Here is a 57,535-nt window from a genome sequence, read left to right on the forward strand (position 1 = left end):
GTTCACCAACTGAGCGAAGCCGGTTCGGGCAGCATCTACAGCCTGTTCCGCCAGTGCGCACTGGCCATCCTCAACACCGGCGCCCACGTCGATAACGCCAAGACCATCCTTGAGGCCTACGCGGACTTCGAAGTTCGTATCCATCAGCAGGACCGCGGCGTGCGCCTTGAGCTGCTGAACGCCCCGGCTGACGCCTTCGTCGATGGCGAGATGATCGCCAGCACCCGCGAGATGCTGTTCAGCGCCCTGCGCGACATCGTCTACACCGAAAGCGAGCTGGACAGCCAGCGCATCGATCTGACCAACTCCCAAGGCATCACCGACTACGTATTCCACCTGCTGCGCAACGCCCGCACCCTGCGCGCCGGCGTCGAGCCGAAGATGGTGGTTTGTTGGGGCGGTCACTCAATCAACACCGAAGAATACAAATACACCAAGAAAGTCGGCCACGAACTGGGCCTGCGCAAGCTGGACATCTGCACCGGCTGCGGCCCCGGCGTGATGAAGGGCCCGATGAAGGGCGCGACCATTGCCCACGCCAAACAGCGGATCAACGGCGGTCGTTACCTGGGCCTGACGGAACCTGGCATCATCGCCGCCGAAGCGCCAAACCCCATCGTCAATGAGCTGGTGATCCTGCCGGACATCGAAAAGCGTCTGGAAGCCTTCGTGCGCGTGGGCCACGGCATCATCATTTTCCCGGGCGGCGCAGGTACCGCGGAAGAATTCCTGTACCTGCTGGGCATCTTGATGCACCCGGACAACCAGGGCTTGCCATTCCCGGTAATCCTGACCGGCCCGAAAAGCACGGCGCCGTATCTGGAGCAGTTGCATGCGTTCGTCGGCGCGACCCTTGGCGAAGAAGCACAACGTCATTACGAAATCATCATCGACGACCCCGCCCAAGTGGCGCGGCAGATGACCGAGGGCCTGAAGGCCGTGCGTGTGTTCCGTCGCGAGCGTAACGACGCGTTCCACTTCAACTGGCTGCTGAAGATCGAAGAAGGCTTCCAGCGCCCGTTCGATCCGACCCACGCCAACATGGCCGCGCTGCAACTGCGCCGGGACCTGCCGCCCCACGAACTGGCCGCCAACCTGCGCCGGGCGTTTTCCGGGATCGTTGCCGGTAACGTCAAGGACAAGGGCATTCGCCTGATCGAAGAACATGGCCCGTATGAAATTCACGGGGATGCCGCCGTGATGCAGCCGCTGGATAAACTCCTGCAAGCGTTTGTCGAACAGCACCGGATGAAACTGCCCGGCGGCGCGGCGTATGAGCCTTGCTATCGGGTGGTTTCCTAAACACCCGTTCTTCTTCTGTAGGAGTGAGCTTGCTCGCGATAGCGGTGTGTCATTTCACACGTGAGTGGCAGACGGATCGCCATCGCGAGCAAGCTCACTCCTACACGTTCAGTGTCTGACTTTGTAGCCGGAACCCCCATGATCATCATCCGCCCCATGACCCTCGATGACTTCGAGGCATTCTGGCCGACTTTCCAGGCCGTGGTCCTCGCGCAGGAAACCTACGCCTACGATCCGTCACTGACCCGCGAACAAGCGCAACATCTCTGGCTGGAGTACCCGCTGCGCACCTTGATCGCCGAAGAAGACGGCGTGCTGCTCGGCAGTTACTACCTTAAGGCCAATGCTGCGGGGCCCGGCAGCCATGTCAGCAATTGCGGGTACATGGTCACGCCCGCCGCGCGCGGACGTGGCGTTGCGCGGCTGATGTGCGAGCACTCGCAACAACTGGCGCTGGACGAAGGGTTTGAGGCCATGCAGTTCAACTCAGTGGTCGCGACCAACGAAGTGGCCGTCGCCCTGTGGCAAAAGCTCGGCTTTGAAGTGGTCGGTCGCCTGCCCCGCGCTTATCGCCACGCAAAACTGGGTCTGGTGGACTGCCTGGTGATGTACAAATGGCTGGGGGAAGAACCGTCATCGCGAAAGGCCAAAAGCCCGTTGCTGATCGGCCGCAAGAACATTGAGTCAGTGGTTTCAAGACCGCGCCGCACCGGTCGCAAGCCAATTTAACCCGCAACAATTCTGCGCCAGGAACAATCTGGCGCTTTTGATTCACCTGAACGCCGCTTCCGCACTTGCCGGATTGCCATCTCTCTACGATTCTCTATGCACGGCCTGACGTGCGCATTAGGCCGCCCTGACGAATAAGCGCCGGAGAGGCCACCATGAAGACTGTAGCCGAACTACTCAAGCTCAAAGCCAACCACCACGGGGAAGTGCACACCGTTTCGCCCGAGCACATGGTCATCGAAGCCCTCAAGCTCATGGCCGACAAAAACATAGGCGCGGTGCCGGTGGTCAGCGAAGGCCGGGTGGTCGGCATCCTCAGCGAGCGCGACTACGCCCGCAAACTGGTCCTCAAAGGCTTGTCCTCCATCGGCACACCGGTTCGCGACATCATGACCCGCGAAGTGCGCACCGTTGACCCTCAACACACCCTCGACACCTGCATGAGCATCATGACCGACATGCGCCTGCGTCACCTGCCGGTGGTGGATGAAGGCAAACTGATTGGGCTGCTGTCCATCGGTGACCTGGTCAAAGAAGCCATTGCCGAACAGGCCGAGCTGATCAAGACCATGGAGCAGTACATACGCGGGGAGATTTCGTGATCGTGTTCGGCAATGAAGTATTCGCAGTGAGCTCTGCGCTGTCCTACCGGCTGGCGACTGCTGACGACGCCTTGTGCATCGGCGCGCTCGGGACGCAAGTGTGGCTCGACACCTACGCCACAGACGGCATTCGTCCAGCCCTGGCGCAAGAGGTGCTGGACCATTTCTCCCCAACAGCGGTAATCGCCACCCTCGCCCAACCGGATGTTTCAGTGATCATTGCTGAGCGCGCGGGGCACCTTGTCGGTTTCGCGCAGATTCGCGACGGCGTGGATAACCCGGGAATTTCCGGCCATCTCAGCGCCGAACTGGAGCGGCTGTACGTGCAGGAGCGATTTGCTGGAAAAGGCATTGGCTGGCAATTGCTCACACGCTCAGAGGATCTGGCGCGCAAACAGGGCGCATCTGCCTTGTGGCTCACGGTCTGGATAGGTAACGCCCGCGCCCTGGCGTTTTATCCGCGCCAACAGTATGAAGACGCGGGCGTCTCGTCCTATTGCTTCAACAACGAAACCTACGAAAACCGCCTGTTTTTCAAGCGCCTTGCCCGCTGACACCAAGGGCAAGGCGGTTTGCCATTTTGAGCAGATGGCGCCGGTCAGCTCACTTTGAACCGGTTGATCATCGCCACCAGCCGTTCGTTGGACACCATCAGCGCTTCGACGCTGGTGTCGGTCTGCTGACCGCAGCCAACCAGTTCACCGACCATGTGCCGGATCGCGACCATGTTCTGGTTGATCTCTTCGGTGACCGCGCTTTGTTGCTCGGCGGCGGTGGCGATATGGGCGCTGAGGTCGTGGATGCGCAGCACGGAACTGGCCATGCCATCCAGGCCTTCGTTGACCTTTGAGGTGCGGTCGGCGGTGGACTGACAGCTGACTTTGGTTTTTTCCATGGCGCCGACGGCGGTACTCACACCCTGCTCCAGACGGCTGAGCATTTCGTTGATTTCTGACGTGCTCTGCTGCGTACGGCCCGCCAATGCGCGGACTTCGTCAGCGACCACCGCAAACCCTCGGCCCTGTTCACCGGCACGCGCAGCTTCAATGGCCGCGTTGAGCGCCAAAAGGTTGGTTTGCTGAGCGATACCACCGATCACACCCAGGACGTCGGTGATGCGTTTGGCATCGACCTGCATTTCCTGCACGTATTGGGTAGCGTCTTCGACTTCGGCGACCAACGCCAGCACGCTGACCGACGCCTGCTCCACAGTGTCGCGGGAGCGTTGCGCTGCGTCGTTGGCTGACTGGGTGAAACCGGCCGTCTCGTTGGCGCTCTGGGCGACGCTGTCGGCCGTGGCGCTCATTTCGTTGATAGCCGTAACGGCCTGATCGGTTTCCGACGCATGTCGATTGAGGATCAGGTTGATGTTGCGCGACTGGTCCTGCAATTGGCCCAAGCCTAAGGAAATCTGCTCGGTGCCGGCGCGCACGTCGACGATCATGGTTTGCTGGTAGGCGATGAAGCTATTCACCGACTGGCCCACGGCGTCGAGTTCGTCATCGCCATGGATCGGAATACGCTTGGTCAGATCGGCATCACCCGAAGATAGCGAATCGATGTTGGTGCGCAATACCGTCAGGCGCCCCATCAATCGGTGGAAGGCGAAACCCAGGATTGCCATCAGCAGCAGGACTAGCGGGATTTGTAGCGTGCCCAGGGTCTTGAGCACTTCGTCGCTGCGCGCCGTGAGCATCGAAGTCGGCAGCGAAGTGGCGATCATCCACGGGGTGCCTACTACCGGACGCAGAAAGAAGGTCAGGTCGCCCAGCGCCGGATCTTCGTACTCGCGAGTGTAAACCGCCTCTCCCGACACTCGGCTCAGGCCGTCCTGGATTTCCTTGGCGAAGATCGACTGGCTGCTAAACCCCGAGATGTTCTTGAGGATGATTTCCCCGGGAATCCGGCTTTGGTTGGTGAGAATCTTGCCGTCGCGCTCCACGATCATGACCTGACCGTTGATGTCCTTCTCTTTCTCCTGGATCAGGCCGTTGAAGAAGCCCAGGGTGACGTCGATGGTCGACACCCCGTACAACGCGCCATCCTTGTAAATGCCCATCGCGCAGTTGGTGCGCGGCTGCGGGCTGGCTTCATCCTGATAGGCCGCTGCCCAGGCGCACTTGCCTTTGGGCGCGTTCTGCCCGGCCTTGTGCCACGGCTGCTCCCAGTAGTTGGGCGCCGGGTCGGAGTTCCAGTAGGTGCTGACCACTAACTGCCCGCTGCCGTCGCGATGGTAAAAGCTGCTGTGCTTGTTTCGTCCTGGGGTGCGCTTGTCCGGCATCGGCCACACGCCGCCACCGAATACTTTGGCGTCGCCATACTGATCCACCAGACCCGGAAGGACTTTATCGATGGCGTCGCTATCGAGCAGCGGCACCGCCTGGGTGATGGCTCTGGACTGGGCTTCGACGCGCCCCAGGTCAGTCAGGATGCGAGTCGCGATCTGATCGACTTTATCCAGCACCACCTGCTCTTCCGAGGCACGAACCTTGGGTGTCACGAAGTGCTCGATGCCCTGTTCGGTGATCACCGCGATCGCCCCCATCAAGACAACGAAAATAACTGTGTAGCGCGCCTGCACCGTTTTAAACATCGCTTTCCCCAAGCCACGTGAATTGTTGTTTTGTACAACGTTTACGGGCTATCGACATAAATATGCCGAGGTTGAGTTGAGCCGATGAAGGGTCGTCGTACCACCATCTGAACAGGGTCCTGTCGGGACAACTGCCCGGCAAATCCGTAACACCACACATCCAGTGTGGGAGCGAACCTGTTCGCGAAGACGGTGTTTCAGGCGACAGATCTTCAGCGGCTGCACCGGCATCTTCGCGGACAGGTCCGCTCCCACAGGGTTCGCCCCAAATCGGGATTCCGGCAGCGCCTCAACTCCACTGTAGGAGCTGACGAGCACCGCGAGGCTGCGATTGCGGTTGTCTGACACACCGCATCGCAGCCTTCGTAACCTCGGCAGCTCCTACCGGGGATATCCGCCGTTGCCGAGTTTCCGGCCCCACGCAAATCCTGTAGGAGCTGACGAGTACCGCGAGGCTGCGATTGCGGTTTGCCTGACATACCTCAACTAACAGACTGTCTTCGCTTCTTGATTTGACGTCACCGCGCTCTTTCACCAAGCTACCGGCCTCGATTTACCTTTCAGGAACTGTCCTGCGTGATGAAGCCAAGCCTGCACTGGCGCCGATTTGTTTTTTGCGTCGCCCCGCTGATCGCCCTCCTCGCTGCCTGCGATGGCAGCGGACCCAAACCCAAGCCGTCTGAAGTGACCACCTACGTCAGCGTGGAGTGGGACAAACTGCCCACCGTCAGCGACGAGGATCTGCTCGCCGGCTACAGCAGTTGGTTTTCTGCCTGCAAGCGTTTGGCCAAAGACAAAGTCTGGGGCGCGACCTGCGCCGCAGCGGCCCAGGTTCCGCTTGAACCGGTTGCGGTTCGCGACTTTCTGAAGACCCAGTTGCAGGTCTACAGCCTTCGCTCTTCAGAACATGGCGCCAACGGCCTGATCACCGGCTACTACGAGCCCATCTATAAAGGCAGCGAACAGCGTAACGAAGAGCATTCCGTGCCGATCTATGGCGTGCCCGATGACCTGATCGTCGTCAATCTCGACAGCATTTATCCCGAACTCAAGGGCAAACGCCTGCGCGGTCGTCTCGACGGTCGAATCCTGCGGCCTTACGACGACGCCGCGACCATCGGTGAGAAAGGCGTCAACGCCCCGGTACTGGCGTGGCTGAGCTATCCGATGGACCTGCAATTTCTGCAGATTCAGGGCTCGGGCCGGGTTCAGCTGGAAAACGGTCGCCAGTTGCGCATCGCCTACGCCGACCAGAACGGCCATCCGTACAAGCCCATCGGCCGCTGGCTGGTGGAGCAAGGCCAGTTGAAGAAAGACGAAGTGTCCATGGGCAAGATCAAGGCCTGGGCCGTCGCCAATCCGGACAAAGTGCCTGAACTGCTGGGCAGCAACCCCAGTTATGTGTTCTTCACCCTGCGCCCGGACAGTGACGAAGGCCCGCGCGGCTCGCTCAATGTGCCGCTGACTGCCGGTTACAGCGTGGCGATCGACCGCAAAGTCATTCCGCTGGGCAGCCTGTTGTGGCTGTCGTCGTCCAGGCCTGATGGCACGCCGCTCACCCGCCCGGTTGCAGCACAAGACACCGGCGGCGCGATCGCTGGCGAAGTGCGCGCCGACATGTTCTGGGGCACTGGCGACGCGGCCGGCGACCTTGCTGGCAACATGAAGCAGCAAGGGCAAATCTGGATGCTGTGGCCCAAAGGCACGCCGCTGCCCAACGTCGAAAAACCCGCCACTCCCTGATCACTGAATGTTGTGAGCGCTGACACCGTGGACATTGAACAGATCGTGCTGAAAGGCAATACCCTCGAGCTGCATCCGCTGCAGGCCGAACATGCTGCGCAGCTGGTGCAAGCAGCCCGGGACGGGGAATTGTGGAACATGAAGGTCACGGTCATTCCGGGGCCTGACACCGTTGAGGCGTACATGGCCAAGGCGCTGGAAGGCCGACAAGCCGGCACGATGATGCCGTTTGCCATCGTCCAGCGCGAAACCGGTCTGGTGGTGGGCAGCACGCGTTTCTGGAAGATCGACCGCAGCAACCGCAAGCTCGAAATCGGCCACACCTGGCTCAGCCAGTCGGTGCAGCGTTCGGGTCTCAACACCGAGATGAAATATCTGCTGCTGAGCTATGCGTTCGAGACCATGAACTGTGTGCGCGTGCAATTCACCACTGACGAACTCAACGAGAAATCCCGAGCGGCGATTCTGCGCATTGGTGCGACACAGGAAGGTATCGTGCGCCACGAACGCATCATGCCCGACGGGCGCAAGCGCAACTCGGTGCGCTTCAGCATCATTGATACCGAATGGCCCCAGGTTAAAGCGATGTTGTTGGCAAAAATAAACCGCTGACCTCTCTGCAGCGTCACTCCTGCCTCCATCGTTTTTAACTCGCAAAAAAAACCGCCACTGAAACCAGTGGCGGCAAGTATTAATCAGAGCAAATTGAGCGATGAGAGTCTCAACTAACTCCAACGCTATCACCGTTATCTCCCTGAACTTGGTTAAACTTTTTTAACCAAACTTACGGCACTTTTTGACTTCTCCTGCACGGCTGCTGTGATACAAAGGCGGCACGCATGGACGGGGCTCAACTGCGGAAACACCTGAGCGCCAGCAGTCCACCAACAACATGCGACCGTGATAACGATACTGACAAGGCTTTCGCCAAAAACTGCCGCTTCGCACCCGAAACACGACGAATTCAGGCATGCCGAATATCCGGCATGGGCACTGTTTCGGGCGTCAATACATCCAGGGGAATGAAACAAATGAATGTTAAGCATTGGAGCGCCATTGCACTTGCCGTCTCGTCGGCGTTGCCGCACATGGTATTTGCAGAAAGTGTCAGCAATCAGGCCGATGCCAAAGGATTCATCGAAGACGCCAGCGCCACTGCGCTGTTGCGCAACTATTACTTCAATCGCAACCGCCAAAGCGGCGGTGTCGATAACCGTGACTGGACCCAGGGCATTCAAACGAACTTCAGCTCTGGCTTCACTCAAGGTACAGTCGGGTTCGGCGTGGACGCTTATGCGAACGGCGGCCTGAAACTCGATGCCACGAACAAATACGGCGGCACCGGCAACCTGCCACGCGACGACAATGGCGATCCGCAAGACAGCTACGGCTCGATCGGTGGCGACGTCAAAATGCGCATCTCCAAGACGATGCTCAAGTACGGCAACATGCAGCCTACCGCGCCGGTGTTCGGGGTTGGCGGCAGTCGCTTGCTGCCGCAGACCGCTACCGGTTTCAACTTGAACAGCAGCGAGTTCGAAGGCCTTGATCTGGAAGCCGGTCGTTACACCAGCGCCGACAGCGGCCTGACTAGCAACCACAGCCACGACATCTACGCCACTTACGCAGGTGTGACTGCCGACAGCGCAACCTTCGCCGGCGGCAAGTATTCGATCTCGGACAACTGGACCGCAACGCTCTACGGTTCAGAGTTCGAAGATGTATGGCGTCAGTACTACGCCAACACTAACTACACACTTGCACTGACTGACGACCAGTCGCTGAACTTCGATTTCAACTTGTACCGCACACTGGATGAAGGTCAGGCCAAGGCCGGTTCAATCAACAACACTACGTATTCGGCAGCGGTGGCTTATTCATTCCTGGCCGCGCATACCGTGACGTTGTCGTTCCAGAAAGTGGATGGCGATACCCCGTTCGACTATCTGGGCACAGGCGATAACGGCGGTGGCGAAGGCGGCGACTCGATCTTCCTCAACAACTCGGTTCAGTGGTCTGACTTCAACGCCCCGAATGAACGTTCGTTCGGCGTACGCTACGACCTGAACATGGCCAGCTACGGCGTACCGGGCCTGAGCTTCATGACCCGTTACCTGAACGGTTCTAACATCGACGGCACCAAAACACCGACCAACAGTGCGTATGCCGGTCTGTATGGCGAAGATGGCAAACACCACGAAATCGACGTCGAAGCCAAGTACGTCGTGCAAACCGGTCCGGCGAAGGATTTGTCGTTCCGTATTCGTCAGGCGTTCCATAACGCCAACGCCGATCAGGGCGAAGGCGATCTGAGCGAATTCCGTCTGATCGTCGATTACCCGATTACCTTGATGTAATCAAAGGCATCTGTAGGAGCCAACTTGTTGGCGAGACGCCATACGTGGTGTGTCAGGCAAGACGCCTCGCGAACAAGTTCGCTCCTACAGGGTTTGCTCCATTACCAACACCACCCGCAACCCAGGCCCGGCATCTTCGAGCCGCAGCTCAAAGCGATGAGTGCGCGCAACCGCAGCGACTATCGCCAGCCCCAGTCCTCCACCGGCAACGCCCTGCCCCTGTTCCCCACGAAAAAATCTGTTCAGCACATAGCCCCGTTCAGCCTCGGCTATGCCTGGTCCGTTGTCCTGCACTTCGATTCGCGCACCGCTGTCATCGCCGCATAAACGCAACTGGACACAACCGCCGGCCGGCGTGAATTTCAACGCGTTGTCAATCAGGTTCATCAGGGCCTCGGCGAGCATTTCCCGGTCACCCAGCACCGGCGTCACGGCTTGCAGCGACAGCGTCAGATCGATACCCGCTTCCTGCGCGACCGCCTCGTAGTCTTCGAACATCTCGCGCAGCAAATCCCCCGGCGAAAATAGGCTCATGCCCGCACTGCGCGCTTGATTGTCGATCTCGGCGATGCGCTGCAACGCCCGAAACCTTCGCAACAACACGTCCGTGGCGGTCAATGCTTTCTCCAGCCGGATCTGCTGTTTTTCCGCAGAGGCCTCGCCCCACTGCTCAAGCGTGCGGTGCAGTTGCATGCGCAGCGTATTGAGGGGTGTACGCAGGTCGTGGGCGACGTTATCGCCAACACTTTTGACGTTATCGAGCAGGCGCTCGACCTCCTCCATCATCTGGTTGACCAGTGCCGACAGCATGTCCAGTTCGTCGCCGCGTCTGGACAATGGCAGCCGCTGGGACAGATCGCCCTCGGCAATCCGCTGACTGACTACCTGCAACATCGCCACCCGACGCAACGGCTTGTAGCCAAGGAACGTACCCAGCGCGAGCCCGCCGAGGACAATGAGTGTGCCGCTGAGCATCAGGGCGTCGAGCAGGATAGTGCGCAGGTGACTGAGGGTCTTGGTGTCGAATCCGACGAACAGAATCTGCCCCTGAGCGAGCTTCTGCGCCAGCGCCCGTGCTCCTTGCTGAAAGCCCGGCGCCCGCCATTCATAGGACTTTCCATTGAGCGGCAACCCCTTGGGCAAGGCCTGAACCTCGCCGCCCAGGTGTTTGCCGCTGGCACTGAACAGGCCGTAGTAATACACATTGCGCAGGTCGCCGATGGCCAGTCGGTCGAGTTCGCCGGGCAGTTGATCGAGGTCCAGATACAGCAGCGAACGCATCTGGCCTTGCAGATTGCCGTCGGCCTGGCGCATCAAGTAAGTCGATATCTGCCAGTAGATCAGGCTGACCAGCGCCACTACGCCGAACAACAGTGCCGCGGAGTAGATGACCGAAAGGCGGAACGTGGTGGTGCGGCGCAATCGCGGCACCACCTTGGCGTCACGCCGCATCTTTTTGCCCGAGGACAAATCCGGAGCCGCGCAAAGTTGTGATCGTCATCTGGCAGCCGAGGGTTTCCAGCTTGCGACGCAGCCGCGTGAGGTGCACATCGATCAGCTTGGTGCCGGGATCAAAATGGTAGCCCCACACCGATTCGAAAATCAGCGCACGGGTCACGACCTTGCCGGCGTGACGCATCAAAAACTCCAGCAAACGAAACTCAGTGGCTGGCAATGCCGCACTTTGCTCGCTGCACGCCACCGTTCGGTGCAATAAATCCAGTTGCAGGTCTGCTACGCGCAGCCAGGTTTCCCGCGCGGGGGCAGGCTCATTGCGGCGTAACAGGACCTCGACCCGGGTGGTCATTTCTTCGGACGCGAATGGCTTGACCAGATAATCATCGCCGCCTGCACGCAACCCGCGAATTCGCTCGTCGACGTCACTCAACGCGCTGATCATCATCACCGGTGTGCGGTTGCCCGCCTCGCGCAACGCCGTTATAACGCCCAGCCCGTCGAGGCCAGGCAGCATTCGGTCCAACGTAATCACATCGAACTCACCCGCCAGCGCCCGCTTCAGTCCACAGGCGCCGTTGTTGACGCACTCCACCAAAAATCCGCCGCGGTTAAGCTCCGAAGCAATCTCCTGAGCGGTGTCCGTGTCGTCTTCTATACACAGTGCTTTGCGCATCGGCCCATCCATTCTCTGCTGTGTAAATCGTAAAACCAGCGAGCCAGTCTACGGCCATGGGACACAGCCATGCGAAAATCGTGCAAACGCAGGGTGCTTCGCCTCAGGCACGCGCCGTCAATTTGTGCGGCAAAAACCGATGATCCGGTGAGAACAAGCGTCTGTAGGTGAGCAACACAGCACCCACCGTCCCCAGTGCCGAGGCAGCGGCGATCAGAAACATGATCACGATCTGATAGCGCACCGCGTCCTCGGGGCTTTCGCCTGCCAACACCTGGCCGGTCATCATGCCGGGCAAGCTGACGATACCGACGACCGTCATCTGGTTCAGCGTCGGCATCATGCCCGCCCTGACGGCGTGTCGCGCGGCCTGTTGCGCGGCCTCCCAACGAGTGCCGCCGAGCGCCAGGATCATCTCGATGGTGCCGCGGCCGGTGGTCAGTTCCTGGGTCATGCGCTCCATGCCCAGTGACACGCCGGTCAGCGTATTGCCCAGAATCATCCCGAGAATCGGAATCGCGTATTGCGGCTCGTACCAAGGGTGGATGCGGATCACAGCAAACAGGCCAACGGCGGTCACCAACCACGAGCTGATCCACACCGACGCGATGCTGTCGATGCGCTGGCCAGCATAAGTGCGCTTGCCACGGCCCGCCGCTGAAGCACCGGCGATCAGCGTCATCAGGCACATGATCGGCAATACCACGTACCAGTAGGCGAATTCGAACACCCAGCCCAGCACGTATCCGATGGCCAGCAGTTGCACCACGGTGCGAACCGCCGCCCAGAGCAACACGCGTTCCAGGCCGAGCCTGAGCATCAGTGACAGCGCGCCGTTGATGAGGATCAGACTGGCAGCAATGGCCATGTCCAGCGCAGAGAGGTTTTGATAGTTCATGGTGCCTGGGTGTCCATCAAACGGCCGGCGTTCATGGTCAGGTGCAGATCGCTCACGCGCTCGGCCTGCGCTGGATCATGGGATACCCACACGTAGGCACGGCCCGATGACGCGTTTTCTTCGAACCAGCCACGTACCAATTGCTCGACCGTGCGGGCAGATGCTGGGTCCAGCGCAGCGGTCGGCTCGTCGAGCAACATCACGTCGGGACCGGTTTGCAAGATTCTGATCAACGCCACTATCTGCGCCTCGCCGCCGGACAAGTCAGCCGCCGCCTGTTGCATAAATGCTGGGGTTTTGCCGGCGGCAGTCAGAAGCTCGGTGACTGCGCCCGGGTTGAAGGTTTGACCGACGTACGCTTTCAGGCTGTAGGGCAAGCGCAGGTTGTCCTCCACCGTCCCCTCGATCATGGCCGCTCGCTGCGAGAGATAGCCGACATGCCGTCGATACCGCGGCACATCCGCACTGGCCACACGCTTGCCGCGCCAGAGAAGATGGCCAGCATCCGGCGCATCCAGCAGCGCCAGCGTGCGCAGTAAAACACTTTTGCCAGAGCCGGACGCCCCTGTGAGTGCCACGCGATCACCGCCGCGCAGGCGCAAATCGGTGGCATGCAGCAACGTCGTGCGGCGTTGCGGATCGACGCGGGTGACGCCGGTTAGTTGGAGCAAAACGCCGTCTTGGGGCACAGCAACATCCTTTAAAACCATGAGCGAAGGCCTTGGACAGAAAACGCGATGAAGCATAAACAGATGCGCGTCAAAAGCGGGTGAAGCAGGTGGTTGATCTGGTCGATTATAGATTCGACACTTGACCCGATACATATCCTGCTGAAGCGAGGCTTGCCCCGATACACATCCTGTTGAAGCGAGGCTTGCCCGTGAAGCTGCGAATGCGGTGTGTCAGGCAAACCGCGTTGACAGCTTCGCGGGCGAGCCTCGCTCCAACAGGTCGCGGCGCCCACGGGCCTGGAGCCCGACGCAAACCCCGTGGGAGCGGACCTGTCCGCGAAGGGGCCGGTGCAGCCGACGCATATCCTGCGCGAGACAAACAGCCTTCGCGGGCAAGCGCGCTCCTACAGTGGAATTTGCGCGCGGCTGAGAGCGAAATTCGACGCAGATCCTGTAGGAGCGAGGCTTGCCCGCGAAGCTGCGAATGCGTTGTGTCAGGCAAACCGCGTTGACAGCTTCGCGGGCGAGCCTCGCTCCAACAGGTAGCGGCGCTCATAGACTTAGAGTCCGTCGCGAAAACCGTTGGAGCGGACCTGGCCGCGAAGGGGCCGGTGCAGCCGACGCATATCCTGCGCGAGACAAACAGCCTTCGCGGGCAAGCGCGCTCCTACAGGGAATCGGCGGCGCTGCTGGTTTTTTTACCTGGCACAAATTCTGTTGGAGCGAGGCTTGCCCGCGAAGCTGCGAATGCGGTGTGTCAGGCAAACCGCGTTGACAGCTTCGCGGGCGAGCCTCGCTCCAACAGGTCGCGGCGTTCACGGGCCTGGAGCCCGACGCTAACCCCGTGGGAGCGGACCTGTCCGCGAAGGGGCCGGTATATTCGGCATATTTTTTATCGTCTGAACCACCGCCTTCGCGGACAGGTCCGCTCCCACAGTGGATCTGCGGCGCTGACGAAATACCAAAGCTGACACCGCTCAGCGGGAGGCCACGCCCGGCATCGCGCTGGACTATGCTCAGCGCCATCACCCCTGCGGTCGGAGACCGGCCATGAATTACTTCCTCGCACAAGCGTTCAACAATCTATGGGCTAATCATCGCTTGCTGACGGCCTGCGAAGCCCTCAGCGAGATTGAGTACAAGGCGCCCCGCACCGGTTTCTTCCCGTCGATCCAAAGCACGCTTTGCCACATTCTGGATGTCGACGATTACTACATTGCCGCGCTGTCAGGTGATTTGGCCGGACAGTCGCTGCCTTCCTGTTCAAGCAGGACGTTTCTCGAAGTGGCGTCTGGGCAACGGACGACCGACCGTGCGTTGGTGCAGTTCTGCAAAAGCGTGGTGGGCGCAAATGCCGCGCGCACGGTCAAGCTGGATCGCGCCGAGGGGTTGTTCGAGGAACGCGTCGACCGGATTCTGCTGCACCTGTTCGAGCACCAGATCCATCATCGCGGGCAGGTGCACAACATGCTTTCGGGAAGCGGCGTCGCGCCGCCACAACTCGATGAGTTTTTCCTGCAAGCCGATGGCCAATTGCGAGAAGAGGAAATGCGTGTGCTGGGGTTGAGCGAGGCCGACATCTGGCAGTAACCGGCGCGAGTGTGGTGACTGCGCGCCCGCACTGATTGAAGATTATGCCGACAGGTGTTCATAGAGAATGGTCGCGCCGACCAGCATCAACACCACGCCGCCGATGATTTCGGCGCGCTTGCCAACCATTGTGCCCAGCACGCGGCCGAGCATGACGCCAATGGTGACCATGGTCATGGTGGCCAGGCCGATCGCAGCGGCGGCAACGAAGATATTGACATCGACAAACGCCAGACCCACGCCGACCGCCAAGGCGTCGATACTGGTGGCAAACGCGGTGACGGCCAGCACCATGAACGAATGCTGGCTGGGTTTTTCTTCCTGTTCTTCCTCCTGCTTCAGACCGTTGTAGATCATGTGCAGGCCCAGAATCAGCAGCAGCGTGAAGGCAATCCAGTGATCCCAGTTCTGAACGAAACGCGTTGCCGCCTGGCCGATACCCCAGCCGATAATTGGCGTGATCGCTTCGATCACACCAAAGATCAGACCCGTGCGCAGGGCTTCGAGCAATCGTGGTTTGTGCAGGCTGGAGCCTTTACCGATGGCCGCGGCGAAGGCGTCCGTGGACATGGCCAGGGCGAGGAAAATAAGGGAAATGGGATTCACGGTTACGTCCAGTCGGGCTATGAGTCAACGACACAACCACACGCCCGACTTTAGGCATGGAAGTGTCGCTGGTCTCACCAACCGAGAACGGTGTCCGCACCACGGCGTGCTGCCGAGAATGTTGATACGGACGCTTTTGCAACAACGCAAAAGCAGGTTACTCCCCAACGAAGGTGCGCAGTCTAGACAGTTGATTGTGAAAAGAACATCAACATCTGCAGGAACGTCCTGGCAAGCTGCTCTGAGGGTCTGCTGGATAACCGATCGCGCTTAAGCGACGGCCCGTTTTCAGAGACGAGGCAAACACTTCACCGGGTCAGCGCCTTTCAGTGCTGCATGGCATAGCGCCTACAATGTTCCAGATACCCTTTTTCGTGACTGCCCACCAATTGCACGACGCTGGTCCAAAGCCAGGATGGCGCGTCCAGGGTTTGAGTTCGATTGGCCTGCAGATCATTGATCCACGACGAGCGCGTTGCCTGATCCATTTGCCTAGCATGTGCAAGGCCCACCACTCGCGCCAGATACCCCGCTGCGCGCATCGCCTCACGCTGACTCAATTGATCGAGCTCAAGCTTCATGTCCTGAGGCAGTAATTCACGGATGAAAAAACCACGGTCGAGCATGCGTATGGCGATCATTCGGTTGCCTAGGCCGGGCGACAGATAGCGGGCGCCTTCGACCACCCGCTTGCCGTTGTCTCTGGGCATCGAGGTTCTCGAGGAGCGAGGCGCCGCCGCAGCGACGGCTTCCTTGATATCGAGCAGACAATATTCCTGATCGTCGTCATCGCCCACGCCCAACAGCACCGCGTAACGACTCAATCCCAGCGAACTGCAGCCTTTGACCCAATACGCCGAGTCGAGCAGTTCGACGCGATCTTCGCTGGAGCGACCCTTTAGCGAGGTCACCAGGGTGTGAATCTCGGGCGTGGCGCACAGGGCTTTGAGGGCGTCGCGCTCAGGTTTGGACAATGACCAGAAATGCTTGCCCAGGGGAATGGTCGGACGCGTGTCTTCAATGCGCTCCTGCGCCAGATGCTTCCAGGTCCGCCGGACCGCGCTTCTCATGCCAGCCTTCACCTGCGCAGGGCGTGGAGGCTCCTGGTCTGCATCGTCTTCGAACGCCTGTTCATAGCCCTGCATCATTTCTTCTAGCATGCGCGCCGTGGCGACGCCGGGCAGGTCAGAGCCACGGGCTGCGGTGGCCAGTGACAGCGCCAGTCGCACCAGATCATGGGCGGGATTACCGATTACGGTCTGATCCAGATCGCGGATATGGATGTCGATCCTCCCTTTCAAATCACCCGTGGGACCTAGATTGCCGGCGTGGCAATCCCCGCAAATCCACACCGGTGGCCCGCTGGGCAGCCGCCTGCCTGATTGGCTGTGAAGCCATTCGTAAAACTGCACGGTGCTGCCGCGCACATAGGCATGGGCTGATTGCGCCATCTTGAGATTGCGCAGCTGATTGAGGGGTTCGATGCGCGCGGACGGCCGAGGTGTTTTCATGGGAAGGCATTCTTAAATTGGGATATTCAAGTTGACCTGTCGCCGCGCCGAGATGTTTCAAGTTATTACGAAATGACGGATTTATTACGATATGGTTTTCCCAAAGCGGGAAAATGATCATGACCACAGATACTGGTTTGTGTAGAAGCTGCCGAGCAGCGCGAGGCTGCGATTCGGTTTTTTCTGACACACCGCATCGCAGCCTCGCGCTGCTCGTCAGCTCCTACAGGTCATGGGAGGACAGACAGATCTGCACTTAAAACAACCCCAACTGCCCCCCCACCAATTTGCCGAAATCGTCCTGCACGAAGGGCAATATCGCGTCCGCCACCGGTTGTAGCTGGCGGGTGATGTAGTGATCGTAATCGATGGGCGCGGTGCGGATTTCCAGGGGTTCGGGGCCGGCGACGGTGATGACGTAGCTGATCCAGCCGCGGTTCTGGTACTGCAACGGCCTGCCCTGCTGGCGGTTGTAGTCGTCGGCCATCCGGGCGGCGCGCACATGGGGCGGGACGTTACGTTCGTAGTCGTCCAGCGAACGGCGCAGGCGTTTGCGGTAGATCAGTTGATGATCGAGCTCGCCCGCCAGGGTGCTTCGCACGATGTCACGTACGTAATCCTGATAAGGCCGACGGCTGAAGATGCGCAGATAAAGCTCCCGCTGGAACTCCCGGGCCAGCGGCGACCAGTCGGTGCGCACGGTTTCGAGGCCCTTGTAGACCATTTCATCCTCGCCATTGGCGCGGGTAACCAGCCCGGCATAACGCTTCTTGCTGCCCTCCTCCGCGCCACGAATAGTCGGCATCAGAAAGCGTTTGAAGTGGGTTTCAAATTGCAGCTCCAGCGCACTCTCCAGCCCGTACTCTTGCTGCAGATGCTCGCGCCACCACAGATTGACCCGCTCAACCAGCGCCTTACCGATCACCGCCGCTTCTTCCTGGCCATGGGCGCGCTTGAGCCAGACGAACGTGGAATCGGTGTCGCCGTAGATCACCTCATACCCCTGATCTTCAATCAGTTTGCGGGTCAGGCGCATGATCTCGTGGCCGCGCAGGGTGATCGACGACGCCAGGCGCGTATCGAAGAAGCGGCAACCGCTGGAGCCGAGCACCCCGTAAAAGGCGTTCATGATGATTTTCAGCGCCTGGGACAACGGCGCGTTGTGCTCACGCTTGGCCGCCTCACGGCCCTCGGCCACGCGGGAAACAATGGCCGGCAGGCAATGTCGGGTCCGAGAGAACCGCCCCCCACGAAACCCCGGCACCGTGTCCACTCCTTCGGGTTGGCGCAGGCCCTCCACCAGCCCGACCGGATCGATCAGAAAGGTGCGAATGATCGACGGATAAAGGCTTTTGTAATCGAGCACCAGCACCGACTCATACAAACCCGGACGCGACTCCATCACGAAACCGCCGGGGCTGGCTTCGGGCATGCGCTCGCCCAGATTGGGCGCCACAAAACCCTGGCGGTGCATCAGCGGCATGTACAAATGCTCGAACGCCGCCACCGAGCCGCCGCTGCGATCGGCTGGCAAACCGGTAACTGTCGCGCGCTCCAGCAAAAACGTCAGCAGCTGGGTTTTGTGGAAGATCCGCGTGACCAGCTCACAGTCCTTGAGGTTGTACTTTGCCAGTGCCGGCTTGTCCTCAGCGAACATGCGGTTGATCTCATCCATGCGCTGATACGGATTGTCGATAGCCTTGCCTTCGCCGAGCAGCGTTTGAGAGACGTTTTCCAGGCTGAACGACGGAAAGCTCCAGGTTGCCGAGCGCAGCCCTTCAATGCCGTCGATGATCAGACGCCCGGCAGCGGAGGCGAAAAAGTGGTTGTTGCCCGCGCCGTGCTCACGCCAGCCCATGACCTCACCGCCACGCCCCAGACGCAGCGGCACCTGCAAGCGCTGAGAATGCTCGTGCAGCACCCTCAGATCGAACTGAATGACGTTCCAGCCGATGATCGCGTCCGGATCATGCAGCGCCACCCATTCGTTCAAGCGCTCCACCAACTGCTTGCGGGTGTCGCAGTACTCAAGCTTGAAATCCACGTGGGAGTCATCACCATTGGCCGGGCCGAGCATGTACACCTGCCGCTCGCCACAGCCCTCCACGGCAATGGAATACAGCGCGCCGTGCTCAGTGGTTTCGATGTCCAGCGAGCACAGTTTCAGGGTCGGGCGATAGCCCGTGGCGGGTTTAAGCTGCGCATCCAGCAACACGCCACTGGCATCGGCTGTACCGCTGAACTCCACGGGCGCGGTGATGAAACGCTCCATGAGATAGCGCTCAGGCGGGCGCACATCGGCTTCATAGATATCGACGCTGGCCTTGCGCAGTTCTTTCTCAAGGTTCATCAACTGCCGATGTTGGCGGGTGTAGAGGCCCATCACCGGACGATGGCGGAAGTCACACAGCTGCAAGGGTTTGAGTTCGACATCGCGCTCGTTGCGCAGCACTGCTTCGGCACGTTCGCGATGGATTTCCGGGATGAAGGCAACAGAGGTTTGCGGCGGCAGACGAACCAGCCGGGGACCGTTATCGGTGGCCAGCCAGAATTCGACTTGCGTGCCGTCAGCGGTGTCGCGCCAATGCCGCGTGAGGACGAAGCCCTGCTGTAAATCCACCGCTGCAACCCCGAGAGAATCATGCTGAAGCGGCAATTCTACGGTGATCGCTTTGGGAAAGCGCGCAGGGATGTACCTCGGCGATTCGATTTTGGATACCGCGCAAATCCTGTGGCAGCGGACCTGTCCGCGAAGGCGGCGGTGTGTCCGATCTAAAACGTAAAGGATGTCCCCGGTTTGTACACGGACAGGTCCACTCCACGTCCGCAACCACACGCAGCGCTCATGAACTCACTCGGGAACAATGTGCGCCGCTGGACCATCACACCTTTATTCGTACAATCATCTGAGGGATCCAGCATGCTCGTTCGACGCTCACCGTTTATGGCCGCCATGGCCCTGTCGATGTTTTCCCTGACGGCGCTGGCCGCCGCGCTGCCGCCCGATAAACTGCTGAAAAAAGCCGAAGCCGAACAAAAAGCCTATCTGGCCACCGTGAAACAGTTGGTGGACATCGACACCGGTACGGGTCAGGCGCCGGGGCTAAAAACCGTCAGCGCTGTGCTGGTCGATCGCCTGAAAGGCTTGGGCGCCGAGGTCAAAACCAGTCCCGCCAGCCCCTCCGCTGGCGACAATATCGTTGGCACCTTCAAGGGCACCGGCAAGAAAAACTTCCTGCTTATGATCCATTACGACACGGTCTTTGGCCCTGGCACTGCTGCCAAACGTCCGTTCAAGATCGACGGCGAACGCGCTTACGGTCCCGGGGTGGCTGACGCCAAGGGCGGTGTGGCGATGGTGCTGCATTCGCTGAAACTGCTGCAGGACGAGAAATTCAAGGATTTCGGCACCCTCACCGTGCTGTTCAATCCCGATGAAGAAACCGGCTCCAGTGGCTCCAAAACGATCATTGCCGAACTCGCTCGTCAGCACGACTACGTGTTCTCCTTCGAACCGCCGGACAAGGACGCCGTAACCGTCGCCACCAACGGCATCAACGGTGTGTTCCTCGACGTCCAGGGCAAGTCCTCCCACGCAGGTTCCGCGCCGGAAGCCGGGCGCAACGCGGCTATCGAACTGGCGCACCAGATGCTGCAACTCAAGGACCTCGGCGATCCAGCCAAAGGCACGACGGTGAACTGGACGCTTATAAAGGGCGGAGAGAAGCGCAACATCATTCCGTCAAACGCATCTGCCGAAGGTGACATGCGCTATTCGGACTTGACCGAGAGCGACCGCGTGCTCGCCGACGGCCAGCGCATCATTCAGAAGAAGCTGATCGATGGCACCGAAGTGACATTCCGTCTAGACAAGGGCCGCCCGCCACTGGCGAAAAATCCAGGTTCTGAACAACTGGCGAAAACCGCCCAGGCGCTGTACGGCAAGATTGGTCTCAACATCGAGCCCATCGCCATGCGCTTCGGCACCGACGCGGGCTACGCTTACGTGCCGGGCAGCGCAAAACCGGCCGTTCTGGAAACCATGGGCGTGGTTGGCGCCGGGCTGCATGCCGATGACGAATACATGGAGCTGTCGAGCATTGCCCCCCGGCTGTACCTCACAACGGCGTTGATCATGCAGCTCTCAGACGCGGATGCCACGCCGTAGACGTCAAGGTTTAGTGGCCTGTTGCGCCCGTCGCGCAGGCCTTCAGGCATTTGATACTGGACAGCGTCGCCGTGCTCAGTGAACCTTAGCGCCGAACGGTCGGTCGATACCTGCAACTTTTACCCGCCCGCCTCTGGTTTCAACGCCACGGGGCGGGCGGCTTCATTCCAAGGAGACATCCCTTTTGATATCCGAACAACGCAAAGCCTGGCTTAAAGCATGGGGCGCGCATGGTTTTACGGCCACCGGTGTGGTCATCGCCTTCATGGCGACCATCGCTTTGTTCGAGGACTCACCCAAGGGTTGCATGTTGTGGCTTGGCCTGGCGTTGGTAGTTGATGGCGTTGACGGCTCGCTGGCACGCAAATTCAATGTGAAGGCGGTCTTGCCCAACTTTGATGGCTCGGTGCTGGACCTGGTGATTGATTACCTCACTTACGTGTTTATCCCGGCGTTGTTCATGTACCGCTACCTGCCGCTGCCGGAACACACGGTGCTGCTGTCCACGACGATCATTCTGGTGTCGTCACTGTTCTGCTTCTGCAACGTAGAGATGAAGAGCAAAGACAATTATTTCCAGGGTTTCCCGGCCGCGTGGAACGTGGCGGTGCTGTGCATTTACATCATCTCGCCAACACCGTGGGTGACCTTCCTGACCATCATCGGCCTGGCGCTGCTGACGCTGACGCGCATGAAATTTTTGCACCCGTTTCGCGTGCGACGCTTCATGCCGATCAACATCGCCGTCACCACCATATGGTTGCTGTGCAGCCTGGCGCTGGTCATCAAACACCCTGACAACCGCGGCTTTTTCATGGGCTTGTGGTACTTGGCGTCGGCGTATTTCCTGGGGGTTTGCTTCTGGCGCACGTCGCTTGAGTGGTTCGATAAGGCGCGGGTTCGGTAGACACCGCGATTTTGTAGGAGCGAACTTGTTCGCGAAGCGTTACGCCTGACACACCGCGTAGCCCGCCTCGCCAACAAGTTGGCTCCTACAGAACCAGCTCGGCCTGACACACCGCGTACGTTCGCCTTTCTGTAGGAGCGAACTTGTTCGCGAAGCGTTACGCCTGACACACCGCGTACGTTCGCCTTTCTGTAGGAGCGAACTTGTTCGCGAAGCGTTACGCCTGACACACCGCGTAGCCCGCCTCGCCAACAAGTTGGCTCCTACAGAACCAGCTCGGCCTGACACACTGCGTACGTTCGCCTTTCTGTAGGAGCGAACTTGTTCGCGAAGCGTCTGGCCTGACACACCGCATCGCCTGCCTCGCCAACAAGTTGTTGTGTTGTGGCTCCTACAGGTTGAGCGTCACCCGCAAATCGCCATTTTCGCCGAAGCAGTCACTGGCGCAGTAACCCCCAACACCGAACTCACTCCCTCGACAATCATCCGCACCTGCTGCTGATCGATGATCAACGGCGGCAACAGGCGGATGGTCTGTCCGCGCGTGACGTTGATCAACAGCCCGTGATCCCGCGCAGTATTCAATGCCAGGTCGGGAATCGCCCGCTTCAGTTCGATGCCGATCATCAAGCCTTGCCCGCGAATGCTGACGACGTCCGGGTGCCCGGCCAGTGCCTCGCGCAGTCCGTCGAGCAGGCGCGCACCCTGCGCAGCGGCATTATTGAGCAGCGCTTCGTCGTCGATAATCTCCAGCACCGTGCACGCCACCCGACAGGCCAGCGGGTTGCCGCCGAACGTGCTGCCGTGGCTCCCCGGCGTGAACAATTGCGCTGCAACACCCCGAGCAAGACAGGCGCCAATCGGTATGCCGTTGGCCAAACCTTTGGCCAGTGTCATCACATCGGGCACGATGCCGTGGTGTTGAAAGGCAAACCACCGGCCAGTGCGGCCCATGCCTGTTTGAATCTCGTCGAGCATCATCAGCCAGCCACGCCGGGTACACAGCTCGCGCACCTGTTTCAGATAACCGACGGGCGGGACCAGCACGCCCCCCTCCCCCTGAATCGGCTCCATCAACACCGCGACGATGCGCTCGCCATGCAGCCGGCTCGCTGCTTCTATCGCCGCGATATCGCCAAAATCGACTCTGACGAACTCCCCCGGCAACGGCTGATAACCCAGCCGCACGCCCCCGTTATCACTGGCTGACAAGGTGCCCAGCGTGCGGCCATGAAAAGCGTTGTCCATCACGATCACCAGCGGCTGACGGATGCCTTTGGACCAGCCATACAGCCGCGCCAGCTTGAGCGCGGTTTCGTTGGCCTCGGCGCCGGAGTTGTTGAAAAACGCCTGTTCCATGCCTGCCAGTTGCGTGAGTTTCTGCGCCAGGCGCTGTTGCCAGGGGATGCTGTAGTGGTTGGAGGTGTGCAACAGCAGCCCGGCCTGCTCACGAATGACCTCGACGATTCGCGGGTGACAGTGCCCGACGTTAGTCACCGCCACGCCCGCCAAGGCGTCCAGATACTCGCGACCTTCTTCATCCCAAAGACGCGCGCCGAGGCCCTTGATGAAGCTTAGCGGCATTGGTTTGTAGGTGTTCATCAGGCAATCGGCGGACATGGCCAGCACTCCTCTGTGGATGTGCTGGCAGTATGTTTAGCCCTGCCTAGTGTATAAAGATCGCTTTTCTTCACTCACCTTTAATCAGAGCTTGATAATGGACGTGTTCCAGTCGATGACCGTGTTCGTGCAGGTGGTGGAAAGCGGAAGCATGACTGCGGCTGCGCGGCAGTGCGAAATGTCCACGACCATGGTTGGCAATCACCTCAAGGCCCTTGAACAGCGCCTGGGCATCAGCCTGTTGCAGCGCACTACTCGCCGGCAAAATCTGACGGAATTTGGCGTGCAGTATTACCGGCGCTGCATCGAGGTGCTGGGCCTGGTAGCGGATTCCGATCGGCTGGCCGAACAGGCTCAGACCCAGCCCTCCGGCACTTTGCGGATCACCGCGCCCCCTGCATTCGGCGCCGAGCGCCTGGCACCGCTGCTCAGCGATTTCGCCCGGGCCTACCCCGAGGTCAAGCTGGAAGTGGTGCTGAACAATCAGTTGATGGACTTGGTGGAACACGGTTTCGATGCGGCCATTCGGCTGGGCGCGCCCGAGCCTTCGAACCTGATCGCAAGGCCCCTGCAGGATTACACCCTGACTATCTGCGCCTCGCCTGATTACCTGAAACGTCACGGCACTCCCCAACACGCCAACGACCTGCAGCAGCACCAATGCCTGGCGTTTGCCTACCCGGCCGGCGATGAATGGCGCGCATCGGAGAAGTTGTGGAAGCTCACCGGCCCGGACGGGGTGATGGAGATTCCAGTATCGGGCCCGATGATCATCAACAGCACCCCGGCCCTGCGCCAGGCCGCACTGTCCGGCATGGGCGTGACGATGCTGCCGGACGTGCTGATTCAACAAGACCTGGTCGCCGGAAAGTTGGTGCCGTTATTGCAGGAATACCGGCCGCCCAGCCGCCCGATGTTTCTGGTCTACGCGCAGGACCGCTACCGGCTGCCCAAGGTCCGGCACTTTGTGGAATCAGCGCTGGCGGCGTGGGGGAGGTGATAATGCAATTTGAGCGGCCATTCATGCAGGGAGAGCAGATTGATGAGCACCACACAACGCCCCGATTCATCAGTACCGGGGCTTCGGGTTGCTGAACTGACAGCGGTGGACGAACTGGCAATTCAGGCTTTTTTCGAAGCCAACCCCGGCTATTTCATGGTGTGCAACGGTGAACTGCCCAGACCGGACGAGGCACATCAGGAACTCAAGGGCGACATGCCTGACGGCTGGAACTACGACACCCGCTGGATTTGGGGGTATGTCGATGAACAAGGATCGCTGGCGGCACTGATCAATATCATTTCCGATCTATGGTCGCCTGGCGTTTGGCACATCGCGTTTTTCATCGTGGATTCGTCCCGGCACGGCAGTGGCGATGCTCGACTGATCCATCAGGATATCGAGCGATGGGCGCAACAAAACGGCGCGCAATGGATGCGGCTTGTCGTGGTGCAGAGCAACGTCAAGGCCGAGCGCTTCTGGGCGAAAATCGGCTATCAGGAAACCCGGACGCTGCAAGGGATCGAGATGGGCAAACGAATCAACACCCTGCGCATGATGGTAAAACCGCTGGGTGGGCGCACGCTGGAAGAACATCTGCAGCGAGTGCCCAGAGACAGGCCTGATGCGCAATGAACCGCTGAAAAGCTTCGCGGGCAAGCCTCGCTCCGACAATGGATGGGGCGTACCGGCTGGCACTTTAAACGCAAAACCCGTGGGAGCGGACCCGTCCGCGAAGAGGCCAGCACATCCGGCATATCTCTATCGTCTGAACCACCGCTTTCGCGGACAGGTCCGCTCCCACATTGGATCTGCGCCGCTGCGGATGTCGCTTTCCACTGGAGCGCTTGTCGGGACTGAAACAAGCTTCGCGGGCAAGCCTCGCTCCGACAATGGATGGGGCGTAACCGAACTGGCGCTTTAAACGCAAAACCCGTGCAAGCGGACTCGTCCGCGAAGAGGCCAGCACATCCGGTAAATCTCTATCGTCTGAACAACCGCTTTCGCGGACAGGTCCGCTCCCACATTGGATCTGCGTCGCTGCGGATGTCGCTTTCCACTGGAGCGCTTGTTGGGACTGAAACAAGCTTCGCGGGCAAGCCTCGCTCCGACAATGGATGGGGCGTACCGGGCGGCGCTTTAAACGCAAAACCCGTGGGAGCGGACCCGTCCGCGAAGAGGCCAGCACATCCGGTAAATCTCTATCGTCTGAACCACCGCTTTCGCGGACAGGCCCCACATTGGATCTGCGTCGCTGCGGATGTCGCTTTCCACTGGAGCGCTTGTTGGGACTGAAACAAGCTTCGTGGGCAAGCCTCGCTCCGACAATGGATGGGGCGTAACCGGGCGGCGCTTTAAACGCAAAACCCGTGCAAGCGGACTCCTCCGCGAAGAGGCCAGCACATCCGGCATATCTCTATCGTCTGAACCACCGCTTTCGCGGACAGGTCCCACATTGGATCTGCGCCGCGGCTCATATATCGGGTCAAACACGAACCTTGTTGGAGCGAGGCTTGCCCGCGAAGGGGTTTGCACGCTCACGCAGGCCAGACTTTCACCCAACCAGACGCTCCCGCTGCCCGGTATCGGATGCCGCCAGCGCCGCGTCGATCAACTTGTGCATCTTCACCGCATCGTCGAACGTCGCTGCCACCTGCGTCCCTTCAGCCACGTCCTGGGCGTGCACGTAATACAACTCGGCGAGCTCCAGCACCGCTGACGGCAGGTTCGAATCCGGCAGGCGCAAGTAGGAATCCGGCACTGGCAAAACCTGCAACGGCAGATTATCGCCATGGGCGCCTTCGATCACGTAGTCGTCCCCCACTTCGCCAAACGGCGAGCGATTGGTGATGCGCAGATCGCCCTCATGGCCGGTGATGTCCATCTGCACGCCAGAGCCATTGCGCTTGCCGCCTTCGACATGCACCGACACCAGCGCGCCGCCGGGCAACTGCCCCACGAGCACCATCTGGTCAGGCGCTGTGGTGTCGAACACCTCGTCGGTTTCCTTGATGGTTATTTTTTCGAACTGATTGACCACCAGCCCCGTGATGTTGATCGGCCAGCCAGTGGCGGTGAACAGCATGTCGAGAAAGTGCCCGGCGTAAATCGCGATCACGCTGGAAAAGTTCTCCACCGGTACTGTCCAGCGCAGGGCGTTGGGGCGCAGCGCCTGGAAGTAATTCATGCTGACGTGGATGCGCACCGAGCGTAGTTTACCGACGTAACCCTGTTGCAGCAGGTCCTGCAGATAACGATTGTGCGGCGCATGGCGACGTTGCAGGCCAACGATATGGCGCACACCGGCTGCTTTGGCCAGGCGGGTGAGTTCTTCGGAAATCGCTGTGCTGGTGGTCAGGGGCCACTCGCAATACACATCTTTTTTCCCGGCAATCGCGGCGCGCACCGCTTCCTCATGCTGAGGCGCGGTGGTCAGCACCACCACCAGATCAACTTCAGAATGGTTGACCAAGGCGTCCAGGGAATCCACCACATGGGCGATGCCGAACTCTTCAGCCGCCGCTTTCGCGCTGTCCTGCCGCTGGCTGAAAATCGCGCTGATCCGGTACTGCGGCAGCAAGGTCAGCACCCGCACATGGCCATGCAGTGCCCAGTTGCCGATGCCCACCAGGCCCACACGAATAGGCTTTGCTGCGATGTCGGTGGATTTCATAGAAGCACTCCATGGGAAATTCGGGATGAGCTCGGAGTCTAGGGGCCGGAACAATTGTGAAAAACGGTGCAGAGCTCCAAACATTGCGGACAAAAACGGCTTAAATTAGCCCACCGTAAAATTGATGGCACTGGGAGAGCACTGGCGATGATGGACAGTCTGAGCGGCATCACGGCGTTTGTGCAGGTCGCTGAAACCCGCAGTTTCACCGAGGCCGGACGTCTTCTGGACATCTCATCGTCGGCGGTGGGTAAAAGCGTCGCGCGCATGGAAGAGCGCTTGGGCGTGCGCTTGTTCCACCGCAGCACCCGCAGCGTCACCCTGACGGCCGAAGGCGAGCTGTTTCTGGAGCGCTGCCGGCGGATCCTTCAGGAGGTCGAACAGGCCGAGATCGAGCTGTCGCAGTTGGCCGAAGCGCCAAAAGGCAAACTGCGCATCAGCGTCCCCCTGCAAAACACCCTGATCTTTCCGCTGCTCGCCGGGTTCATGCAGGCGTATCCGGACATTGAGCTGGACGTGGATTTGTCCGACCGAATGACCGACGTGATCGAGGAAGGGTTCGATGCGGTAATCCGCACCGGTCAGCCGTCCGATTCGCGCTTGATGGCGCGCAAATTAGGGGAGTTCAAACTGGAACTGGTGGCGTCGCCTGCGTACCTGCAACGCCGAGGTCGCCCGCTGCACCCCGACGACCTGAAAAACCACGCGTGCCTGATGCACAAGTTTCCGGCGAGCGGCGCTTTGGAGCGTTGGCCGGTTCGCTGCCCTGATGCCGAATCCGATCCGGAGTTGGGCAAAGTCATCACCTGCACCACCACGGACGCCCTCGCTCATCTGGCGCTTGAAGGTCTGGGCATTGCGTGTCTGGCGGACTTCTCGACCATCGAGGCATTGCGCGAAGGCAAGCTGGAGAAACTGCTCAGCGAATACACCGAGCACCGCGGCGCACTCTGGATGCTCTGGCCTTCCAGCCGCCACGCCTCGCCCAAGTTGCGAGCGCTAATTGATTACTTCAGAGAGCACATTGCGGCGGTGGAGCAGCCTGTCCCCCTATCTTGAAGGCCGTCTCGCCCTGTAGGAGCGAACTTGTTCGCGAGATGCGTTGGGCGGTGTGCGGTGTGCGGTGTGCGGTGTGCGGTGTGCGGTGTGTCAGATACACCGCCTCGCGAACAAGTTCGCTCCTACAGGAAGGGCCTTTGCAGGCCCGGATCAATCCACCTGCTTACGGAAAAACAACGTCACCTGCCCCACTTCAAACCCGAACTTGGTGACGTACGACCGGTTGGCCAAGGTGTTCTCGTCCAGCAAGTACATCCAGTCATCGAAGTTGACCTGATACACCTTGTCGTCCACCGGCAGGCTCAGCACGTAACGCCAGCGCAGCGCATTGCCGGACACCTCGCCCAGCGCTTCGCCGACCACATCCCCGGCCGTCCCGCGCCAGCGGCCTGGGCCGTCCGGGTGCAGGGTCCAGACGCGGGTCTGCTTCTTGCCATCGCTGTAGGTGAAGTCTTCGTGCATCACGAATTTATCGCCCTCGGAATGACCGTCGATGTTGACGTGAAAGCGTTTGACCACCTCCCCCGAGCGCTTCTGAAACATCCCCCAGGCCTCCACCCGGCCGGTGAAAAACTGGCGCAGTTCGAGGGTGGGTTTTTCCTGGCTGTAACGGCTGACATCGACATTGCTGCACGCGGCCAGGCTCAGGCAGAACAACAGCGAAAGGGCTTTTAACATGGGCGACTCCAGTGAGGGCACGGTCGGGCGCAAATGGCATGCCGCGGTCCGCAGACTTCATCACCCGGACAGGAGTGGAAAGACGAGCACCTCGGTTAAAGAGTCTGACCGCGCGGCTCACGGATCGCTCAACGCACTGGTCGAACGCGCAACTCGGTCACCGGTCATCGCCGCCCGAAAAACACTGCGGAGCAGGCGGAAGCCCCCATGACACAGGGGCTTCAAGCCAAATTGATATTGGGCATGTCGGGTATCGACAGACAGAAATGGCCGGTGAGCAGGTACGTCGATACAGTCATTTCAACCCTAATCCAATGTTCGAGGTTGAAATGTCCCGCGCCATCAAATTTCATCGCTTCGGTAAAGCCGATGTGCTCAGTTGCGAGGAGCAGCCTGATCGGTCCCCCGGCCCGCAGGAAGTGCTCGTTCGTGTACAGGCCATCGGTATTAGCTGGGACGATGTGTTGTGGCGTCAAGACCTAGCCCTCAGCAAACCGCAATTGCCGGCGGGTCTGGGCACTGAAATGGCCGGCACCGTCGAAGCCTTGGGCGACGCTGTCACTGACCTTGCGATCGGTGACAAGGTGGCGAGCTTCAAAGCCATGAGCGCCAACGATTACCCGGTCTGTGGCGATCATGTGCTGGTGCCGCGCAACGCCCTGACCCGCTATCCCGATCAGCTGACGCCAGTGGAGGCCAGCGTGCATTACACACCGCTGTTGCTGGCGTATTTTGCTTACGTCGATCTGGCTTATGTGCAACCCGGTCAAACCGTGCTGGTGACCGACGCCGCCAATAGCCCGGCAACGGCTTTCCTGCAGTTGGGCAAAGCACTTGGGCTGCGGGTCATTGCTTCGACCAAAAGCGCTGCTGATCGCGACTTTTTGCTGGCCAATGGTGCAGAGCGCGTCATCGTCACCGACGAAGAAGACATCGGCCTGCGGATCGACGCGATCACTAAAGGCCAGGGCATCGAAGCGGTGTTTGATGGCATGGGCGGTATGCAGATGTCATTGCTCGCCGACGTGCTGGCGCCTCGTGGCAGCCTGGTGCTGTATGGCTTGCGCGGCGGCAACAACACACCGTTCCCGGCGATGCAGGCGTTTCGCAAAAACATGCGCTTTTTCGTCCACTGCCTGGAGAATTTCACCGGCAAACCGGAGTTGGGCATCGAGCAGGACAGCGTCGCTATGCAGCGTGCGCTGGAGGCCATCAACGGGCTGACCGCACAAGGTTTGCTCAAGGCCGACATCCACCGCACCTGGCCGTTCGAGCAGTTCGGCAAGGCCCACCATCTGCTGGATGAAAAGCCGGTGCGCGGGCGGGTGGTGTTGAAAGTGAGCTGAGCATCGGTGCTTAGCCTTGAAACAATCATTTCCCGGCAACCGCTATCCAGTAGGAGCGTACGAGCAGCGCGAGGCCGAGATCGGCTGCGCAGCAGTCGTCAGCATTGCCAGCGCTGCGCACGGGAGCGCGGCCCCGCGCTGCTCGTACGCTCCTTCAGGGGTTAGCGTAATTCCCGCGTGTCTGCATTCAAGAGCGGCCGCGCTCAACCCCGCGTAATCAATCCCTGTCGTGCAATGCGTGTGAGGTGAGCAATCACTTCGTCGCGGCGCTCGGCCGTGGGCGCCTGGATGACGGCGAGGTCGAACTGATCGTTGCTGAAGTGCTCAAGGGTCTGGTGTTGATCGATGAACTGGATGAGGAAAGCGTGGGGACCGTTCTGGCGCCGGGGCCAGCCGTCGAGATAGCGCAACAGCGTCGGCTGATGGGAGCCGCCAAGCAGGATTTTCGGATTACGGCGATTGATCTGCCCGGCAATGGGAGCCAGACGAACGAGGGGGCGCAGGTGATTCATGGTGTGATTGTCTCAGCCTCAGAATTCCGCTGGGCAGCGGTGAGAGGCAACACCGAACCAGCGCTTTAGCGGTATTTCGAAATCGTGTTCACGACTCCAGGCGCCCCGCAAGTAGCTGTTTAAATCGGCGCAATGGTCAGTATCCTAGAGAAGCGCCGGTGGGCTTGTCAAATCCGCTCACATAAAAAAGGCCCGCAATGCGGGCCTTATGTTTTGCGCATGATCACTTAGCTATCGAGCGGTCCAGAGACAGGCGCCCTGCCCCTTCGATCAGCACCGCAATCGCGCCGCCGAGCAGAGCCAGGGCAAATTCGTAGCCGTTGTTGGCCATGAACAAACCGTTGTGGATGTGCACCGAGAGAATCGCGATTACCAGCATCACGATCAACACCACTGCCGCCGGACGTGCCAGCAAACCAACCACCAGCCCCAGGCCACCGAAGAATTCCGCGCTGCCCGACATCAATGCCATCAGATAACCAGGGTTCAAGCCCAGGCTTGCCATGTATTGGCCCGTGCCTTCAAGGCCATAACCGCCGAACATACCGAACAGCTTCTGGCTGCCATGGGCCATGAAGATGATGCCGACGATGATGCGCAAAACAGTGATGCCATAGCCGGCGCGGGTGTTGAGCAAGGATTTGATATGAGCGTTCATGCGGGACGTTCCATGTTAATCAGTGAGAATGGCGCCATATTAATCGAATCCATAAATATGAAAACCGCAAAAATAGCATCATACCTATCTAATAAGACGATCTTATCGGAGCGCCGCTCTGCGGGGTGAGGGGGTTTCTAGCGAATCCCGTTCCTGGTCATACGCCAGATAGTATTTGTTCACACTATTAACGTAGCTCACCACGCCCATTCCCACCTGATCCAGGGCCACGCGCTCGACCTGGAAGAACCACTGATTGGGATTCAAACCCTGCCGCCGCGCTTCGGTACGCATGCTTTGCACCCGCTCCGGGCCGAGGTTGTAAGCGGCCAAGGCGAACGCCATGCGCTCGCGCTCGTTGATTCGTGGACTGGAAAAGAATTTGCGACGAATCATCGCCAGGTATTTGGACGCGGCCTGCACATTGCCATCCACGTTCTGAATGTTATCGACGCCCACCCGCCGCGCAGCCGACGGCGTGATCTGCAGCAAGCCCGTCGCACCGCTGCCGCCTTTGGCGGAGGGGTCCAGCGCCGACTCTTTGAAGGCCATGGCGGCCAGATCGAGCCAGTCCATATTCTGCGCATCGGCGTGACGCTGCAGCACCGGCCTCAGGCTTTCGAGGCGCTGACGATCGCCGCGCGTCAGTGGGTTATGCACCTGATAAAGATCCTTGTAAGCCTTTTGAAAGGCAACGTCCTGGCTGGCGGGCGTCTTGTAAGTTTCGAGAAAGGTGTTGATCGCCGCGTGCAACTGGCTGGCGTCCTGACGCACGAACCAGCTCATGTCGCTGTGGGTGCTCAGGGTCAGCGAGCGGTCGACGCGCAGTTTGGGCATGATCCGCGCCCAGCGCTCGGCTATTGGTTGCTCGACCACGGTCAGGTGATAGATCCCGGCCTGCACCATCTCGAGTACGTCTTCCACTGCAAGACTGGGGTCCACCCATTCAATCTTCACCGGCGGCAACTTGCGCAGTGAGAGCCGCTGATTCAACTGCAAGACGGCCTCGTCAGCGGCGCTGCCATTGGTCAGCATCAGCGTTTTGCCGGACAGCTGCTCGATATGTTTGAACCCGCGCTCGCCCTTGACCCCAACCACCACCAGCGGCACCTGGCTCACCACCGGATCGGTCACTTCGATATTGCGTGCCGCGCTGCTGTCGAGCAGTTCACCAGGCGCAACCAGGTCGCCCTCGCCACGCTGTAGCGCGGCGAGCAACTGATCCTTGGCTTTAGGAATGAGCTTGAGCGAGACTTTCTGGCCGTCGCGGGCGTGGCTGTTGAGGTAGCTTTCGAAGGCCTGGAGCCTGCGGTATTCGACGCCGGTCGCTTCGCCTTTCATCTCGCCAGAGCTGTTGCGGCTCTGGTTGACCAATACGCGTAAAACTTTACTGCTGCGAATCGCCGGGAGGTCCCTGACCTGGGTCTTTTTGCTGACCACTGGAGGCCCGGCGGGACGTGCGGACGCATAGGTCGGCACCAGCACCAGACACAGCAACGAAATGATCGACGCTCGGATCATTGATTCTCCCGAAAATGCCGAAAAAAACGGCATGAAGTCTGTGATCCCCTGTCGTCTGACGCGCCATGGCTGGATCGCGGCGTGGGACATCACATCAATCTATGGGCACAAGCAGTTGAGACTGCTCATTTTTTTATAACAATCGAGGGTCTGCTATCCTCTTCGGCCGCAAGCTGGAGTTCGAACATGCAACTAATCGACATCGGCGTCAACCTGACCAACGACAGCTTCGCCGCCAAAGAACGTGATGTTCTGGAGCGCGCGTACGCCGCAGGTGTTGGCCAGTTGGTGCTTACCGGCACCAGTGTCGAAGGCAGTGAACAGGCATTGCAGCTGTGTCACGACCTTGATGAAAGCGCCGCTCGATTGTTCTGCACAGCGGGCATTCACCCGCATTCTGCGAGCGCTTGGAGCCCTGATACCGAAAAACAGTTGCACGCCCTGCTCAGAGAAACCCGCGTGCGGGCCGTGGGTGAATGCGGGCTGGATTTCAACCGCGACTTCTCCCCTCGCCCGCAGCAGGAGAAGGTCCTTGAAGCGCACCTGGCGCTGGCCGTCGAGCTGCAAATGCCGGTGTTTCTGCATGAGCGCGACGCCAATGAGCGATTGCTGGAAATCCTGCGCGATTATCGGGATCGCCTCCCCGCCGCCGTGGTGCATTGTTTCACCGGCGAGAAGCGCGCGTTGTTCAGCTATCTGGATCTGGACTTGCATATCGGCATCACTGGCTGGATCTGCGACGAGCGCCGGGGCACGCATCTGCACCCACTGGTTCGGGAAATCCCGCGCGGTCGGCTAATGCTGGAAAGCGACGCGCCCTACCTGCTGCCCCGCAGCCTTCGGCCCAAACCGAAAAACGGGCGCAACGAGCCTGCCTATCTGCCCGAGGTGCTCAGAGAAGTGGCGCTGCATCGTGGGGAAAGCGTTTCTGACGTTGCTGCGCACACCACCGCGTGCGCCCAGGCGTTTTTTGGTCTGCCCGCCCTAGACGCCTGAAAGAACGGACGCCACGGCAAGCGCACAATTTCAGTGAGCCTTGGTCAGCGCAGCGGACGCCGGCTCGGTCGGCAAAGCGTTGAAGTCCCGCAGGCTGGAGGGCGTATGCGGATTGCCGATCAACAAGCGGCTTGGCTTGAAGTCACGACTGATCAGGCTCTCGGACGGCGCGAACTCATCAAAATGCAGCCCGGCGAGGTCTGCCCAAGTGTGAATGAAGTGCGAGGTGCTGTACGGCCGATGCAAGTAAGCATCGTCGATGGGCGGATGGCCTTGCGCGGCCTTCCAGCTCGGCGAACTCCAGACAATGAACGGCACGGTGTACATCGGCCGGGTCGGCGCCGCTTCATTGCGCCCCAGTACGTTCGGCGCCACCGGGTCATAGACCGATTCGCCATGGTCGGACAGGTACAGCAGAAAACCGTTGGGATCGGTCTGGCTGAAGCGCTTGATCAACGATGACACCACGTAATCGTTGTAGCGCACGGCGTTGTCGTAGCTGTTGTAGACCTCAAGCTGATCGTCGGTCACGTTGGCCGGCACGCCGATGCGGTCCTTGAAGTAATCGTAGGTCGGCGGATAGCGATATTTGTAACTCATGTGCGTGCCCAGCAAGTGGATCACGATGAGCTTGCGCGGGGCGTCGTCGGCCAGCGCCTTGGAAAACGGCTCCAGCACATCCTCGTCGTACTGACTGGTTTCGTTCTGATCGCGGTTGTTGTTGAGGTAGGCCTGCTCGTCCGCCTGCTTGGAAAACAGCGTGAGCATGGTGTTGCGCTTGGTCATGGTCTGTTGATTGGTGATCCAGAAGCTTTTGTAGCCGGCCTGCTTCATCACGCTGACCAGCGTCGGCGTGCTCAGGTACAGGTCAGGATGCTCTTCATCGGCGAACGTCAGCACTTGTTGCAGCGTCTCGATGGTGTAAGGGCGCGGCGCGATGACGTTGTCGAACACCTGCAACTGACCTTTCAACTGATCCAGATTTGGCGTGGTCGGGCGGCCGTAGCCATACAGGCTCATGCGCTGGCGGTTGGTCGATTCGCCGATCACCAGCACCAGCGTCGAAGGCTTGCCGGCGTGGTTATCGGTCAGGTTTTTCAGCGGCGCGATCTTCGCTTGAGTGTTGAGCATGTTCGACATCTCGTCCAGCTGCTGCAGGTACTGGTGATAGCCCACAACCAGCTGCCAGGGAGCTGCGGCCTCGATGTTCTCTTCGAACTCGGCCACCGCTCGCTTGACCGTGTCGCGCTTGATGTATTGATGAATCGCGTTATAGCCCACCGAGACGCCCAGCAACAGCACACAGCAAGCAACCAGTGATTTGCGCGGCAGATACACCGGGCGAACCCGCGTCCAGAGCAGCAACCCGCCCACGCTATAGACGACCACCGCCGCCACGATCGACCAGGAAAAATAGTGCCCCAGGTATTCGCTGGACTCCTGCAGGTTGGAATCGAACATGATGAAGATCACGCTCTGAGAAAATTCCTGCCCGTAGACCAGAAAGTAACCCAGCCCTGACAGCGAAGACGCCCACAACATGATCCCCAGTACGCCTGACAAGAGCCGCGTGCGTGCAGGGAACAGGATCAGCGGAATCATCCACAACGTCGTGACCATCGACGCCTCGGCCATGCCCTTCCAGCCAGCCACCCCGGCATTGATGATCAGCAGTTGAGCGACGCCGGAGAAATACCAGAAAAACAAAAACATCCAGCCAAGGCCGGCCCAATTTACCCGGCGTGGCGTGGCCGGTGCGGTGTTTCTGGCTTGCATGATGTCCTCAACAAAAATAAGTGGCGCGTGGCCCGGGGTCATTGTGTCAGCGGGCGATCAGTTCTCGCACCAGCTGCAGACACTGCGCCTGCACTTCCATCTGGGGTTGGCTGGCGTCTACCTCGACAATCCGCGCGCCATTGAAGCGCAGCAGTGGCGTGGCCTCGACCTTCTGCCGCAGCAGCGCCAGGTTGTGATCGGGCTTGCGGGCGAAGGCGGTGTCGGCGTCGATGTTCAAGCGGATGACCAGCGTCGGACGGTAACTGACCATCCGTTGATAAAGCGTGATTTCACGCTTGGCCAGCCAGGCCGTAAAGCGATTGCCGGGACGCGCGGCGGACAGGCCCGGCCCATCGTAGAAACCGGCAACGTCCAGCTGCGGATAGCGATCGCAGATGACCAGCCCGGCCTGTTTGCGCAGCGCCAGCATCCGCTTGAACCCCCGGACCCGGCGCTTGGAGAATACGTAGATGACCAGCGCCGTGAGCATGCCGGGAATGCGCTCACCTTTGGTCCGCGCCTGTTTGGCCTTTGCCGTCAGACGCCGCGCCAGCACTGGGCCGATCACCGGCCACCCTTGAATCTTCAGCCCCAGCGTGCCCGAGCCCAGGCCAAGGTAAGCGTAAGCGGCACCCTCCTTCTGAAGCGCCGCGCACAAGGACGCCGCCAAGGTGGTCTTGCCTGCGCCGTCAGAGCCGATGACCGCAATCAGCGGCGCCAGCGCAGGGTCGTCGTGCCCGATGCCGTCGAACAGCCGAGTGTCGAAGTCAGTCATGGGCCATCAACGGGTCAGCAAGCTGCGCGATACCGCCGCCTTGGCCTGGGCGATCACCTCGGCCAATGGCAAACGGCTGTCCAGGTCCAGAATCGGCGCGCCCTGGTATTCCAGCTTCGGCACATTGGCAATTTTCGCGGCCAGGGATTCGTAGCGGTGATCGGGCTTGCGCGCAAAGGCTGTTTCCAGATCGATGTTCAGGCGGATCACCAGATCAGGGCGATGGCTGATCATGTACGCGTACAGCGCTTTTTCCCGCCGGGCGAGAAACCCCACGAAGGCGTTGCGGTGCTTGACGCTTACCAGCCCCGGACCGTCGACCTTCAGATTGGCCACGGCGATCTGCGGAAAGCGGTCGGCGATGACTGCAATACCGTTGCGCCGCAGCGCCATCATTTTCTGGTAACGCCGCCAGCGCCGGATGGACAACAGGAACGTCGCGAACGCCGCAAGCGTACTCGGCCCCTCGGCATTCTGCTTGACCGTTGGATTGTCACGCGGGGCATTTTTGGCGATCAGGCGAGCGATGAGTTTGCCCACCAGCGGCCACTGCATCATCGCCTCGCCCAGCGCCTTGGACTGAATGCCCAAGTGGCAACTTTGCGCGCTGCGCGATTCCTGCATCCAGACCAGAATCGCCTCGGACACCGTGGACTTGCCCGCCCCGTCGCAACCGACGATGGCAATCAGCGGCGCCAGACGCACCGCTCGATCACCTGAGTTCGAGCGCTCGAAAGATTCAACAGGTGGCGCCGGGTCGAGTTCCTGCGCGGGCAGTTGCTGGTTGTTGTGCGTCGCACACTTCATTGATCGGTCTCAGCCAGTCGTGACACAGAGTTAAACGCTGGCAATGAAAGTCTGGTCAGCCAAACGGTCAGGATGGGTCAGCCGCGTGATCACGCCGTCCTTGACCTGCACCACCTCGTCGGCGATCTCGATCAGCCGAGGTCGGTGAGACACGGCAATGATGGTGATCTCCGGCGTCAGGGCTTTCAGGGAATCACAAATCTCGCGTTCGGCTTGCGGGTCGAGGGCGCTGGTGGCTTCGTCGAGAATCAGCAGTCTCGGATGGTGAGCCAAAGCCCGCGCGATGACGATGCGTTGACGCTGGCCGCCCGAAAGCTTGCCGCCACGTTCGCCAACCACCGAGTTCATGCCTTCGGGCAGCCTCTCGACGAACTCCCAGGCACCGGCCTGGCGCAAGGCACGTTCGGCATCCGCCGCCGTCAACGCCGGCTCGCCCAAGGTCACGTTGGCCAGAATGCTGTCGTGCAGGAGCAGGGTTTCCTGGGTGACGTAGCCGATCATCCGCCGCCATTTGCGCCGGTCGATGTCCACCAGCGAAACGCCGTCCACGCGAATGTGCCCGGTTTGCGGACTGAGCAACGCGCACAACAGATCGAGGATCGTGGTTTTGCCCGCACCGGACGGCCCGACCAGTGTGGTCATGGTCCCGACCTTGAAGCCAAACGTGGCTTCGTCAAGCACCGTACGGCCGTCGTACTTGAACGACACGTTTTCAAATTCGATGCTCTGGTTCAGGGTCGGCTGAACGTTTCCGCCCTTGGGCTCGGCTTCGGCCGTGGCCTTGTCGACCGCCTCGCGCAGGGCCCAGAACGCACTTTCCTGAGCGGCCATGCGATGATAACGCTGCTGCGCCTTGTGCATCAGGCCCAGCACCCGCACCACCATGAAAATCAGCACCATCACCGAAGACAACGGCAGATTCCAGATCACCAACCCTGCGTACAGACCGGCAGCGGCAAGGATCGCCAGCAAGGGTTCCTGAAGCGCACGCAGCGTTTCGCGGCTGGTCACTTCCTTTTCCATCGCCGCGTTGAGTTCGGTGGCTTGATGGCGCAACAGGGAATCGGCGATGTCTTCGCGGGCCATCGCTTTGAGCGGTTTGACCGAGCCGAGAGTGTCGCTCAGGCTGACCAGCAAATCGCGCATCAGGCTGGTCTGGCTTCTGCCGGCCTTGCGCGACGTCTTCACCAGCCCGCGCAAAGCCAGCAGAATGCCCAGCCCCACCAGTAGACAAACGACGGCGGCCTGCCAGGACACGATCAGCGCGATCACCCCATAGGCCACGGCCTGAATTGACAGTGCAACCATGTTGGCCGCGTGTTCGTAGGCGGTTGAGGCGCGATAGGCCTCGGTGGCGACGGCATTGGCCAAGGCGCCGCCCGGTTGGCGCAGGTAATATTCCCAGCGACTGCCGAGGGTGGCGTTGATCAGATCGACGCGCAAATCGGTGGCCACGTGCGCCACGGTATAGCCCACCTGCCGGTTGGCGATCAGGATCAGAAGGCTGCTCAACGCCATGCCCACCACGATGATGGTCAGCAGCACGACAATCGTCGGTTCCATACCGAACCAGGCCATGGTGCTGATGATGCGCTCGCCGAAAGCCGAATGAGCGTTGTCACCCAGCATCACCGACATCAGCGGCAACATCGTGGTCAAACTGACGCTCTCGACCAGCCCCGCCACCACCAGGCTCAGCAGCATCAACGCCGTACGCAGCGGGTAGGATCGGCCAAAAGCAAAGATAATTCGCATAACACTCACATTCAAAATCAGGTTCTGCGCCGCTGGGAGCCCCGCGGCGGATGATGCAGTGCGCGCGCCTGGCCGTCAGACCAGGCGCGCTGTCCCACAAGCGGCGATCAAGCCGCCAGATCGGCCAAGGGACGCAACACCGAAAACGCCTGAATGATTTGGTCGATCTGCTCGGGTGTATGAGCAGCGCTGACGCTGCAGCGCACCAGTGTAACGCCGGCCGGGGTGGCTGGCGGCAATACCAGATTGACGTAGACGCCCTGATCGATGAGCGCGCGCCAGAACTGCAGGCCTTGCTCCTTGGTGCCGACCATCACCGGCACCACCGGGCTGACGTGAGGCCCCAGTGAATAACCGAGGTTTGCCAGTCCGTCGTACAAGCGGTTGGCATTGCTCCACAGGCGTTCACGCAACTCCGGACGCGTAGCGATGGACTGCAACGCCGAACGCACCGACGCAATCACCGAGGGCGACGGCGAGGCGGTGAAAATGTACGGGCGGCTGGCGTAGCGCAACACTTCCATGCTGCTGCTGCCGGCGGCGAAACCACCGATGGCGGCCAGGCTCTTGCTGAACGTGCCGAGGATGATATCGACATCGGCTTCAACGCCCAGCTCATCCGCCAAACCGCGCCCGTTCGGGCCCATAACGCCGAACGAATGCGCTTCGTCGACCAGCAGGTAACCGCCCAGGCGGCGTTTGATTTCAACGATCTCTTTGAGCGGGGCGGTATCGCCCAGCATGCTGTAGATGCCTTCGACGATGATCAGCGCATCTTTGGCGCGCTCGCCCAGACGGACCATGCGCCGCTCAAGATCCTTGGCGTCGTTGTGGTGGAAACGGATGATTTCTGCGCCACCCAATTGGCATGCATCGTAGATGCTGGCGTGACAGTCGGCATCGAGCAGGACCACTTCACGGGGACCGGCCAGGGCGCCGATGATGCCCAGGTTTGCCACATAACCGGTGGAAAACACCATGACCGAAGGACGGTCCAGAAACTCGCTGAGTTCAGCTTCCAGCGCGGTGTGGCCGCCGTAGCTGCCGTTGGCCATGCGCGAACCGGTGGTGCCGGTGCCTTCGACCGCCAACGCCCGTTGCGCCGCTTCGATGGCCTGGGCGTCGAACGTCAGGCCCAAATAGTTGTTGGTGCCCGCCAGGATGACGTCTTTGTCGCCGATGCGCCCTTCGGTAGGCGAGTAGACGGCGTCGATGCTGGTGCCGAACGGGCTCGGGCCAGAATCCTGAAAATGTGTGCGTTCAGCAGCCAGCCTGCTGAATTTGTCATACAACCCCATGACTTTTCTCCACGTAGGCCACCAGGGAGCTTGCCAGCTGCCGAGGGGTTCTGACGTCCATCAAAATATTGATCGGAATCGACAGATCGTATTCATCTTCCAGCTTCATCAACAAGTCCATCATCTTGACGGACTCCAGCCCCAGGTCGTTGACCATGTCGCTGTCCGGTCCAACGTGTTCCGAAACCGGAACCATGTCCCGAAGACAGATCAGGACGTTTTCTAAAATGGTGTCTTGCGTAAACATGGTTGACCTCTTCAACTTCCGAATGGGTGCGCGCTCAGAACAGACCATCCTGCAGGGCGCGGCGTAATTTGATCTGGGGCACCCAGCCAATGGCGGCAGTGATTTCTGTGTTGCTGCATGTCCAGTCGTGATGGATCAACTCGTTGACCTTGCTGGTGGTGAGCATCGGTGCACGAGGCAGCAGGTAAGAAAGCGCCAGATTGACTTTGGCGATGACCTTCAACAGCGTGACCGACACCGGAATCTGCCGCACGCGGGCCTTGCGGATGTCTGCACCAATGCTGGCCAGACCTTTCCAGCTGTAGCCGCCCAGCGTGCCGTCGCTGATTTCATAGGTCGCAGGCCGGGCCACCGGCGAGGTGATCCACTGCGTGACGGCGGCGGTCAGGTCGAACACATGGACGAAACTCAGGTGCGCTTCCCCTGCCCCCAGCCGCACCAGCAAGCCGCGCAGCAGCCAGGAAAACAGCGGCTGCAACTCACGATCACCGGGGCCATAAACCGCCGTTGGCCGAAAGATGCCGACGCTGATCGGACCCGCAGCGCTCAGCACTTGCTGTTCTGCATCAAATTTGGACTGGGAATACCAGGACAGCTCAGGGTAGCGCGCAGCCAGCGAAGACATGTGCAGGAAGCGCTCGCAGGTGCCGGATTGGCGCGCAGCTTCCATGACTCGGCGGCTGCCATCTACGTTGACGGCGCGAAAACTGCCTGCGTCGCGCCCGCGAACAGCACCGGCGCAATGGATCACCGCCTGGGCTCCCGAAACCAGCTCGGCAAGCGACTGGGTATCTTCGAGCGAGCCACGGACCCAGAAAACGCCATTCTTGAGGCCGGACTGAGTCCGGCTCAAGGCACGAACGCTGATGCCTTGGGCAACCAGCATCCGGGCGATCTGGCCGCCGATGAAACCGCTACCTCCCGTCAACGCCACACTGGGAGGCATCACGCGGAGCCTACAGCCGCCAGCATTTCAGGACGCGCGGAAATCTGACTCAGGAAGCGCTTGCGCGCCTCGGCTCTGGCCGGTTTACCTGACGAGGTGCGGGGGATGCTGTGGGGCGGCACCAGATCGATCGTCGGCGACAGACCGAATTCGCTGTGAATCTTGGCGAACAGGGTATGGAGCAGGCGCTCGCGCTTTTCTTCGTCGTGAAGGCGGCACTGAACCTGCATCACCACGGCAGGCTCGCCGTCTTTCTGCACGATGAACACGATCGCATCGCCTGGGCGCACGTCAGCCTCGGTCTCGGCAACCAATTCGATGTCCTGGGGCCAGATGTTGCGACCCCGAATGATGATCAGGTCTTTCTTGCGGCCGGTGACGTACAGGTTGCCGTCGAACAGGTAGCCCAGATCGCCAGTGTCCAACTGTTGAGTTTCGGCAAGCTGGCGAGTGGATTCGACGTCCTGGAAATAGCCCTTCATCAGGCTCGGTCCGGAAATCACGATACGTCCGACGCTGCGCTCTGGCAGCGAGTGGCCGGCTTCGTCGAGGATATGAAGCTCATGACCTGGCAACGGCGCGCCGCAGTTAACGAAATTGCTGATAGCGGTCGAGTGCTCGGTGGCGGTGACTGCTTTGCCTTCAAGCTCAAGGATGTCGCGATCGACACGGTCAGTCTGGCCACCCGAATCAGGCGCTGCGAAGCTCACGGCCAAGGTGTTTTCAGCCAGGCCATAGCACGGCATGAAAGCACTGGCCTTGAAACCGGCGGGCGCGAAATGCTCGGCGAAACGGTTCAGGGTCGCCATGGCAATCGGCTCGGCACCGACCCCGGCTACGCGCCAGCGCGACAGGTCCAGGCTTTCGACTTCGGTCGGGCTGCAACGACGCACGCACAGGTCATAGCCAAACGGCGGCGCCACGGAAACGGTACCGCGGTTGCGACTCATCAGGTTCAGCCACTGCTTGGGGCGCATGGCGAAATCCTGTGTCTGCAGATAATCCACCGACAACTGCGTCGCCACCGGCGTCAGCACAAAGCCGACCAGGCCCATGTCGTGGTAGTACGGCAGCCAGGAAATGCAGCGATCTTTTGGCCGCAGACGGATGCCGTCCAGGCTGATGCCGCGCAGGTTGGCCATCACCGAGCGTTGCGTCACCACGACACCGCGGGGAAACCGCGTGCTCCCGGAGGTGTATTGCAGATAGGCAATGTCATCGGGCTGAGGCGGTGCGAGTTCGACTTCCACCAACGGCAGGACTTCAAGCTGCTCGGCAGTGCCCACGAATTTCTGGGTAGTGGCGTCGATGGCTTCGTTGACGAACGACAGCCATTCTTCCCCTCCGATTACGGCAGACGGTGAACAGCTGGCAAGTAGTCCACGTAGCTTTTCGACGTAGGACTGGTGATGCCCGACGCCCATAGGGATCGGCAACGGAACCGGCACCAGGCCTGCGTACTGACACGCGAAAAAGATTTCAACGAAACCCGGCGTGGTGTCAGCGATCAGCGCGACGCGATCGCCTTTTACCAGGCCAAGGCTCAGCAGCCGTTTGGCGGCTGCGACAGCGCGTCTTTTGAGAAGGCGATATTCCATGACCGCTGTCAGGTGACAGCGCCGATCATAGAAATTCATGCCTGTTTGCCCGAGTGCAGCGTAATCCAATGCATCAGCCAGAGAGGAAAAGTCTGCAAGGCGCTGTGCAAGTGAATGCCCAGAGCTTGTCTCCGACAAATAAAGAACAGCCATTGATTTTGAGCTCTTTCAGGTACTGCGGCGGAAAACCCCGCGCTGAACGTATTGTCTTGAGCAGCGGAGCATAAAATCCTCAACGCCAGGCAAAGGGTGATCAATCTAAAAAACCAATGCCTGCTTGCGTGGTAAGGACAACGAAAATCATTGAGTAAAGTGTTGCAGCCTATCAACCACAAGGCGCCGGTAATTTAACCCGTGAATATCCCGGGACAAGCATCGAATCCATCGATACTGTACATTGATCATGACATATAGACGTAACAAAGTATTTCGTCCATTGTCGGTTATTATTGCCCGCAACACGAGCTGATTGAAACAGCTGCCCCGCTCGCCCCACTCCGACCCGCCGATTGAAGAAGACACGCTATTACATGAATACAATGACTTCCCCAGTCGTCACGGAAGTGGTGAAGACTCGTCAGGACTTGAACACCTTCATTTCGCTGCCGGGAACGCTCTACAAAGACGATCCCTGCTGGGTCGAGCCGCTGCACATGGAACGTCGCGAGCACCTTTCAAGCAAAAACCCAACCTCCGAGCACGTCACCTGGCAGGCCTGGATTGCCAAGCGCGACAACGTGCCGGTTGGCCGCATCATGGCCCAGATCGACACCTTGCACCGCGAACTTCATGGTCCGGACACCGGGCATTTCGGCATGCTCGATGCAATTGACGATCCTGATGTCTTCAGCAGCCTGATCAACACCGCCCAGGCATGGCTGCGAGAACAAGGCGCACACAAGATCACCGGCCCCTTTACCTTGAACATCAATCAGGAAAGCGGATTGCTGGTGGAAGGTTTCGATACCCCGCCGTCGGTGTTCATGAACCATAACCATCCTTATTACGAGAAACATCTGACGGCCCAGCAGTACGCGCCAGCCATGGACTTGCTCGCTTACTGGATGCGGACCGATGAGTTGAACTTCCCTGCCCCGCTGCAACGGATGATGGACCGCGAACGCGGACGCATCCGGATACGCACGCTCGACAGAAGCAAGTTTGAAGCCGAGATGCAGACGCTACGAGAGATCTTCAACGACGCGTGGGCCAAGAACTGGGGTTTTGTGCCGTTCACCGAAAAAGAATTCAGTGAAATGGGCGCGCAGCTGAAATTGCTGGTCCCCGAGGACCTGATCTACATCGCCGAAATCGACAACAAGGCGTGTGCGTTCATCGTCGCGATGCCAAACCTGCAGGAGGCCTTCGGCCCCGTGAAAGGTCGCTTGCTGCCGTTTGGCTGGCTGAAACTGTTGTGGAAATTGAAAGTGACAGGGACACGTACCGCGCGGGTTCCGCTGATGGGCGTACGCCAGGAGTATCAATTCAGCCGACAAGGGCCCGTGCTCGCGCTGTTGCTGATCGAAGCGCTGAAGCAGCCTTTTGTCCGGCGCAAGATTCACGCACTGGAAATGTCCTGGATTTTGGAAACCAATACCGGCATGCGCACTATTCTGGAGCGCATCGGCGCCGTCGCTTACAAACGCTATCGTCTTTATGAAAAGAGCATCTGACCCGGGGCGCTTTTCAGCGCTGGTTCTGGCGGGCGATCGTAACGCCAACGACCCTGTCGCGGCCCTCGGCAATGGCGGTTGCAAAGCGTTGACCCCGGTCAACGGCGTTCCGATGCTGCATCGGGTTGTGTCCACACTGCAGAGCAGCGATCTGATCAAGGACATCACGCTGGTAGGACCAAGCCGGTCGTTACTTGACCGTGATCCTTTCATGCAGGCACTGCTCAGCGCCGATGCGATCACTGCGCTGGAACCGGCCGTGTCGCCAAGCGCCAGCGCGCTGATGGGGCTGGAACATATCCCGACGCGCCCTGTCTTCGTCACCACTGCCGACCACGCGCTGCTGCGCCGGGAGATTGTCGATTACTTCCTTGAGCACTCCCTTGCAAGCGGCTGCGATGTGACCGTGGCGGTGACGCCACTGGCGACGGTGATGGCGATGTTCCCGGACAACCGACGCACCGCCATCAAGCTGCAAGGCGGCCCGTATTGCGGAAGTAATATGTTTGCGTTCATGACCCCGGAAAGTGAGAAACTCGCCGCCTTTTGGCGAAACGTGGAACAGCAGCGCAAGAATCCAAGGAAGGTCATCGCCAGCGCCCTGGGCTTCACCGCCACGTTGCGATATCTGCTGGGCACGTTGTCCCTGGACCAGGCGATGCAGCGCATCTCCAGGACCGTGGGTTTGCGCATTGGCGCAGTGGTCATGCCCTATGCAGAAGCTGCGGTCGATATCGATTCGGTGAGCGATCATCGGCTCGTCGAACAGACCCTGCTACAGAGAGCCTGACCTGAAATACGAATGCGGTTGCCTGCACCTGCTCAATTCAGACACCCAAACGCTCAAGCGCGGAACATCAGCGCCTGCGTCGGATTAGCACGTTGCGGTATTTTTTTTGCGGCACAGCCTGACGACAAGGTCTGCACAATGCTCCTGATCGAGCGCTACATCATTGCCGAAATCCGGCGCCCCGTATCGGTAATGGTCGGCATCCTGACCTTCGTGTTCGCCAGTTATTCGGCAGAGCGTTACCTGACCCAGGCCGCCAATGGCACCCTGGCATTGCAGGCAGTGCTGGACATGGTCATCTACAAGGTGATCATTGCTCTGGAGATGCTGGTGCCGGTCGCGTTGTACGCCTCGGTGGCGATTGCCCTGGGCAGGCTTTATCACGACTCTGAAGTCACGGCGATCCTGGCCTCGGGTGCAAGCCCCCTGCGGCTGTATCGCGCCATCGGCCTGATTGCGCTGCCGATCGCCATTGCGGTGACTGTGCTGTCGGTTTATGGCCGTCCCTGGGCGTACACCCAGACCTATCGGCTCGAGCAGGAATCGCGCACCGATCTGGACGTCAACCACCTGCTGCCACAGCGCTTCAACCTCAATCAGGACAACGGCCGGATGATCCTCGCCGAGAGCATCGATCACGCCACCGGCACGCTGAAAAACGCGCTGATTTACGACCCTGGCGAAGGCAAATCCCGTATTTTCCGCTCCGATCATGCCAGCGTCGTCGACCCTAATCCGGATGACCCCATCGTGTCATTGACCCACGGCACCTCGTATTCCCTGGAACACAAGGGCACCAAAGACGTGACCAGCATCTTTACCAACATGCTGCTGCACCTCAAGCCCATCGAGCCTGAACCGGATAACAAGCGTAAATCCACATCCACCGCGATGCTCAGCGTGTCGCCCGTGCCACAGGATCAGGCCGAATTGCAGTGGCGCTACACCCGCGGCATCAGCGCGATACTGCTGGCGTTGCTGGCCGTGCCGTTGAGTCGCACTGCCCCGCGCAAGGGCCGCTTCTCGACCTTGCTGCCGATTGCCACGCTGTTCGCGGTGATCTTCTACGCCGGCAATATCTGCAGGACTCTGGTCGGTAACTCATCCCTGCCGCTGATGCCCGGCGTATGGCTGGTGCCGCTGTTGATGGCGGTGGCCGTGTTGATATTCATCGCCCGCGACCTGCGCCTTCTGCGACTGCGTTCCAAATGAGAATTACCAGCCTCTATCTGATTCGTAACGTGCTGATCGGGTTCGTTGCAGCTGCCGCGCTGCTGCTGCCCCTGTTCACTACCTTCGACCTGATCAGCGAACTCGATGATGTGACTTCCGGCGGCTATCGCTGGACCCAGGCGCTGCAAGTGGTGCTGATGACTTTGCCGCGTCGTGCTGTAGACCTGGGCCCGTTCATTGCGCTGCTGGGCGGGATTACCGGTTTGGGCCAGTTGGCGATCACGCAAGAACTGACCGCCATGCGCACCGCGGGTATTTCCATTGTGCGTATTGCGATCACTACGGTGATGGCAGGCGTGATTCTGGTGCTGCTGCTCGGCGTTATGGACGAATGGGTGGCCTCACCCCTGCAACAACGCGGCGTGCAGATACGCAACGAAGCGTTGGCCGTGTCCGGTGAAGCCGCCAGCGCCACGGGTAGCATCTGGGCGCGACGGGGTGACGAGGTTGCGCGGATCGGCGCCATGTCGCGGCACAACACGCCGGTCAGCATCGAGATTTTTCAGTACACGACCGAGATGCGCCTCAAATCCTATGTATTCGCCGACAGCGCCGAAATCCGCCCTGACGGCACTTGGCTGCTCAAGAACGCGCAGATCAAGGAATGGGGCCGCGAGGATGAAAGCATTCGCCAGCAGGACTTCATGGTCTGGCATTCGGTGTTCTCCGACCGCCGTTTGAAGGAATTGACGTTACCCACCGACAGCTTCTCCATTCGCCAGCTGCACCATTACATTCAGTTTCTGGAGGGCTCGGACCAGCCGACCGCCGAGTACGAAATGGCGATGTGGCAAAAACTCGGCCGCCCGATTTTGACGCTGGCGATGATTCTGTTCGCAGTGCCGTTCACTTTCGTGCAACAACGCTCGCCGGGGCTGGGCGGACGGTTGGCCATTGGCGCAATCGTCGGCCTGCTGATCTACGTGAGTAACCAGATCATCGCCAACCTCGGCCTGCTGCTGAACGGCAACGTCATGCTGACCACGCTGGCGCCGTCGATTTTGCTGCTGGGGATCGCACTGGCGCTGATCTTCCGGTTCGACCGAGCCCGATGAAGGATTGTGCGCAACATGACTGACTTGACCCCCCGCCCGGAACGGATCGGCATCGTCCTCAACCCCGAAAGCGGCTACGTGCGACGCCACCTCAGACACTTGCGCGCGCTGGTGTCGCAGATTGCCGACGCAACCGTGATCGAAGCTTGCACCGACGGGCAGCTTACTGACGCGGTCGATACGCTGGCATTGGGGCCTGCGGACTTGTTGGTGGTCATCGGTGGCGACGGCACCTTGCAAGCGGTACTCACCGCCATGCTGCGGCGTGAGCTGTTGGAGGTCCCTTTCGTGCTCGCCCTGCCCGCTGGCACCACCAACATGAGCGCTGCCGATCTGGGCTCACGCTCCAGCCCCGCCGCCGCGCTGCAAAGTCTGGACAACTGGCTCAACGGTAAGACATCCGCGCCCGCCGTGTGCGCCCGAGCGGTGGTACAGGTTTCTGACGCCAGCGACACACCGCCCCGGTTCGGCATGTTTTTCGGTGCGGGCGCGATCATCAACGGTGTCAGGTATTTTCATAGCAGCCTGCGGCCCAAAGGAATACGCGGCGCACTTGGACCGTCACTGGCATTTGTGCGCATGCTGTTGTCGCTGTTTCGTGGCGCCGAATACACGGCGTTGCCAGCCACTCCGGCGCGGCTGCACCTCAATCCTCAGCCGATAGAGGCGCCCTGGCTTTTGATTCTGGCGACGACCCTGGATAACTTGCTGCTCGGCAGCACGCCCTATTGGGGACGCGAAAAAGCCCCCATGCACTTCACCGCCATTGCTCACCGTGCACCGCGTCTGGTGCGCTCGCTGTTCTTTCTGCTGCGCGGCAAATCCAGTGCGACGATGAAAGGCACTCAGGCGTACGTCAGCCACAATCTGGATGACACCGCTATAGATGGCCTGAGCGAATACCTGCTCGATGGCGAGATATTTTCAAGCCACGGCCAGCTTCATCTGTCGGCGACTCCCGCCATACGTTTCATTGTGCTTTAACCAAAGGCCAGACGATGCCAGCAATCCAATCCACTGCACCGACGCCCGCCCTGCTGGCCACCATCGCCCGCGAATGCGCGTTGCCCGTGGCCGAGGAATTGCAGGCGCTGGAACAGGTTCTGCGCTCGCGGTTCGGTGAGGCCTTGAGTGGATTGCTGTTTTACGGCTCCTGCCTGCGCAGCGGTGATCCGACCCAGGGCTTGGTTGACCTTTACGTATTGGTGGATGACTACGCCAATGTTCATCGGCATTTGCTGCCGCGACTCGCGAACCAGTGGCTGCCACCCACGGTGTTCCTGCTCAAGACCCAAACGCCGGATGGTCGGACGCTGCACGCCAAGTGCGCGCTGATCTCACTGGAGGATTTCGAGCGGGGTACGAGCAACTGGTTTCAAAGCTATCTGTGGGGCAGATTTTCCCAGCCTTCGCGCCTGGTGTATTACCGTGACGCTGAGGCTCGCGATCGTGTGCACGTCGCCTTGGCCAATGCGGTGATTCGAATGATGTCGCAGACCGTGCCAGATCAGGACCCGACCTTCTCCAGCTTTGCCTTCTGGGAGCGCGCGTTCGGGCTGACCTACGGCACTGAATTGCGCCCGGAAAAGGCCAGTCGCCCCACGGAAATCGTCACCTACAACGCTGATTACTACACTCAGGTGACGCGCGACGGAGCCCCTTCGGTTGTGGGTCTGTTCCCGTCTGAACGTCAGACCGATGTCTTTACCCGCCAGAGCGATGCTTCCCAACAGCAATACAACCGTCTGCGCTGGAAAGTCAGAAGAATTCAGGGCCGCACGCTGAATGTGCTGCGCCTGATCAAATCACTCTTCACCTTCGAAGACGGCGTGGATTACGTGCTCTGGAAACTTGAACGGCATTTGGGCGAGCCAGTGAAAGTCAGCCCACACCTGCATCGATACCCGTTGATTTTCTGCTGGCCGCTGCTTTGGCGACTGTTGAGAAACCGCCGCCTGCGCTAAGCCGGGCTCAGGTGGTTTGCTTGGCAGTCGAAGCGCTGCACGCAGGTTTGACGGTATTGGTCCGGGAGGCATCCACCGCGCCCAGATGCTGCAAGGTGCTGCGGCCGAGAATCACCACGTAATCCTTCTTGCCACGGCTTTTGAGCGCCAGTTCTTCCTGATAGGTCTGGTTTCCGATGCACAGTTCCATCTTCACCACCTGGCGATGCCCGCCGCCGCCGATCAGGCCCTTGCCCTTCTCCGTGCGCACTATCTTGCGCTCCAGCGGTATGTCCACCAGCGCACCGGTCAAACCCTTGGGCACCTGCACCGAAAACCGCACCCACTTTTCACTGCCCTTGTCGAAGGGCACGATATCGGCTGCCGCCAGATAAGAGTTTTCTGAGGACGTATCGAGCTCAATCTTTACGGTATTTTGCTCTGGCAACAACACCGCCTCCTCTTCCCAGCCGAAGACCTGACTGGGCGATGCGGCAAGCACGCATTGAGGCAACATCAACGCAACAGTGGTACCGATGATGAGTTTGCTGAGGGTCTGCATTGGGGATCTCCAGGAAGTTTTTTATTCTGCCTGATGTGGTGAAACGAGGCCATGGTCGCAAGCTGGCAGCGGTGAATATTCATGCGCGAGCCACAGCGCGAGAAAGAGTCTCGCAAAATAAACAACCGGTTGGCGCGGCACGCTGTTCTTGAGTGCAAAGCCCTACGGTTTCTGGTTTGATTGTGCGCAAAGCCGAGGTGGTGAAACCCGGTCACGTCAAACCGATATTGATAGGGGCTGCATCTGACACACCTTACCCGAGAGGAACTTGAGTCCGAAATCGCGCGCCTTCGCTCGGCTCTCGAAGATGCAGGCATCGATGCTGCCTATCCCGTCCAACCCATGTCCCGCCATTTTGCCGATCATGCCGATCATGCCGAGCCTGCGCTGCCGGCTGCGACCACTGTTGCACAGCATCCTGCGCACCACTGCGGCCCGGCGCGGACGGAGCAGACAGACTGGCGTTCGGTTGTCGCGACAATCGAGGAAACCCGGGAACGTTACCGTCTGGCGGTCAAGGCCACCAACGACGCCATCTGGGATTGGGATCTGACCGCTAATTACGTGACCTGGAACGAGGCACTCGAAGAGGCTTACGGTCACGCCCTGGCGACCGTTGAGACCACTGGCCAATGGTGGATTGCCCAGATTCACCCGGAGGATCGCGCGCGCGTTGAAACGTCAATACACGCTGTTATTGATGGCGGCGGCGAAGCCTGGAGCGACGAATATCGCTTCCGACGCCTGGATGACTCATACGCCGAAGTGCTCGACCGCGGACACGTTATCCGCGACGCCGACGGCCAGGCGGTTCGCGTTATCGGCGCGATGCTCGATTTAAGCCGAACCCACCGCGCCGAAACCGCGTTACGTCAAAGCCAGGAGCGCTTCAGCAAAATCATTGAAACCATCGAAGCGGCGTTTGCCATTGTTCAGGTCAAGTTCGATGCCGACGATCGCCCCGTGGACTACCGGTTCGTCGAAGCAAACCCTGCGTTCGAGCGTCAGGCCGGAGTCAATCTGCAAGGCAAATGGGTCACCGAGTTTGCGCCGGACCTGGAAAGCTTCTGGTTCGAGACTTATGGGCATGTGGCGAAGACTGGCGAATCGGCAAACTTCGAAAGTTACGCGAAGGCCTTCGAACGTTGGTTTGACGTTCGCGCGGTGCGGGTGGGCGACCCCGTTGAGCGGCAGATCGCGATCTTCTTCAGCGACGTCACCGAGCGCCGGGAGGCGGCGGAACGACTGCGCGTGAGCGAGGCGCTGTCTCGCGAAAACGTTGAGCGCGTGCAACTTGCCCTCGCCGCCGGCGCGATCATTGGCACCTGGCACTGGGACCTGCCCACGGATCGCTTCACGGTGGACGAAGCCTTTGCCCAGGTCTTTGGCCTGAACCCTGCCTTGGGCCTGGATGGCCTGAGTTTCGTGCAAGTCGCCGCGACCGTGCACCCCGACGACAGAGACCAACTGACGACCTCCATCGATGAAGTGATGACCCGTGGCGGCGCCTATTCCCACCAGTACCGGGTGCGTCGCGCGGACGGAAAATACTACTGGATCGAGGCCAACGGGCGTGTCGACTTCGCCAGCGATGGCACGCCGCTGCGCTTCCCCGGCGTGTTGATCGATATCGATGAACGGCGCTCGGTCGAAGCCCAGCGAGACCGGGCAACGGAGGCATTGCGCACGCTCAACGATACCCTGGAACAACGCGTGGCTGCACGTACTGCTGAACTCATGCAGGCCGAGGAGAAGCTGCGTCAGTCGCAGAAGATGGAAGCGGTGGGGCAACTGACCGGAGGCCTGGCACACGACTTCAACAACCTCTTGGCGGGTATTTCGGGCGCTCTGGAGCTGATGGCCGCACGCATCGCCCAAGGCCGATTCAATGACATCAGTAAGTACATCGGGACCGCCCAAGGCGCGACAAAACGTGCGGCGGCGCTCACCCATCGGCTTTTGGCGTTTTCCCGGCGTCAGACGCTGGATCCTCGCCCTACCGACGTCAACTCGCTGATGGAAGGGATGACCGAGCTGATTCAGCGCACAGTCGGCCCCGGCATCCTGTTGGAAACGGTCGCGCAAGCCGCGCTCTGGCCGACGTTGGTCGATGCCAGCCAACTGGAAAACGCGCTGCTGAACCTGTGCATCAATGCTCGGGATGCGATGCCAAACGGCGGACGCATCATTATCGAAACCGCCAATCGGTCGATGGATTCCGAAACCTCCCATGCCCACGACTTGCCTGAGGGGCAATACCTGTCCCTTTCCGTCACAGACACCGGTACCGGCATGGCGCCCGATGTCATCGCCAAGGCATTCGACCCGTTTTTTACCACCAAGCCCATCGGCCAGGGCACGGGGCTGGGTCTCTCGATGATCTACGGGTTTGCCAAGCAGTCCGGCGGACAGGTGCGCATCGACTCCCAAGTGGGTCGAGGCACGACCATGTGCATTTACCTGCCTCGCTACCATGGAAAACCGGCGCAAAATTCTGACGAAACCGTCAACACCCTGGCCCCGTTTGCGGAGACTGGCGCGACGATCCTGATCGTCGACGACGAGCCCACAGTGCGGGTATTGCTGACCGAGGTGCTGGGCGATCTCGGCTATACCCTCATCGAAGCGGCCGACAGCATCGCCGGGCTTAAAGTGCTGCGCTCCGACGTTCACATTGACCTGCTGATTACCGATGTCGGCCTGCCTGGCGGCATGAATGGACGACAGATGACCGACGCGGGTCGGGAAGTCCGTCCTGGGCTGAAAACCCTGTTCATCACCGGCTACGCCGAAAACGCCGCGGTAGATAACGCCTACCTCGAACCCGGGATGCTCGTGCTGACCAAACCGTTTGCGATTGAAGGACTCGTGTCCAAGGTCCGAGAGCTGTTGAACGCAGGGTCGATATAGGCCTGTATTCCTCGGCGGCGGGCGGGTCAGGTTGAACACCTGAATCGCGCGGAGCGGCGGCGCCTGACTCGGACTTTCCCGTCACTGGGCCGATAGTCGGAACCGATACCCGCGGCTGTACTTCTATAGGCAAATCCCCCGTTCAGGATCGCCTTGATGGACACGAACATTCCCGACAGTCTCCCACCACGCCGCCTGTTTCTGCGCATGACAGGATCCGCCGTTGCTGCCGCCGGCGTCCTCGGCCTGGCCGGACAATCAGCCTGGGCGCAGGCCGCCACCGCTACCGAAACCACCGCCTCAGCCCCCGTTAAAGACTTGCCCAAGCCGGTGAAATTGCCAGCAATGCAGGAAGACAAAACCGAAAAGTCCGAGATGCCAGTGCAGCTTGGGCAGGACGGGCGCGTAGGGATCGCTATCGTTGGGCTGGGGCGGTTGAGTCTGGAGGAAATCATGCCCGCTTTGGCCTCCTCCAAACGCTGCCGGGTGACTGCGCTGGTCAGTGGCGACCCTGAAAAGGCCAAACGTGTCGCGGCCATGTACGACGTACCGCACACCTCACTCTACAACTATCAGACCTTCGACCAACTGCGCGATAACCCGAACGTGCAAGCGGTGTACATCGTCTTGCCCAATGCACTGCACCGAGGGTTCACGGTGCGGGCCGCCAACGCAGGCAAACACGTGTTATGCGAAAAACCGATGGCGACCTCGGTTGCCGATTGCCAGGCGATGATCGATGCCTGCAAAGCCGCCAATCGCCTGCTGATGATTGCCTACCGCATTCAGTACGAACCGTTGAACCGGCAAGTCATGGCTTGGGTGCGAGAGGGTTCCGCGCTCGGCAAGATCAAGCTTATCGACATGGCCAACTGTCAGAATCAGTCCAGGGAGAACATCCACCAGTGGCGCCATGTGAAAGCGTTGGCCGGTGGCGGCGCGCTGCCGGACATCGGCCTGTACTGCCTGAACACGGCGCGCTTTCTGCTGGGTGAGGAGCCGGTCGAAGTGTGCGCCAGTCAGTACAGCAGCGAAGGCGATGCGCGCTTCGCTGAAGTCGAGGAAGCGATTCTCTGGCAAATGCGCTTCCCCAGCGGCGTGCGGGTGCAATGCACGTCCAGCTACGCGACCTTCACTTCCAAGCGTTACCGGGTGCTGGGTGAAAAAGGCTGGGCTGACATGGACCCCGCGTTTGCCTACCAGGGCCTGCAACTCAAACGCAGCCGCATCGCTGCGGATACCGACGAATTCGTCGCGCCGGGTATCGAGCAGATCACCACCAAGGTAAAGAATCAGTTCGCCCTTGAAATGGACCATTTCGCCGAGTGCGTCGTAAACGGTAAGCAGCCCTGGACGCCCGGAGAAGAGGGATTGCAGGACCAGCGCATTATGGAGGCCATCTACGAATCGGCACGTATCGGCAAACCCGTGCAACTGGAGCGGGTGCAGCAGGTGGATGCGTTTCGGGGGACAGCGCCGTCCAAAGACTGATTGGCCGCCCCTTGTGAGCTGCAATTGCGCTTTAGGCCGCAGGGGGGGGCGCAGCGCAGGGCTACAGAGGACTGGCTGCCGCCGCTCTTGGCCTGAGTCTTGTTATCCAACGCCTTGCGCAAATGAATCGGGAATCTGCCCGGAATCCTGCAAATGCAAATGCAGCGCGGTGAAAGAGGCTTGATGTAAACGCACCACGTCAAACCATTCGGCCGTCCCCATTGCCGAGATGGCAACCAGCTTCATCATCTCAATCGTGGACGCGTCGAGCGCTAGCAAAAGCTTGTGGGAGGCGAAGCGGAAATCATCGGCAGATTGCATAAGGTGGTCCTTGGCTTAGCAATCGGTAGCCGATTCCATTATTCATGGAGTACGCGCCTCGCCACTAAATTCAATTCACCCGGATAAACGGCAAATCACCTTCAAGCCAAATGAATGATCCCCGCTCACCGCGGCTCGAAGTTGCTGAGTCCGCATGATGCTTTTCCCCTGTTTGCGCGCTGTATCTGCAGATGTTTAAAAATCTCGCTCACGCGCGGGCCTCTCGGTTTAAGCTATGCCTTTACCGCACGGAGGCACTATGAAATACACGCTCACTCTCTTGATCTTAGGTTTGCTCGTTGGATGCGCTTCGTATAGCGAACGCGGGACCGGCGAAGGAGGCAGGGAAATCGGCAGCAATGGCTATACGGTCAGATGTGATGCAACCCCACCCAATCAACCTGGCTGCTACTCCCCGCGCCCGTCCTGGTCATGGTGGCCGACGGACAAATTCAAACTCAGGCTCGGAGGGAATTGATTCAAACGCTGGCCCCTTGCACCGGATGCAAGAGGGCCGGCCTACACCTCAGTCCTAAGCGTCATGCCGAACAAACACCCTCCAGTTTACCCAGGCCTATGCTCTACTCTCCGCCTCGATACCAAGCTCGGCGTCTGTCATGTTGGTGAGGTATCGATCGGGGTAAATTGCATGAATCGTTCTAAGGCCTAGCGCCTCGACTTCGGCCATTACCCGATCCGCATGTTCATCGAACACTTCAATCTGAAGAACCACTTTGTTGTTGCTGCATTGTTAACGGCCTTTATTCTTCCGCCGGCGCCGTCAGGAACATGTTTGTCAGTTCAGTCACGCTTGAGGCTGGTGAAGATCAGCGAGTTTCATCGTCTGGTGCGGGACACAGAATCGCGGGGCATCTAACAGAGGGGATGACGCGGAATTACCAGAAGGACCACGAAGACATTATCTAGTCCGATGTGGTTGCAGACCTCGAGATCAGGAAGATTCCGGGCTGACGTCGTGAATTTATTTTGATTATGAGGCCAGAAATGAAAACGGCTCAAACACCGTAAGTGCTTGAGCCGTCTACAGAATAAATGGTCGGGACGGAGTGATTCGAACACTCGACCCCTTGCACCCCATGCAAGTGCGCTACCGGGCTGCGCTACGCCCCGACGAAGGCGTGAATCAGCTTTCGCGACCTGCGAAAACTTCGAGGAATATACCCTAAGCTTTTGAATTATGGAAGTATCCGGGCTGACACTATTTGCCCAGAACCACCAGAACATCTTCCAGCTCGACGATCATCTGCCGGAACAATTGCTTGTACTGCTGGGTATCGTCCTTCTCTTCACCATTGGTCATGCGCAATCGCGCGCCGCCGATGGTAAAGCCTTGCTCATAGAGCAAACCGCGGATCTGCCGAATCATCAAAACGTCTTCGCGTTGATAATACCGGCGGTTTCCGCGTCGCTTGACCGGGTTGAGTTGAGGGAATTCCTGCTCCCAGTATCGCAGAACGTGCGGTTTGACCGCGCAGAGCTCGCTGACCTCACCGATAGTGAAGTAGCGTTTGCCTGGAATGGGCGGTAGCTCGTCGTTATGACTTGGTTCCAGCATAAGCCTCAACTCGGGCCTTCAATTTCTGCCCTGGGCGAAAGGTGACCACACGGCGAGCCGTAATGGGGATTTCTTCCCCGGTCTTTGGGTTCCGACCCGGCCGCTGGCGTTTATTTCGCAAGTCAAAATTACCGAATCCGGACAGTTTGACTTGCTCGTTATCTTCCAGAGCATGCCTGATTTCCTCAAAGAACAGCTCAACCAGTTCCTTGGCTTCTCGTTTGTTCAGGCCTAGCTCTTCGTACAGACGTTCGGCCATCTCAGCTTTCGTCAGAGCCCCCATACGCTACTTCCTTAACGTGGCGTTTAACCTTTCCTCAAGCGAGGTGAGAATTTGCTGCGTCGTAGCATTTACCTCATCGTCAGTAAGAGTGCGCGATGGATGTTGCCAGGTCAAGCCAACGGCAAGGCTTTTTCTATGCGGATCAATACCTTTACCCTGATAAACATCAAATAGCGTGAGGTCCGTGATCCATTCTCCTGCATTTTCACGAATAACTTCCAGCACAGCACTGGAAGCGACGTCGCGATCAGCTATGAGTGCCAGGTCTCGACGCACTTCAGGAAAGCGCGACAACTCGCGGAATTTAGGCAGACGGCCCTTCGCAACATCGGCCAGCACCAGCTCGAAGACGAACACAGGACGATCCAGCCCCAGCGTCTTCGACAGCTCAGGATGAAGCGCGCCGATGAAGCCGACCTCACGACCGTCACGCTCAATGCGCGCGGTCTGGCCCGGATGCAATGCGGGGTGCTGGCCTGAGGAGAAAGTGAAATCGTCGAGTGCGCCAGCAAAGCCCAATACCGCTTCAACATCAGCCTTGACGTCGAAGAAGTCGACGGTATCGCGACCTTGCGCCCAACCCTCTGGAAGACGGCTCCCGCAAATCACGCCCGCCAACATCGG

50 protein-coding genes, 1 tRNA gene and 1 pseudogene (2 of these 52 only partly in view) are annotated in these 57,535 nt (G+C 59.7%); 23 read left to right on the forward strand and 29 right to left on the reverse strand.

The genetic code is table 11. The annotated features are described in order from the left end of the window. From ppnN to ACWKWM_RS22555, 4 genes are all read left to right on the forward strand, one after another. On the forward strand, window positions 1-1,302 hold the 3' portion of the coding sequence (ppnN, locus tag ACWKWM_RS22540) for a nucleotide 5'-monophosphate nucleosidase PpnN (RefSeq protein ID WP_483848261.1). The gene continues 72 nt to the left of window position 1, outside the view; the window shows 1,302 of its 1,374 coding nt (coding positions 73-1,374); the start codon falls outside the window, past its left edge; it ends in the stop codon at window positions 1,300-1,302. 138 nt (window positions 1,303-1,440) lie between these two features. Continuing rightward, window positions 1,441-2,031 (forward strand): N-acetyltransferase family protein, encoded by a 591-nt coding sequence (locus tag ACWKWM_RS22545; protein ID WP_483848262.1) that lies wholly within the window; start codon window positions 1,441-1,443, stop codon window positions 2,029-2,031. A gap of 155 nt (window positions 2,032-2,186) precedes the next feature. After that, entirely contained in the window at window positions 2,187-2,633 is a 447-nt protein-coding gene (locus ACWKWM_RS22550; RefSeq protein WP_483848263.1) for a CBS domain-containing protein, read from the forward strand. Further along, complete coding sequence (locus tag ACWKWM_RS22555; RefSeq protein ID WP_483848264.1) at window positions 2,630-3,187, forward strand: N-acetyltransferase family protein; 558 nt, start codon at window positions 2,630-2,632, stop codon at window positions 3,185-3,187. Before ACWKWM_RS22550 ends, ACWKWM_RS22555 begins: the two co-directional genes overlap by 4 nt. A 44-nt stretch (window positions 3,188-3,231) precedes the next feature. Here ACWKWM_RS22555 and ACWKWM_RS22560 read toward each other — a convergent pair whose 3' ends face one another. Continuing rightward, window positions 3,232-4,077 (reverse strand): methyl-accepting chemotaxis protein, encoded by an 846-nt coding sequence (locus tag ACWKWM_RS22560; protein ID WP_483848366.1) that lies wholly within the window; start codon window positions 4,075-4,077, stop codon window positions 3,232-3,234. A gap of 27 nt (window positions 4,078-4,104) precedes the next feature. Further along, window positions 4,105-5,226, reverse strand: a pseudogene (locus ACWKWM_RS22565) (cache domain-containing protein); the annotation flags it as partial. A gap of 579 nt (window positions 5,227-5,805) precedes the next feature. On the opposite strand from ACWKWM_RS22565, the gene mltA reads away from it, so the two are divergent. The 3 genes from mltA to ACWKWM_RS22580 all read left to right on the forward strand — a co-directional run bounded on the left by mltA (window position 5,806) and on the right by ACWKWM_RS22580 (window position 9,326). Continuing rightward, complete coding sequence (gene mltA / locus ACWKWM_RS22570; protein ID WP_483848367.1) at window positions 5,806-6,969, forward strand: murein transglycosylase A; 1,164 nt, start codon at window positions 5,806-5,808, stop codon at window positions 6,967-6,969. 33 nt (window positions 6,970-7,002) lie between these two features. Then, the gene (locus tag ACWKWM_RS22575; RefSeq protein ID WP_483848368.1) at window positions 7,003-7,581 is read left to right on the forward strand and encodes a GNAT family N-acetyltransferase; all 579 of its coding nucleotides are present in this window, start codon (window positions 7,003-7,005) and stop codon (window positions 7,579-7,581) included. A 419-nt stretch (window positions 7,582-8,000) separates the two neighbouring features. Beyond that, window positions 8,001-9,326 carry an OprD family porin gene (locus ACWKWM_RS22580; protein ID WP_483848265.1) on the forward strand — a complete coding sequence of 442 codons (1,326 nt, stop codon included), beginning with the start codon at window positions 8,001-8,003 and terminating at the stop codon, window positions 9,324-9,326. 84 nt (window positions 9,327-9,410) lie between these two features. On the opposite strand, the gene ACWKWM_RS22585 is transcribed toward ACWKWM_RS22580, so the two are convergent. From ACWKWM_RS22585 to ACWKWM_RS22600, 4 genes are all read right to left on the reverse strand, one after another. After that, window positions 9,411-10,778, reverse strand: coding sequence for an ATP-binding protein (locus tag ACWKWM_RS22585; RefSeq protein ID WP_483848266.1), 1,368 nt, complete (start codon window positions 10,776-10,778; stop codon window positions 9,411-9,413). Beyond that, window positions 10,768-11,457, reverse strand: a complete 690-nt coding sequence (locus tag ACWKWM_RS22590; protein ID WP_483848267.1) for a response regulator transcription factor — start codon at window positions 11,455-11,457, stop codon at window positions 10,768-10,770. Before ACWKWM_RS22590 ends, ACWKWM_RS22585 begins: the two co-directional genes overlap by 11 nt. 103 nt (window positions 11,458-11,560) lie before the next feature. Continuing rightward, complete coding sequence (locus ACWKWM_RS22595; protein ID WP_483848268.1) at window positions 11,561-12,355, reverse strand: ABC transporter permease; 795 nt, start codon at window positions 12,353-12,355, stop codon at window positions 11,561-11,563. Further along, window positions 12,352-13,044, reverse strand: coding sequence for an ABC transporter ATP-binding protein (locus ACWKWM_RS22600; protein WP_483848269.1), 693 nt, complete (start codon window positions 13,042-13,044; stop codon window positions 12,352-12,354). Before ACWKWM_RS22600 ends, ACWKWM_RS22595 begins: the two co-directional genes overlap by 4 nt. 1,032 nt (window positions 13,045-14,076) lie before the next feature. On the opposite strand from ACWKWM_RS22600, the gene ACWKWM_RS22605 reads away from it, so the two are divergent. Continuing rightward, the gene (locus tag ACWKWM_RS22605) at window positions 14,077-14,616 is read left to right on the forward strand and encodes a DinB family protein (protein WP_483848270.1); all 540 of its coding nucleotides are present in this window, start codon (window positions 14,077-14,079) and stop codon (window positions 14,614-14,616) included. A gap of 42 nt (window positions 14,617-14,658) precedes the next feature. On the opposite strand, the gene mntP is transcribed toward ACWKWM_RS22605, so the two are convergent. The 3 genes from mntP to ACWKWM_RS22620 form a co-directional block, all read right to left on the reverse strand. After that, complete coding sequence (gene mntP, locus ACWKWM_RS22610) at window positions 14,659-15,222, reverse strand: manganese efflux pump MntP (protein ID WP_483848271.1); 564 nt, start codon at window positions 15,220-15,222, stop codon at window positions 14,659-14,661. Between the two features lie 326 nt (window positions 15,223-15,548). Beyond that, window positions 15,549-16,733 carry a DUF2252 domain-containing protein gene (locus ACWKWM_RS22615; RefSeq protein WP_483848272.1) on the reverse strand — a complete coding sequence of 395 codons (1,185 nt, stop codon included), beginning with the start codon at window positions 16,731-16,733 and terminating at the stop codon, window positions 15,549-15,551. Window positions 16,734-16,989: 256 nt separating this feature from the next. After that, a complete protein-coding gene (locus ACWKWM_RS22620; RefSeq protein WP_483848273.1) occupies window positions 16,990-19,353 on the reverse strand; it encodes a DNA polymerase II in 2,364 nt (787 codons plus the stop codon). A gap of 300 nt (window positions 19,354-19,653) precedes the next feature. Here ACWKWM_RS22620 and ACWKWM_RS22625 point away from each other — a divergent pair, with 300 nt between their 5' ends. After that, the gene (locus ACWKWM_RS22625) at window positions 19,654-20,901 is read left to right on the forward strand and encodes a M20/M25/M40 family metallo-hydrolase (protein WP_483848274.1); all 1,248 of its coding nucleotides are present in this window, start codon (window positions 19,654-19,656) and stop codon (window positions 20,899-20,901) included. A 184-nt stretch (window positions 20,902-21,085) separates the two neighbouring features. Next, window positions 21,086-21,808 carry a phosphatidylcholine synthase gene (gene pcsA, locus ACWKWM_RS22630; RefSeq protein ID WP_483848275.1) on the forward strand — a complete coding sequence of 241 codons (723 nt, stop codon included), beginning with the start codon at window positions 21,086-21,088 and terminating at the stop codon, window positions 21,806-21,808. 405 nt (window positions 21,809-22,213) lie between these two features. Here pcsA and ACWKWM_RS22635 read toward each other — a convergent pair whose 3' ends face one another. Continuing rightward, on the reverse strand, window positions 22,214-23,428 hold the full coding sequence (locus ACWKWM_RS22635; protein ID WP_483848276.1) for an acetylornithine/succinylornithine family transaminase: 1,215 nt from the start codon (window positions 23,426-23,428) through the stop codon (window positions 22,214-22,216). 97 nt (window positions 23,429-23,525) lie between these two features. On the opposite strand from ACWKWM_RS22635, the gene ACWKWM_RS22640 reads away from it, so the two are divergent. Together ACWKWM_RS22640 and ACWKWM_RS22645 are read left to right on the forward strand one after the other, a co-directional pair. Beyond that, window positions 23,526-24,428, forward strand: coding sequence for a LysR family transcriptional regulator (locus ACWKWM_RS22640; RefSeq protein WP_483848277.1), 903 nt, complete (start codon window positions 23,526-23,528; stop codon window positions 24,426-24,428). Window positions 24,429-24,470: 42 nt separating this feature from the next. Then, complete coding sequence (locus ACWKWM_RS22645) at window positions 24,471-25,064, forward strand: GNAT family N-acetyltransferase (protein ID WP_483848278.1); 594 nt, start codon at window positions 24,471-24,473, stop codon at window positions 25,062-25,064. 919 nt (window positions 25,065-25,983) lie between these two features. Here the strand turns inward: ACWKWM_RS22645 and ACWKWM_RS22650 are convergent. Further along, on the reverse strand, window positions 25,984-27,102 hold the full coding sequence (locus ACWKWM_RS22650; protein WP_483848279.1) for a Gfo/Idh/MocA family protein: 1,119 nt from the start codon (window positions 27,100-27,102) through the stop codon (window positions 25,984-25,986). Window positions 27,103-27,252: 150 nt separating this feature from the next. Between ACWKWM_RS22650 and ACWKWM_RS22655 the strand changes: the two genes are divergently transcribed. Continuing rightward, the gene (locus tag ACWKWM_RS22655) at window positions 27,253-28,161 is read left to right on the forward strand and encodes a LysR family transcriptional regulator (RefSeq protein WP_483848369.1); all 909 of its coding nucleotides are present in this window, start codon (window positions 27,253-27,255) and stop codon (window positions 28,159-28,161) included. A gap of 150 nt (window positions 28,162-28,311) precedes the next feature. Here ACWKWM_RS22655 and ACWKWM_RS22660 read toward each other — a convergent pair whose 3' ends face one another. Continuing rightward, on the reverse strand, window positions 28,312-28,839 hold the full coding sequence (locus ACWKWM_RS22660; RefSeq protein ID WP_483848280.1) for a DUF3833 domain-containing protein: 528 nt from the start codon (window positions 28,837-28,839) through the stop codon (window positions 28,312-28,314). 329 nt (window positions 28,840-29,168) lie between these two features. On the opposite strand from ACWKWM_RS22660, the gene ACWKWM_RS22665 reads away from it, so the two are divergent. Further along, a complete protein-coding gene (locus tag ACWKWM_RS22665; protein ID WP_483848281.1) occupies window positions 29,169-30,185 on the forward strand; it encodes a zinc-dependent alcohol dehydrogenase family protein in 1,017 nt (338 codons plus the stop codon). 203 nt (window positions 30,186-30,388) lie between these two features. On the opposite strand, the gene ACWKWM_RS22670 is transcribed toward ACWKWM_RS22665, so the two are convergent. The 3 genes from ACWKWM_RS22670 to ACWKWM_RS22680 all read right to left on the reverse strand — a co-directional run bounded on the left by ACWKWM_RS22670 (window position 30,389) and on the right by ACWKWM_RS22680 (window position 32,876). Further along, the gene (locus tag ACWKWM_RS22670) at window positions 30,389-30,697 is read right to left on the reverse strand and encodes a class I SAM-dependent methyltransferase (protein ID WP_483848282.1); all 309 of its coding nucleotides are present in this window, start codon (window positions 30,695-30,697) and stop codon (window positions 30,389-30,391) included. A 223-nt stretch (window positions 30,698-30,920) separates the two neighbouring features. Next, window positions 30,921-31,355, reverse strand: a complete 435-nt coding sequence (locus tag ACWKWM_RS22675; protein WP_483848283.1) for a DoxX family protein — start codon at window positions 31,353-31,355, stop codon at window positions 30,921-30,923. Window positions 31,356-31,457: 102 nt separating this feature from the next. Then, window positions 31,458-32,876 carry an MltF family protein gene (locus ACWKWM_RS22680; protein WP_483848284.1) on the reverse strand — a complete coding sequence of 473 codons (1,419 nt, stop codon included), beginning with the start codon at window positions 32,874-32,876 and terminating at the stop codon, window positions 31,458-31,460. A gap of 186 nt (window positions 32,877-33,062) precedes the next feature. On the opposite strand from ACWKWM_RS22680, the gene ACWKWM_RS22685 reads away from it, so the two are divergent. After that, window positions 33,063-33,872 carry a TatD family hydrolase gene (locus ACWKWM_RS22685; RefSeq protein WP_483848285.1) on the forward strand — a complete coding sequence of 270 codons (810 nt, stop codon included), beginning with the start codon at window positions 33,063-33,065 and terminating at the stop codon, window positions 33,870-33,872. 30 nt (window positions 33,873-33,902) lie between these two features. On the opposite strand, the gene cptA is transcribed toward ACWKWM_RS22685, so the two are convergent. The 8 genes from cptA to ACWKWM_RS22725 all read right to left on the reverse strand — a co-directional run bounded on the left by cptA (window position 33,903) and on the right by ACWKWM_RS22725 (window position 43,227). Then, window positions 33,903-35,648 carry a phosphoethanolamine transferase CptA gene (gene cptA / locus ACWKWM_RS22690; RefSeq protein WP_483848286.1) on the reverse strand — a complete coding sequence of 582 codons (1,746 nt, stop codon included), beginning with the start codon at window positions 35,646-35,648 and terminating at the stop codon, window positions 33,903-33,905. 46 nt (window positions 35,649-35,694) lie between these two features. Beyond that, window positions 35,695-36,423, reverse strand: coding sequence for a nucleoside/nucleotide kinase family protein (locus ACWKWM_RS22695; protein WP_483848287.1), 729 nt, complete (start codon window positions 36,421-36,423; stop codon window positions 35,695-35,697). 6 nt (window positions 36,424-36,429) lie between these two features. After that, complete coding sequence (locus ACWKWM_RS22700) at window positions 36,430-37,230, reverse strand: nucleoside/nucleotide kinase family protein (protein ID WP_483848288.1); 801 nt, start codon at window positions 37,228-37,230, stop codon at window positions 36,430-36,432. Window positions 37,231-37,260: 30 nt separating this feature from the next. After that, window positions 37,261-38,985: an ABC transporter ATP-binding protein gene (locus ACWKWM_RS22705; RefSeq protein WP_483848289.1), complete on the reverse strand. Its 1,725-nt coding sequence runs from the start codon at window positions 38,983-38,985 to the stop codon at window positions 37,261-37,263. Between the two features lie 107 nt (window positions 38,986-39,092). Next, window positions 39,093-40,283, reverse strand: a complete 1,191-nt coding sequence (spt, locus tag ACWKWM_RS22710; RefSeq protein WP_483848290.1) for a serine palmitoyltransferase — start codon at window positions 40,281-40,283, stop codon at window positions 39,093-39,095. Next, window positions 40,270-40,530, reverse strand: coding sequence for an acyl carrier protein (locus ACWKWM_RS22715; RefSeq protein WP_483848291.1), 261 nt, complete (start codon window positions 40,528-40,530; stop codon window positions 40,270-40,272). The genes spt and ACWKWM_RS22715 overlap by 14 nt, the downstream gene beginning before the upstream one ends. Window positions 40,531-40,564: 34 nt before the next feature. Continuing rightward, window positions 40,565-41,476 carry an NAD-dependent epimerase/dehydratase family protein gene (locus ACWKWM_RS22720; RefSeq protein ID WP_483848292.1) on the reverse strand — a complete coding sequence of 304 codons (912 nt, stop codon included), beginning with the start codon at window positions 41,474-41,476 and terminating at the stop codon, window positions 40,565-40,567. Then, the gene (locus tag ACWKWM_RS22725; protein WP_483848293.1) at window positions 41,476-43,227 is read right to left on the reverse strand and encodes a fatty acyl-AMP ligase; all 1,752 of its coding nucleotides are present in this window, start codon (window positions 43,225-43,227) and stop codon (window positions 41,476-41,478) included. The genes ACWKWM_RS22720 and ACWKWM_RS22725 overlap by 1 nt, the downstream gene beginning before the upstream one ends. Window positions 43,228-43,613: 386 nt before the next feature. Here ACWKWM_RS22725 and ACWKWM_RS22730 point away from each other — a divergent pair, with 386 nt between their 5' ends. From ACWKWM_RS22730 to ACWKWM_RS22755, 6 genes are all read left to right on the forward strand, one after another. Next, window positions 43,614-44,747: an N-acetyltransferase gene (locus tag ACWKWM_RS22730; RefSeq protein WP_483848294.1), complete on the forward strand. Its 1,134-nt coding sequence runs from the start codon at window positions 43,614-43,616 to the stop codon at window positions 44,745-44,747. Beyond that, the gene (locus ACWKWM_RS22735) at window positions 44,731-45,537 is read left to right on the forward strand and encodes a nucleotidyltransferase family protein (RefSeq protein ID WP_483848295.1); all 807 of its coding nucleotides are present in this window, start codon (window positions 44,731-44,733) and stop codon (window positions 45,535-45,537) included. The genes ACWKWM_RS22730 and ACWKWM_RS22735 overlap by 17 nt, the downstream gene beginning before the upstream one ends. A gap of 138 nt (window positions 45,538-45,675) precedes the next feature. Further along, the gene (gene lptF / locus ACWKWM_RS22740; RefSeq protein WP_483848296.1) at window positions 45,676-46,749 is read left to right on the forward strand and encodes an LPS export ABC transporter permease LptF; all 1,074 of its coding nucleotides are present in this window, start codon (window positions 45,676-45,678) and stop codon (window positions 46,747-46,749) included. After that, the gene (gene lptG / locus ACWKWM_RS22745; RefSeq protein ID WP_483848297.1) at window positions 46,746-47,825 is read left to right on the forward strand and encodes an LPS export ABC transporter permease LptG; all 1,080 of its coding nucleotides are present in this window, start codon (window positions 46,746-46,748) and stop codon (window positions 47,823-47,825) included. Before lptF ends, lptG begins: the two co-directional genes overlap by 4 nt. Before the next feature lie 15 nt (window positions 47,826-47,840). Beyond that, entirely contained in the window at window positions 47,841-48,809 is a 969-nt protein-coding gene (locus ACWKWM_RS22750; RefSeq protein WP_483848298.1) for a diacylglycerol/lipid kinase family protein, read from the forward strand. Window positions 48,810-48,823: 14 nt separating this feature from the next. Then, window positions 48,824-49,789: a hypothetical protein gene (locus ACWKWM_RS22755; RefSeq protein WP_483848299.1), complete on the forward strand. Its 966-nt coding sequence runs from the start codon at window positions 48,824-48,826 to the stop codon at window positions 49,787-49,789. Between the two features lie 7 nt (window positions 49,790-49,796). Here the strand turns inward: ACWKWM_RS22755 and ACWKWM_RS22760 are convergent, their stop codons facing one another. After that, complete coding sequence (locus tag ACWKWM_RS22760; RefSeq protein WP_483848300.1) at window positions 49,797-50,330, reverse strand: putative ATP-dependent zinc protease; 534 nt, start codon at window positions 50,328-50,330, stop codon at window positions 49,797-49,799. 342 nt (window positions 50,331-50,672) lie between these two features. On the opposite strand from ACWKWM_RS22760, the gene ACWKWM_RS22765 reads away from it, so the two are divergent. Beyond that, complete coding sequence (locus tag ACWKWM_RS22765; RefSeq protein WP_483848301.1) at window positions 50,673-53,240, forward strand: PAS domain-containing protein; 2,568 nt, start codon at window positions 50,673-50,675, stop codon at window positions 53,238-53,240. A 156-nt stretch (window positions 53,241-53,396) separates the two neighbouring features. Further along, complete coding sequence (locus ACWKWM_RS22770; RefSeq protein ID WP_483848302.1) at window positions 53,397-54,731, forward strand: Gfo/Idh/MocA family protein; 1,335 nt, start codon at window positions 53,397-53,399, stop codon at window positions 54,729-54,731. Between the two features lie 102 nt (window positions 54,732-54,833). On the opposite strand, the gene ACWKWM_RS22775 is transcribed toward ACWKWM_RS22770, so the two are convergent. The 5 genes from ACWKWM_RS22775 to pheT all read right to left on the reverse strand — a co-directional run. Next, complete coding sequence (locus ACWKWM_RS22775; RefSeq protein ID WP_483848303.1) at window positions 54,834-55,052, reverse strand: hypothetical protein; 219 nt, start codon at window positions 55,050-55,052, stop codon at window positions 54,834-54,836. A 1,054-nt stretch (window positions 55,053-56,106) separates the two neighbouring features. Further along, a tRNA-Pro gene (locus ACWKWM_RS22780) sits at window positions 56,107-56,183 on the reverse strand. An 88-nt stretch (window positions 56,184-56,271) separates the two neighbouring features. Beyond that, window positions 56,272-56,628: a MerR family transcriptional regulator gene (locus ACWKWM_RS22785; protein ID WP_483836670.1), complete on the reverse strand. Its 357-nt coding sequence runs from the start codon at window positions 56,626-56,628 to the stop codon at window positions 56,272-56,274. Next, window positions 56,609-56,911: an integration host factor subunit alpha gene (gene ihfA / locus ACWKWM_RS22790; protein ID WP_483848304.1), complete on the reverse strand. Its 303-nt coding sequence runs from the start codon at window positions 56,909-56,911 to the stop codon at window positions 56,609-56,611. The genes ACWKWM_RS22785 and ihfA overlap by 20 nt, the downstream gene beginning before the upstream one ends. Window positions 56,912-56,914: 3 nt before the next feature. Beyond that, window positions 56,915-57,535 carry the end of a phenylalanine--tRNA ligase subunit beta gene (gene pheT, locus ACWKWM_RS22795; protein WP_483848305.1) on the reverse strand. Its footprint extends 1,758 nt past the window's final position, so only the last 621 of its 2,379 coding nucleotides appear in the window; its start codon lies beyond the right edge, outside the window — the gene reads right to left on this strand; its stop codon occupies window positions 56,915-56,917.

It is taken from the genome of Pseudomonas rosaeacicularis, assembly GCF_057128745.1.

Coding starts and splice junctions, on each gene's coding strand:
- spt (WP_483848290.1), bottom strand. CDS start 40,283: ATGGGGTTGTATGACAAATTCAGCAGGCTGGCTGCTGAACGCACACAT.
- ihfA (WP_483848304.1), bottom strand. CDS start 56,911: ATGGGGGCTCTGACGAAAGCTGAGATGGCCGAACGTCTGTACGAAGAG.
- ACWKWM_RS22705 (WP_483848289.1), bottom strand. CDS start 38,985: ATGCGAATTATCTTTGCTTTTGGCCGATCCTACCCGCTGCGTACGGCG.
- ACWKWM_RS22775 (WP_483848303.1), bottom strand. CDS start 55,052: ATGCAATCTGCCGATGATTTCCGCTTCGCCTCCCACAAGCTTTTGCTA.
- ACWKWM_RS22605 (WP_483848270.1), top strand. CDS start 14,077: ATGAATTACTTCCTCGCACAAGCGTTCAACAATCTATGGGCTAATCAT.
- ACWKWM_RS22770 (WP_483848302.1), top strand. CDS start 53,397: ATGGACACGAACATTCCCGACAGTCTCCCACCACGCCGCCTGTTTCTG.
- ACWKWM_RS22715 (WP_483848291.1), bottom strand. CDS start 40,530: ATGTTTACGCAAGACACCATTTTAGAAAACGTCCTGATCTGTCTTCGG.
- ACWKWM_RS22615 (WP_483848272.1), bottom strand. CDS start 16,733: ATGAAAACACCTCGGCCGTCCGCGCGCATCGAACCCCTCAATCAGCTG.
- ACWKWM_RS22765 (WP_483848301.1), top strand. CDS start 50,673: ATGTCCCGCCATTTTGCCGATCATGCCGATCATGCCGAGCCTGCGCTG.
- ACWKWM_RS22680 (WP_483848284.1), bottom strand. CDS start 32,876: ATGATCCGAGCGTCGATCATTTCGTTGCTGTGTCTGGTGCTGGTGCCG.
- ACWKWM_RS22650 (WP_483848279.1), bottom strand. CDS start 27,102: ATGAAATCCACCGACATCGCAGCAAAGCCTATTCGTGTGGGCCTGGTG.
- ACWKWM_RS22695 (WP_483848287.1), bottom strand. CDS start 36,423: ATGACTGACTTCGACACTCGGCTGTTCGACGGCATCGGGCACGACGAC.
- lptG (WP_483848297.1), top strand. CDS start 46,746: ATGAGAATTACCAGCCTCTATCTGATTCGTAACGTGCTGATCGGGTTC.
- ACWKWM_RS22665 (WP_483848281.1), top strand. CDS start 29,169: ATGTCCCGCGCCATCAAATTTCATCGCTTCGGTAAAGCCGATGTGCTC.
- ACWKWM_RS22725 (WP_483848293.1), bottom strand. CDS start 43,227: ATGGCTGTTCTTTATTTGTCGGAGACAAGCTCTGGGCATTCACTTGCA.
- ACWKWM_RS22645 (WP_483848278.1), top strand. CDS start 24,471: ATGAGCACCACACAACGCCCCGATTCATCAGTACCGGGGCTTCGGGTT.
- ACWKWM_RS22660 (WP_483848280.1), bottom strand. CDS start 28,839: ATGTTAAAAGCCCTTTCGCTGTTGTTCTGCCTGAGCCTGGCCGCGTGC.
- cptA (WP_483848286.1), bottom strand. CDS start 35,648: ATGCAAGCCAGAAACACCGCACCGGCCACGCCACGCCGGGTAAATTGG.
- ACWKWM_RS22730 (WP_483848294.1), top strand. CDS start 43,614: ATGACTTCCCCAGTCGTCACGGAAGTGGTGAAGACTCGTCAGGACTTG.
- ACWKWM_RS22700 (WP_483848288.1), bottom strand. CDS start 37,230: ATGAAGTGTGCGACGCACAACAACCAGCAACTGCCCGCGCAGGAACTC.
- lptF (WP_483848296.1), top strand. CDS start 45,676: ATGCTCCTGATCGAGCGCTACATCATTGCCGAAATCCGGCGCCCCGTA.
- ACWKWM_RS22735 (WP_483848295.1), top strand. CDS start 44,731: ATGAAAAGAGCATCTGACCCGGGGCGCTTTTCAGCGCTGGTTCTGGCG.
- ACWKWM_RS22625 (WP_483848274.1), top strand. CDS start 19,654: ATGCTCGTTCGACGCTCACCGTTTATGGCCGCCATGGCCCTGTCGATG.
- ACWKWM_RS22755 (WP_483848299.1), top strand. CDS start 48,824: ATGCCAGCAATCCAATCCACTGCACCGACGCCCGCCCTGCTGGCCACC.
- ACWKWM_RS22720 (WP_483848292.1), bottom strand. CDS start 41,476: ATGCCTCCCAGTGTGGCGTTGACGGGAGGTAGCGGTTTCATCGGCGGC.
- ACWKWM_RS22640 (WP_483848277.1), top strand. CDS start 23,526: ATGGACGTGTTCCAGTCGATGACCGTGTTCGTGCAGGTGGTGGAAAGC.
- ACWKWM_RS22550 (WP_483848263.1), top strand. CDS start 2,187: ATGAAGACTGTAGCCGAACTACTCAAGCTCAAAGCCAACCACCACGGG.
- ACWKWM_RS22635 (WP_483848276.1), bottom strand. CDS start 23,428: ATGTCCGCCGATTGCCTGATGAACACCTACAAACCAATGCCGCTAAGC.
- ACWKWM_RS22750 (WP_483848298.1), top strand. CDS start 47,841: ATGACTGACTTGACCCCCCGCCCGGAACGGATCGGCATCGTCCTCAAC.
- ACWKWM_RS22580 (WP_483848265.1), top strand. CDS start 8,001: ATGAATGTTAAGCATTGGAGCGCCATTGCACTTGCCGTCTCGTCGGCG.
- mltA (WP_483848367.1), top strand. CDS start 5,806: ATGAAGCCAAGCCTGCACTGGCGCCGATTTGTTTTTTGCGTCGCCCCG.
- ACWKWM_RS22785 (WP_483836670.1), bottom strand. CDS start 56,628: ATGCTGGAACCAAGTCATAACGACGAGCTACCGCCCATTCCAGGCAAA.
- ACWKWM_RS22545 (WP_483848262.1), top strand. CDS start 1,441: ATGATCATCATCCGCCCCATGACCCTCGATGACTTCGAGGCATTCTGG.
- ACWKWM_RS22590 (WP_483848267.1), bottom strand. CDS start 11,457: ATGCGCAAAGCACTGTGTATAGAAGACGACACGGACACCGCTCAGGAG.
- ACWKWM_RS22760 (WP_483848300.1), bottom strand. CDS start 50,330: ATGCAGACCCTCAGCAAACTCATCATCGGTACCACTGTTGCGTTGATG.
- ACWKWM_RS22670 (WP_483848282.1), bottom strand. CDS start 30,697: ATGAATCACCTGCGCCCCCTCGTTCGTCTGGCTCCCATTGCCGGGCAG.
- ACWKWM_RS22560 (WP_483848366.1), bottom strand. CDS start 4,077: ATGATCGTCGACGTGCGCGCCGGCACCGAGCAGATTTCCTTAGGCTTG.
- ACWKWM_RS22595 (WP_483848268.1), bottom strand. CDS start 12,355: ATGAACTATCAAAACCTCTCTGCGCTGGACATGGCCATTGCTGCCAGT.
- ACWKWM_RS22655 (WP_483848369.1), top strand. CDS start 27,253: ATGGACAGTCTGAGCGGCATCACGGCGTTTGTGCAGGTCGCTGAAACC.
- ACWKWM_RS22675 (WP_483848283.1), bottom strand. CDS start 31,355: ATGAACGCTCATATCAAATCCTTGCTCAACACCCGCGCCGGCTATGGC.
- ACWKWM_RS22685 (WP_483848285.1), top strand. CDS start 33,063: ATGCAACTAATCGACATCGGCGTCAACCTGACCAACGACAGCTTCGCC.
- ACWKWM_RS22585 (WP_483848266.1), bottom strand. CDS start 10,778: ATGCGGCGTGACGCCAAGGTGGTGCCGCGATTGCGCCGCACCACCACG.